The organism is Gilliamella sp. Pas-s27 (assembly GCF_009795865.1).
Classification (GTDB): domain Bacteria; phylum Pseudomonadota; class Gammaproteobacteria; order Enterobacterales; family Orbaceae; genus Gilliamella.
In genome coordinates, this window is sequence record NZ_WTEW01000021.1 from 1 (window position 1) to 44,535 (window position 44,535).

Consider the following 44,535-nt stretch of genomic DNA (forward strand, 5'->3'; position numbering starts at 1 on the left):
CAAGAAAACGGCATAAGTTTAAAAGCCCTGCCTCCTTTTATTCGAAGGAGTTAAGACAAATTGCACTTCATGGTGTAATCCAGGAACAACAAAACAAAAATTTAAATAAAATCAACATCTTTCCTGACGGATTTTTGTTTAGATATAAGCTTGTTGTTGTGGTTTAAGATTTTCTTTTGGCATAAAACTAGAATCGCAAAATTACATCTTTAGTCATTAATAGTTGATTTAATAACTGGGTATTAATGATTTTACTTGGGATATTTCTGGCTATTTGGGTTAAGTTTCTTGATTTAAGTGAAGATTCACAGACATACACATCATCAATATCATAAAGTTCAAGCATATTTAATGTTGCAATATAATCTCGCATTAAAATGCTATCAGGTTGTTGATTTGGTAATAAATGAAAGACACCATCATCGACAAAAAAAACTGAAACCTGATTAATAGCTGATGTGGCTAATGCAATATCAAGTGCTTCTCGACCTTTGGCATTTCCATGAGGTGGAGAGTAGATAAGAATTGCTAATTTTTTCATTTCAGCCTTAATGTTAAAATTGAATGGTTCGATCGGTTGTTGCAATTGATTCACTAAGTTCACCAAGACCGGTTAATTGAAAATAATCTGCAAGATTGTTTTTGATAACACCGCGTCGTTGCGCAGCTGCAACACAAATAGTTAATGTTAAGTTGTGTGTTTTTGATAGTTCTTGCCAAGCTGAAACTAAATTAAACTCATCATTAGCAGGATCGGTATAGCTATTGCCATTATAAACGCCATCAGCATAAAAAAAGATATTTTTAATCGTGTGAGAAGAGCTGGACAGTAAAGCTTGTGCAAATTGATATGCACAATAAGCAGATTGGGTCCCATAAGCAGGACCCATAATAATAAGCGTATAACTTAAAGAATCAATTAAGTGAGTGACTTGATTGTTATTCTGCTTTATCTGATTTTGATGCTGATTTTTCTGTTGGTTCTTTATTTGTATCATTTTTATCGCCATCAATACCTAGTAATTCAACTTCAAATACTAATGTTGATGCAGGTTGAATTCCTGCTTTGTCTTCTTGACCAGGAATATTTTGATCGCCATAAGCTAGCTCTGGTGGTACAACAAGTTTGATTTTACCACCAACGCCAACTAATTGAATGCCTTCTGTCCAACCTTTTATTACACCACCAAGAGGAAATTTAGCAGGCTCTCCACGATCATAAGAACTATCAAATTTACGTCCATCAGTTAAAGTACCTGTATAATGAACAATAACTACGTTATCTTCGGTTGGGTGTCGATCTGAACCATTTTCTAAAATTTGATAAAGTAAGCCAGATTTAGTTTTTTTAACGCCGTCTTGTTTAGCAAATTCTTCACGGAACTTGTCCCCAGCAGTTGTGTTTTCAGTTTTTTGTTTTTCAAAACGCGCTTGGCTTTCTTCTTGAATTCGTTTACCAAACGCATCTAAAACAGTTTTAACTTCATCTTTACTTAGTTGTGATGCACCGCTGAATGTTTCATTAAAACCGCTGATTAGATATTCTTGATCTGGTTTAATTTCATTTTGCTCTAAATTTTCTTTCATATATGTTGCAAACGAAGAACCTAATGCATAGGCTTCTTTTTGCGCATCAGTTGAAATTGTAATTTTATTTGTTTCAATAGTTGAACTACTTGTGTCGGATGATTTTTTATCATCACAACCAGCTAATGTTAATATAATTGTACTAGTTATTAAGGTCATTTTAATTAATGATTTCATTCTACTTCTCCAAGTTAGAAATTCTTTTAGATAGTCAATTTATCTATTATATATTATTTAGCACAAGATAACATAGTGTTTACAAATCATTTATTTCATAAAGTTATATTACTGTAGTTATAACCAAATAGGATACGCAATATTTTGCAATCTAAATCATCCTTGAGTGAAAGTGGTATCCTCAGTTATAATGTATAAAATTTATAGTAAATAATGTATAAGGATAGCTATTTTGACTACCGAACTTAATACCCTTGATGTTGAAGAAATCATCAGTTTGTTACCTCATCGTTATCCATTTTTAATGGTTGATCGCGTACTTAGTTATGAAAAAGGTAAAACATTAAAAGCCATCAAAAATGTCACTGTCAATGAGCCTTTCTTCCAAGGGCACTTTCCTAATAAACCCATTTTCCCTGGGGTATTAATTCTAGAAGCTATGGCGCAAGCAACAGGGATTTTGGCATTTAAGAGCATTGAAGAACTCTCACCTGGGCAGCTTTATTATTTTGCATCAATCGATAAAGCACGCTTTAAGCGTCCAGTTGTACCTGGCGATCAAATTGTGTTAGATGTTGAATATATCAAAGAACGTCGAGGCATTGCGCTATTCCATGGTGTTGCAACCGTTGATGGTAAGTTAGTTTGCGAAGCAGAAATGATGTGTGCTCGCAAATAACATCAATTTTTTAGAGTATATCCAAAGCAGTATTAAGGAACGGCTATGGCAACAGAAATACACCCTAGTTCAGTAATTGAAAAAGGGGCAAAGATTGGTGAAAACGTTAAAATTGGACCTTTTTGTTTTATTGGTGAACATGTTGAAATTGGTGATGGAACTTTTTTAAAATCGCATGTCGTCGTCAATGGGCATACCAAAATTGGTAAAGATAACCAAATTTATCAATTTGTTTCAATTGGCGAAGTAAACCAAGATTTAAAATATCGTGGAGAACCCACTCGCACTGAAATTGGCGATCGCAATATGATTCGCGAAAGTGTGACAATTCATCGTGGTACAGTTCAAGGAGGCGAGCTAACACGTATTGGTAGCGATAACCTATTGATGATTAATGCTCACGTTGCTCATGATTGTCATATTGGGAATCGTTGTATTTTAGCCAATAATGCGACGTTAGGCGGACATGTTCAATTAGATGATTATGTCATTATTGGTGGCATGACTGCTGTTCATCAATTTTGTGTGATTGGATCGCATGTTATGGTTGGTGGCTGTTCGGGCATTGCGCAGGATGTTCCGCCTTATGTTATAGCGCAAGGTAATCATGCCACTCCACATGGCGTCAATTACGAAGGTTTAAAACGTCGAGGGTTTAGTAAAGATGCTCTACAGGCGATTCGTAATACTTATAAAATCCTTTATCGAAATGGTTTGACGTTAGATGAAGCTAAAATTGAAATCGAAACCATTGCAAAGCAACATCCTGAAGTTCAACTGTTTGTTGACTTTTTTACGCGTTCTACGCGAGGCATTATCCGTTAATGACCAATAAACCATTAACTGTAGCTTTAGTCGCTGGGGAACCCTCTGGCGACATTCTTGGTGCAGGTCTAATTCGTTCACTCAAACATCATCATCCTAATATTCATTTTGTTGGTATTGCTGGTCCTAAAATGCAAGCCGAAGGCTGTGAAGCTTGGTATGAAATGGATGAGTTATCAGTGATGGGCATTGTTGAAGTCTTGGGGCGATTACGCCGCATTTTGGCAATTCGCAAAGATATTACTAGGCGTTTAATCGTACTTAAGCCAGATATATTTATTGGCATTGATGCACCTGACTTTAATCTTTCTTTAGAAGGTAAGTTAAAACAAGCAGGCATTAAAACAATCCATTATGTGAGTCCATCGGTTTGGGCTTGGAAACAAAAACGTGTATTCAAGATCAAACGTAATACCAACCTCATTTTAGCTTTTTTACCGTTTGAAAAAGCCTTTTATGATAAGTTTGATGTACCTTGTCGTTTTATTGGGCATAAAATGGCAGACGATATTCCACTTAATCCAGATCAAACAGCAATGCGTCAACAATTAGGTATTCCACTACATTGTCGTTGCTTAGCTTTATTGCCAGGTAGCCGTCATGCTGAAGTGACATTATTATCGGCTCCCTTTTTAAAAGCAGCACAGTTATTACGCCAACGCTACCCTGATTTACATATTTTAGTACCTTTAGTTAACGAAAAAAGGCGACAAGAGTTTGAGCAGATTAAAACAGAAATTGCTTCCCAACTTGAAATGCAGTTATTAGATGGCCATGCTCGGGAAGCAATGATTGCAAGTAATGCGTCAATTTTGGCTTCGGGTACTGTGGCATTAGAATGCATGTTAGCTAAATGCCCAATGGTTGTTGGCTACAAAATGAAGCCTTTTACCTTTTGGCTTGCAAAAAAATTGATTAAAACACCTTATGTCTCATTACCGAATATTTTAGCGGGTAAAGAGATTGTGCCAGAATTATTACAACAAGATTGCACTGCTGAAAATATTGTTAATCACATTATCCCTTTTTTAGAAGGTGATAATTCAGAGCTAAAGCAGACATTTTTATCTTTGCATAATCAAATTCGTTGTAATGCTGATGAACAAGCCGCTAAAGCTGTACTTGATGTATTAAAGGAGCCACATTGCTAGAGTTTACCTATCCAGATGCTACCTTAATTGCAGGGGTTGATGAAGTTGGACGAGGTCCACTTTGTGGTGATGTAGTTACCGCAGCGGTTATTTTAGATCCTAACAAATCAATAAAAGGGTTAACTGACTCCAAAAAACTGACTGAAAAAAAACGTGAACAACTGTTTGATATTATTAAACAAGATGCATTAGCTTGGTGTATTGCAAGAGCCTCGGTTGATGAAATTGATAAATTAAATATATTACATGCCACCATGCTTGCTATGCAGCGGGCAGTATCTGGATTACCCATAAAACCCAATTTTGTATTAGTTGATGGCAACCGTTGTCCTGATTTTGGTATTCAAACTCAAGCGGTTATTAAAGGGGATTTGTTGGTTGCAGAAATCAGCGCTGCTTCAATCCTAGCTAAAGTTACTCGTGATCGTGAAATGATTGAGTTAGATAAATTATATCCAAAATATGGCCTTGCTAAACATAAAGGCTACCCAACTAAAGCACATTTAGCGGCAATTGAGCAACATGGTGTTAATCATTTGTACCGCAAAAGTTTTGCACCAGTCAAAAATCTAACGTTATTTTAATATTACCATTGCTTATCAACTGTTGTTAGTAGTGGTGAATTAAACATAGAAACGGGTGAAATAACCGTTTCTTGATAGGGGATCCTATTTCCATAACGTTCTTTTATTTTTTGTTTAACTGCAGGCGATGAAAGATTGAACTCTTTGATAGTTTGCAATTGACCTATTTTTAATTTTAGGGCTCTATTATAGATTTTCCAAACTAATTCTGAGCAATAAATATAACGATCATCCCATCCGAACCAAATATCATATGGTTTATTTTCAAACGTTTGTGCAATTTTTTTTAAATTTCTAACATCATTATTCGACAGATTATGATCTTTTAAACGCTTAACTACATATTTTTTATTTTTACCACGAGCAATCCAACTATTTAGTGGTGTATAAACGACTTTGTTAGCTGCTTCAAAAACATATGGTTTGCCATTTTTAATTAAAATGATACCCATATGGCTATATGGCGAATTTGTTGCTTGTTCAACAGCCAGACTTTGTCTTGATTGTGAAGATTGAAAAATAATATCTCCATCTTTGGGTGTATAGCTAGCAATACTTATAAAACTAGCACTCAATAAGGTAAGCATAAAAATAAAACGCATTAGGTTTACCAAGAAAATTTACAATATATTGGAGTATAAAATAAGATAGCTACTTATAAAAGTGCATTTATAAGTAGCTATTGAAGAAAAAAAAGAGGGAGAGAGTAAATTAGTCTTGATGAGTAAATATAGAAGCAAATTTATTTTTATACATTTCTTTACTCGCTTTAGCAAATCGGATTGTTTTGACAATACCTAACAAACTTGCTTGATGCATACGATACAACAGGCGATGGATCATTAAAGCAAAGAATCCTTTAACGTTCATTTCTCCTTTACCGGCAATTTTAACCACTCCTTGTGCGGTGTCGTGTAAAGAAATAATAGTACCATTATCTGTATATTTAAATGATTTCATTGGTTTATTATTTAATTTGTTAATAATGTTTTCATAACATATTTTTGCCATCTGATGCGCTGCTTGTGCCGTAGCGGGAGAAGCTTTACCGCTATCTTGCATTGCGTAAGCACAATCACCAATTACAAAAATATTATCATCACGTGTGGTTTGTAATGTTGGTTTAACAACAAGTTGATTAGAACGGCTTGATTCTAAACCTGCAATCTCCTTTAAAAAATCGGGAGCCTTTACCCCTGCGGTCCAGATCATAATATCTGCATTAATAGTATTGCCTTCTTTTGGATAAAAACCATCGCTTTCCGCTTTAGTTATCATGGTTTTAGTTAACACATGAATTCCACGTTGTTGTAAGGTTTTAGTAATACTTAATGCTGTTTTTTCAGGTAACGCGGGTAAAATGCGATCAGTTGCTTCAATAACCGATACATCCAGTAAGTCCGAACACATTTTATTACGCCCACAAGCACCAAATGTTTCAACCATATGGGGTAATTCTGAAGCTAATTCAATACCAGTTGCTCCACCGCCAACAATAGCAATACGGATTTTGTCTTCATCTTTTGTTTGATTTTCATCAATAATTGAACAAAAACTTGCAAATTTTGCAATGAGAGTCTCACGTAAACGAATTGCAGCATTTTGGTCATCTAAAAAAATACAATGTTCTTTTACTCCTGGTGTTCCAAAATCGTTTGAAGTACTACCAATTGCTACAACTAAAATATCATATGGAACCGAAACAAATTCATCATTTGAGTTGTTAATAATAACTTGTTTTTCTTCACGATTAAGAGTGGTAAAAGCACCTTGAATAAATTGAAAAGCGTGTTGTTGACCTTGTGCAGTATAATCAATTCTATCTGCTTGTTCGTTTAAAACACCTGTGGCAACTTCATGTAATAAAGGTTTCCAAATATGATAGCTATTTTTATCTATTAGTGTAATTTCAGCTTGGTTTCCTTTTCCTAGTTTATCACCAAGGTCAGTTGCTAATTCTAATCCTCCTGCACCACCACCAATAATAATTATTCTTATCATATTTAATCCTTTTTAATACTTTATATTTTAAATTTGTTAATATCTTACTAAATAAGTAGGTTTTTATCTATGTCTTTTAACTAATATCATTTATATATAAAACCTATTAAAATGATGGTTTACAATTGTTAAAAACCATCTATAGTTATTTATAGTATAAAAACAAAAATTATTTACTATGATAGTATTAATTATATTGATTTAAAATAATTTTTTGTTTTATTTAACATTTATAAAGCACTTTTCGTATAATATTAGAATAAAAATAGTCATATATTTATAGAATATAGCGTATGATCATTTTCATTCTTTATGCCTTACGTCTTTACCATCACTCTATACACAAAATTTTATGAATAAAAAAATTTTTATTATGATTACATTGATCGTTATTTTGATATCAATGACGATTTTAATTCGCTCACACAATAGCCCGCTTATATTACAAGGTGAAGTAGATGCGCCGAATATTAATGTTGTGTCTAAAGCCAAGGGGCGAGTGCAAGTCATTCATATTAATCGTGGGGATGATGTTAAGCCTAACGATGTTTTAATTACGCTTGATAGCCCAGAGTTATTGGCGCAGGTTAAAGCTGCCGAAGCGGTTTGTGAACAAGCAAAAGCTCAAGTTGAGCTTTCTAAACATGGTACACGTGAAGAAAGCATTCGTTACTATGAAGCGTTACTTCAACAAGCCAAAGTAGCTTATGATAATGCATCTAAAGAGTATGATCGCAACAAAGCCATTTCAGTAAAGGGGTTTTTGTCACAATCAATATTAGATAATGCACTAAAAACTCGTGATGCAGCCTTTCAACAAGTCCAGTCAGCGCAGGCAAATTTAGATCAAGCTAAAAATGGTGATCGTGCTGAACAACGACAAATTTATGATGCGCAATTAAAACAAGCAGAAGAACAACTTAAACAATTACAAATTCAATATGACGATTTACAAGTAAAAGCTCCTGTAAGTGGCGAAGTTGGCTCAGTACCTGCCGAAGTCGGTGAACTGTTTAACGCCAATAGTCCATTATTGACTATTATTCAACTTCCTCAAGCTTACTTTATATTTAATCTTCGTGAAAATATTATGCCCAATATTCATAAAGGTGATCATGTTAAGCTTGATGTTCCTGCACTTGGTGGTAAAGAAATTGAGGCCGAGATTCGTTACATTGCTCCAATGGGGGATTATGCTACAAAGCGTGCAACACGAGCAACAGGGGATTTTGATTTAAAAACCTTTGAAGTTCGGCTTTATCCAATTAAACCTGTTGAGGGTTTACGTGCAGGTATGAGTGCATTATGGAAATTAGACAACTAATTTGGGATTTTTGGTGTCGTTTTAAACAAGCATTTAATGCAGAAATACTTGTTATATTTAAGCGGTTTACGTTTCACTGGTTAATGTGGATTTTACCTCTTATTATTTTTGTATTAATCAGTAGTATCTTCTATCGTGGTGTTTTATTCGATCTTCCTGTTGGTTATATTGATAATGATAAAAGTGTTTTATCACGCGAAATAGTACGTGATCTTAATGCCGGTGCGCATGCTAATCTTATCAACTACGGCAATCAGCTTTCTTTGGCCAAAGGTGATTTACAAAAAGCAAAAATTTATGCCATTTTATATATCCCCCCTAATTTTGAATCAGATGTATTAGCCGGTCATCAACCAACCCCAATGCTGTATTATAATGCGTTATATTACAGTGCTGGGTTGTATTCCATTATGGATTATTCGGGTTTAATTGCATCATTAAATACCCAATATCGCACCACATTGGCAACCAGTATTGGGCTACCAGTCCCCCCACTTGCAAAAGTCAATTTTAATTATGATGGGTTATTTAATGCTAGCGGTAACTCAATGTACTTTCAACAGTTTTCAGCAGTAGTTCATTTGTTACAATTATTTGTGGTAACAACCACAATACATATTTTATCGCAACTACCCAAAAGAACACGGCCTACTTACCCATTTGTCCTTGGTAAGTTAGCCCCCTATACCATTTGGTATACAATGTTACTTATTTTTGAAATTGCGATGTTAGTTCTGTTCTCTGATGCACGTGTATCAGGCTCGCCATTTGCCATGATTATTGTTGTATTTTTCTATGTCATTGCAGCTCAAAGTATTGGTATTTTGCTTTATAGTTTTACCAAAACAGCTATTGATGCTTATACCTATATAGGAATATTAGTCGGGCTTGCATTAACTTATTCTGGCATTGTTGTTCCAGAACTTTCAATGCCTTGGATTGCAAGATTTATTTCATCACTTGAGCCTTTAACTTATGCGCTTAATAAGTTGTTTGATCTGTTTTTACGCCATTCTAGTTATCTTTCTGTGTTAAAAACCTGTGGTATTTTGATGATCTACCCAATAATTATTACAGTCTTAGTAAGAAAACGCCTAGTAAGACGGTTACATTCACAGTAGGAGGAATACTAGGATGATTAAAATATTTTGTTCTGCATTCGTAAAAATATTTTTATTTATGTTAGTAAGACCAATGTGGTTATTATTACTATTATCTGTTTCATTAATGAGCTTAGTTTATAGTAATGGTACTATCACTAGTTTACCGGTTGCTATTGTTGATCAAGATCATACATCAACAAGTCGGAGTTTAATTCGTTCTTTAAATACCAGCTCTAAAATTGAAACAGTTATGTATGATAGTTCATTACAGGCTTATGATGATATTAATGATCATAAACTTTTTGCAGTATTTACTATTCCTAATGATTTTGAAAAACGTTTATTAAGTAGTCAGGAAGTCACTATACCTGCCTATGGTGATGCCTCAAGTCGTTTAGCTAATGGGCTAATACAAGTTGATATAAAAGGGATCTATCAGCAGATATTAACTGAATATAATACTCGAATAATGCGTAATAATGGATTTTCAGATAAACAGATTAATATCATTTTATCGCCAATCAAAGGGCAAACAGAACCACTTTATAACCCGGGTATCAGTTTTGCTGCTATTACGTTTCCTGGCTTATTAGTTATGTTATTGCAACACTCTTTCTTAATTGCGACAACACGTACCAATATTACATTAAGTTCTCTACCTCAAGGTAAGCCACCTAAAATAGTTATATTGGGTAGCTTAAGTGGATTAATTCCTATCTGGTTATTTTTATCTATTGTACTATTTGGCTTATGGCCTTGGATTCTTGGCTATCGACAGCTTGCTAATATTCCAGAAATTTTAATTATGACATTTCCCTTATTGCTTGGTGTTTTAGGACTCAGTAAATTACTAACAGAATGCTTACGAAAAACCGAAATGATTTATTTAACGCTAGCATTTTTGACAACTCCGGTCTTTTATTTATCAGGCACAATTTGGCCACTTGATGCGATGCCATTTTGGGTGCAAGTTGTTTCTAAAATGTTACCATCAACTTGGGCAACGAATATGATTGCAGGCGTAAATCAAATGGGATTAGGTCTAAAAGATAATTTATTTAATGTGTTTATGATTTTATTACTCGGAATTATATATGGTTCACTGGGTATTTTTATTGCTGCATTACGAGATGGTCGAATAAGGCGATTATTTAAAAACTACAAAATGCAAACAAAAAAATAAAATACTAACAAGCTCATTATTAGCTGTTAAAATGTAACACATCTTGATGTCTATTATATAAACACTTATTTTGCTAGTTATAAATGATATATTAAATGCACATGAAATTTTATCCATGGATTATCAGTTTTCGTCCTAAAACTTTAGCACTTTCTTTTTCTTCTATTTTATTGGGTAATGCATTGGCCTATTGGCAACAATCTTTCGATGTACTTATATTGTTACTTTCACTCATTACTGCCAGCTTATTACAGATATTATCTAATTTAGCCAATGATTATGGTGATGCAGTTAAAGGGAGTGATAGGAAAAATGTGCTTGCTCATACTCGAGGGATTCAATTAGGGCTTATTACTCTTGAGCAGTTAAAAATAGCCCTGTATATTAACATTTTTTTATGTATTGTATCAGGCTTGAGTTTGATCATCATTGCCTGCCATAATACTTATCAATTTTTGATTTTTATATTACTAGGGTTACTATCTATTATTGCCGCAATTACTTATACGATAGGAAAAAAACCTTATGGTTATATTGGATTAGGTGATTTATCTGTATTGATATTTTTTGGTCTAGTGGGTGTAATAGGTAGTTATTTTTTACAAGTAAAATTATTACCTGTATCAATTATATTACCTGCGGTTAGTAGTGGATTGCTTGCTGTTGCTGTTTTAAATATTAACAATCTTCGTGATATTGATAGCGATAGCACAAATAATAAAAGAACATTGGTTGTATTAATGGGGAAAACTTTAGGAAAATATTACCATCTATTGTTATTGCTAAGTTCATTTATTTTATTTAGCCTATTTGCTTATTACTATTTACACACAATTTATAGTGGATTATTTCTTTTAATCTTACCGTTATATGTCAAACATATTAATGATTTGTTTAAATTTAATAGTATAAAAACGGCCGTGCCTTTATTAATACAAATGGTTAAGCTTGCTTTATTCACTAATTTACTTTATTGTTTGGGTATTATTTTGAGCTAGCTCACGTTTATTTAAATTTAATATCGTTTTACTTAATGTTAGCGTTATACTAAATATCATTAAACATGACAGCAAAAGGAGATTTGATGATGGAGTTTGATACTTCAATTCTTTGCGATTATTATCCAGAAGATGTTAACGTAGTTGAACCAATGTTCAGTAATTTTGGTGGCGTAACATCGTTTTCAGGTCAAGCTGTAACGGTTAAATGTTTTGAAGATAACGGCTTACTATACGAAATTTTACAATCCAATGGTGCAGGTAAAATCCTTGTCATTGATGGGGGGGGCTCTGTTCGTCGTGCGTTAATTGATGCAGAGCTGATAGATATTGCTGTTCAAAATCAATGGGAAGGAATTATTGTTTATGGTGCTGTTCGCCAAGTTGATTATCTGGCTGAAGCTGATATTGGCATTCAAGCTCTAGCTGCTATTCCAGTAGGAGCCGAAGACCAAGGTGTTGGAGAAATTGATATTCGTGTTAATTTTGGTGGTGTAACCTTTTTTTCAGGTGATTTTGTTTATGCCGATAACACCGGTATTATATTATCTGAAATTGCTCTTGAAATTGAAGATAAATAAAAAATAACCTCAACACTCAAACCGTCGATATTTATCGGCGGGTTTTATACTTAAACATCTACTTATCTGAAAATTTTTAACAAAAATCTTTTTAATTTTAAATTACTAGATTACGAATGTAACCACCAGTTACCGTTTTAATTAATCCCGCTAGTTCCATATCTAACAATTTAGTGGTAACTTCTGAAATCGACATATTCACTTGCTGAGCAATAATATCAACAGGAATCGGCTGATGGTGAATAATAGAAAAAATTTCAGGGTACAAAATAGAATTACATGGTTTTTCTTTAGGCTGATTATGAGAATTATTTACTACTGATAAATAACTATAATAATGCTCTAAAATATCAGTAGGTTTAGAAACTAAATAAGCGCCTTGTTTAATCAAATAATGTGTTCCACTACAGTTTTCATTATTAATATCACCTGGTAAGGCAAATACATCACGATTTTGTTCAAGTGCATAACGTGCAGTAATTAATGAACCACTTTTTTCTGAAGCTTCAACCACAAAGGTACCCAAACTTAACCCGCTAATAATTCGGTTTCGGCGAGGAAAATAAACCGATCTGGCTTTTTCAAACGGTAAAAATTCCGATACAATCGCCCCATCTTGTGACAAAATATCATTAGCTAAATTTAGATTTGACTTTGGCGCTATCTTTGCTAAACCACTACCCAATACCGCAATAGTATAACCCGACACATCAAGTGCTCCACGATGGCAAATAGCATCTAAGCCCAATGCTAAACCACTGGTTATTGTTAAACCATTAATAGCTAACTCACTAGCGAAGTATCTTCCCCATTGTGCTCCGTATTCACTAAATTCTCGACTTCCGACCATAGCTAGTTGAGGCGAATGTAATAGCTGACGATTACCTAAAACAAACAATAATAAAGGTGGAGAGCAAATTTGTTTAAGTAATAATGGATAGTCATTATCACAATAGGCAATAAGATATTTTGGAGGGCTAGGCGAATCTAGCCATTCAAGTATTGGTTCAAAATGGAGATATGAAGTCTCATAAAATAGCGCTAATTGAGCATCAGACAATTTCAACTTATCTAATACATAAGAAACGTTTTGAATACTATTAGGTAAGTTGTTTGTAAAGATCTGCCCAATTTTTACAAAAATGGCTCGTTTCCCATAACTAAGCATTGAAATTCGTAATAAAAACTCATATTTACTCATCATGACTTTTTGCACTCATGTTAAATAATTTAGATATTTTGAATTGATAAGATAAATACTATCAATAGCTAACAAAAGCTATTCATCAGTATGATAAATGTTTACAATAAACAGCAGATTGAATAAAATCAAAATTTGAGGAGTAGATCGAATAATTTATGGCTATTTTACCGGTATTACGTTTTCCTGATGAACGACTTCGCAAAGTTGCTAAGCCTGTTACCGAGTTCACCCCTGAGTTACAAACGATCATTGATAACATGATTGAAACTATGTACGATGAAAACGGAATTGGTCTTGCTGCAACCCAAATTGATGTGCATGAACAAATTATTGTTATTGATGTATCAGAAGATAAAAGCCAAGTTTATGTGATCATCAATCCTGAAGTGATAAGCCAAGAAGGTGAAACAGGTATTGAGGAAGGATGCTTATCGGTACCAGATTGTCGTGGTTTTGTGCCAAGAGCAGAAAAAATCAAAATTAAAGCACTAGATCGTCATGGCAATCCTTATGAAATTGATGCCGATGAGATACTTGCTATTTGTATCCAGCACGAAATGGATCACTTGAAAGGTAAACTTTTTGTTGATTACCTTTCTCCACTTAAACGTCAACGAATCGAGCAAAAAATGAAGAAACTTGCTCGTGAAGAGCAACGAAATAAATAAAATAATACGCCACTAATTTGTGGCGTTAGTTTTTTTATCTAATAAGTTATTTAGCAACAATTACCATTGCAGGGCGAATTAATCGGCCATTTAATGTATAACCTTTTTGAATGGTATTAACGATTTGCCCTGATTGATGTTCTGGTGATTCCACCATACTAATTGCTTGGTGCATATCAGGATTTAATTGCGAATCTTCGGTATTTACCACTTCAATACCAAATTTTTTAACAGTATCTAAAAATGATTTTAATGTTAACTCTAATCCTTCAACAGTAGCTTTATGCTCTGGGTTGGTTTTATCTGTAGATTCTAAAGCTCTCTCTAGATTATCAATAACGGGTAATAATTCATTAGCAAATTTTTCTAGCGCAAACTTACGAGCTTTATCAACATCTTGTTCAACACGTTTACGAACATTATCAATTTCTGCTCGAGCACGAATCATTGCTTCACTTTCATTTTTTTTAGCCAATTGTAATGCTTGCTCAAGCTCTGCAATGCGAACATCTTTTGCTTTTAGTTGCTCTTCAATATTGGGTTGTGCAGGGGCTTCTTGCTCGATTGTTTCTTCTGTTGATGTGTCAATATTAGTTTCGTTAGTTTCATTTTCTGACATATTTTTATCTTGTTCTGTCATAAGGTACTCCATAATGTAGTCGAAAACTGAGTGAATAACAGTTATTATGGGGATAAATTTTATTATTACAAGCTCCTCGGCATGTTGATATATGTTTTTTTGAATTAAAACTAAAAAATACATATAGTTATATGAAAAACACAAGGATATTTTATGGATACACCATTTAAATGCATCGGCCTTATTGGGCTTCCACGTAAGTTAGAGGCAATGGAAACCCATCAAGTGCTTTATGATTGGCTGGTTGGACTTGGCATTCGAGTGTTAGTTGAAGAACGGTTAAAAGAGCATATCTCATTTTCTGTTAAGCAGTATGCATCACTAGAAACAATAGGAACACAAGCGGATCTGGCTATTGTGGTGGGTGGTGATGGTAATATGTTGCGTTCCGCACGCTATTTATCACACTATAAAATTAAGGTAATTGGTGTTAATCGAGGTAATTTAGGTTTTTTAACTGATATCTCTCATGAACAAGTGATTGAACAATTAAGTCCTGTTATTGCTGGCCAATATGATAATGATCCCCGATTTTTACTTGAAGTTTCTATTTATGATAATGGTAAATTAATTAATTCAGGGTTTGCAGTTAACGAAATTGTCGTAACGCCAAATACTGTTGCTCATATGATTGATTACGATGTCTACATTAATGAACACAATGCATTTTCACAACGGGCTGATGGCTTAATTATTGCGACACCGACAGGCTCTACCGCTTATTCACTATCAGCTGGTGGACCTATTTTAGCACCCCATTTAGATGCTTTAATTATTACACCAATGTTTCCTCACTCGCTAGCGGTCAGACCATTAGTGATTAAAAGTGATAATCCTATACGCCTAAAATTTCCAACAACAGCACTGGATCTCAATATTGCTTGTGATAGTCAGATTATTTTACCAGTCAAACCAACTCAAGATGTAATTATTCGTCGATCTTTGTATGAATTTAATTTGATTCATACCAAAGATTATGATTATTTTAATAATCTTTCTACTAAGTTAGGGTGGTCGCAAAAGATGTTTTAGCCTTTTTTGTAGAAAACTTTCAAGAAAATATGTTTTTCCGTATAAAATCACAACTTAAATTATCAGTGTTATAACATAAACGGTGAATGATGAAAATATTGCGGCAATTACATCATCCACCATAATGCCAAATCCACCTGGTACTCGTTTGTCAAACCAACGAATTGGCCAAGGCTTTGTCATATCAAAAACTCTAAAAGCCAAAAATGCTATAGCAATCCATAGCAGTGAGGTTTGTGGTATAAAAAATAAAGTTATCCACATTCCCACAAATTCATCCCAAACAATATGCCCTGAGTCATGAGTGTGTGTATCATCGGATGTTCTTTGACAAACAAAACAACCAAAAATAAATGTCACAAAAATAAATACCCAATATAAAGCTGGTTGCAAATCACAAAACATTAACCATAAAGGGATAGCCATTAGTGATCCCATTGTTCCCGGCATAATTGGCGACATACCACTTCCTAGTCCAACAGCTAAAAAATGAATAGGATTACTTAGTCTTAGGAATTTTTTAAAATCTTTATTTCGTTCTTGTTTTGTCATGATTCAATATTCTTTTAAATAAAATTTGCCGACGTTAAGCCGGCAAAGAGGAAATACTTAATTTAGCTAAGTATCTATGTATTGATTACGACAATATTATTCATCTTTAGTTAATGTTGCAACCATTACCGCTTTAATGGTGTGCAGGCGATTTTCTGCTTCATCAAAAACAATACTGTGCTTAGATTCAAACACCTCATTAGTCACTTCAAGTCCATTGGTTAAACCATATTGAGCAGCCATTTGTTTACCAACAGTAGTATTCATATCATGAAAGGCAGGTAAACAGTGCATAAATTTGACATTTGGATTATTGGTGAGTTTGATTACATTTTCATTTACTTGATAAGGCGTTAATAATTTAACCCGCTCATCCCAAACCTCTTTAGGTTCACCCATTGATACCCACACATCAGTATATAAAAAGTCGATATTTTTAACCCCTTCAGTAACATTTTCGGTTAAGATGATTTTGGCACCTGTCGTTTTCGCAATTTCTTGACATTTTTGTACCAGTTCAGCTTCGGGTTGGCAAGCTTTTGGCGCTACAAGACGAATTTCCATTCCCATTAACGCAGCGCCTTCCATTAATGAATTTCCCATGTTATTACGGGCATCGCCTAAATAAGCAAACTTAACAGTTTTTAATTCACGTTGGCCGACGTGTTCTTTCATGGTCATAAAGTCAGCTAAAATTTGGGTTGGATGTGCTTCGGTAGTTAAACCATTCCAAACAGGGACCCCAGAATATTTTGCTAAGGTTTCAACGATCTCTTGGCCATAACCACGATATTCAATACCGTCATACATTCGGCCAAGTACTCGAGCGGTATCAGCAATTGACTCTTTATGCCCAATTTGACTACCACTTGGTCCTAAATAGGTAACTTGAGCCCCTTGGTCAAAAGCGCCCACTTCAAAAGCACAACGAGTACGGGTAGAGTCTTTCTCAAAGATAAGCGCAATATTTTTACCTATCAGATGTTTTTTTTCATTGCCTTGTTGTTTAGCTTGTTTTAATTCAATAGCAAGATCAATTAATTGATTAATTTCGGTAGGGGTAAAATCAAGTAACCGTAAAAAATGGCGCTGATAAAAACCGTGCATGATAAGCTCCTAAATGACGACAAATATTTACATGATTCTATTTGAATAATTATGCAAATTCAAGCTAAACATGATAATAGAGATAATATTTTGTTTATTTCAGTCATAACGTCTCAAAAATTAGACATTATTATCTATTTATTTTTTATGATATTGCTTTTTTTGTTTAAAAAATTGTAATAAAATGCTTAAATATTGTCTACTGCAAACAAGTATAATTGTTTTTTTATTCATTTATAATGATTTTTTATTCAAAAAGGCCTTTTAAATCATGCGAACTTATGCCCTCCTTATGTTACAAGATGGTTCACAATTTGTTGGTAAGTCAATTGGTGCTGACGGACAAGCTGTTGGTGAGGTAGTGTTTAATACATCAATGACCGGTTACCAAGAGATTCTTACTGATCCTTCTTATTGCGAGCAATTGGTGACATTAACTTATCCACATATTGGTAATGTTGGCACTAACAATGAAGATGCCGAGTCAGAGCAAGTTTATGCAAAAGGGCTAATCATTCGTGACTTACCATTATTATCTAGTAATTATCGAAATGAACTCGATCTTTCTAGCTATTTAAAAAAACATAATGTAGTTGCCATTGCTGATATTGATACACGTCATTTAACACGTATTTTGCGTGAAAAAGGTGCACAACATGGTGTGATTATAACGGCAAAAGATAAACAATCCTTGTTAGCAAAAGCCGCGGATGCTAAGCAACAGGCAATAAATTTTAAAGGATTAAATGGACTTGATTTAGCCAAAGTTGTAACTTGCTCTAATAGTTATAGATGGACTCAAGGTTTATGGACAAGACAAAATGAACACAAAAATTCAAAATTAGAAAATGAACTACCTTACCATGTTGTTGCTTATGATTTTGGTGTAAAACATAATATTTTACGAATGTTAGTTGAACGTGGTTGTCAATTAACTGTCGTACCGGCAAAAACAACGGCAGACGAAGTAATCGCATTAAATCCTGATGGTATTTTTTTGTCTAATGGCCCCGGTGATCCTGCACCATGCACTTATGCCATTGATGCCATTAAGCAGTTTTTAAATACAAATATTCCTATTTTTGGTATTTGCTTAGGGCATCAACTTCTTGCGCTTGCTTGTGGTGCCAGAACTATCAAAATGAAGTTTGGTCATCATGGTGGTAATCATCCAGTTAAAGATCTAGAAAATAAGAAGGTGATGATCACGGCACAAAATCATGGTTTTGCGGTAGATGAAGCAAGTTTACCTGCTCATTTACGAGCGACACATAAATCACTGTTCGATGGCTCATTGCAAGGTATTCACCACAACAAAAAACCGGCTTTTAGTTTTCAAGGTCATCCTGAAGCTAGTCCTGGACCTCATGATGCCGCACCTCTTTTTGATCACTTTATTGAGTTAATTAAAATTTATAAGCAGGAGCAATAATTATGGCTAAGCGAACAGATATAAAAAGTATACTAATTATTGGCGCAGGCCCAATTGTTATTGGTCAAGCATGTGAATTTGATTACTCAGGCGCACAAGCTTGTAAAGCCCTGCGTGAAGAAGGTTACAGGGTTATTTTAGTCAATTCAAATCCAGCAACTATCATGACTGATCCTGAAATGGCTGATGCTACTTATATTGAACCGATTCACTGGACAAGTGTTCGCAAGATTATTGAACAAGAAAGACCTGATGCTATTTTACCGACTATGGGCGGGCAAACAGCACTAAATTGCGCCTTAGAGCTTGAAAAACAAGGCGTATTGAAAGAATTTAATGTTGAAATGATTGGTGCAAAAGCTGATGCTATTGATAAAGCCGAAGATCGCAAACGCTTTGATGAAGCGATGAAAAAAATCGGACTAGATACCGCACGTTCAGGTATTGCACATTCACTTAAAGAGGCTTATGCCGTACTTGAACAAGTTGGTTTTCCCTGCATTATTCGTCCGTCATTTACTATGGGCGGAACTGGTGGCGGTATTGCCTATAACACTGAAGAATTTGACGAAATTTGTACTCGCGGACTTGATCTCTCGCCAACTAATGAGTTACTGATTGATGAATCGTTGATTGGTTGGAAAGAATATGAAATGGAAGTAGTGCGTGATAAAAATGATAACTGCATTATTGTTTGCTCCATTGAAAACTTTGATCCAATGGGAATTCATACTGGCGATTCAATTACGGTGGCTCCAGCACAAACTTTGACGGATAAAGAATACCAAATTATGCGTAACGCTTCAATTGCGGTTCTGCGTGAAATAGGTGTTGAAACTGGTGGCTCCAATGTGCAATTCTCAGTCGATCCTAAAACAGGGCGTTTGATCGTTATTGAAATGAATCCACGGGTATCACGCTCATCAGCCTTAGCTTCGAAAGCAACAGGATTCCCAATTGCTAAGATCGCAGCTAAGTTGGCAGTTGGTTATACACTTGACGAATTATCTAACGATATCACAGGGGGGAAAACACCCGCTTCATTTGAACCATCAATCGATTATGTTGTAACCAAAATTCCACGCTTTAATTTTGAAAAGTTTGCTGGTTGTAACGACCGTTTAACCACACAAATGAAATCGGTTGGCGAAGTCATGGCAATTGGGCGAACCTTCCAAGAGTCATTACAAAAAGCCTTACGAGGGCTTGAGGTTGGTGCTTCAGGATTTGATCCTAAAGTTGATGATTATACCGATGAAAAAAATATTGCTAAAATTCGCTATGAACTGCAGGAAGCGGGAGCCGATCGCATTTGGTATATTGCTGATGCCTTTAGGGCGGGATTGAGTTTAGATGAGATCTTTACATTAACTAATATAGATCGTTGGTTTTTAGTGCAAATTGAAGAATTAGTTATCATCGAAAATAAACTAAAACAGCAATTATTTGTTGATCTTGATAAAGAATCGCTGTGGCAACTAAAACGAAAAGGATTTTCAGATATTCGTATTGCAACACTTCTAAATGTTAAAGAACAAGCAGTACGTGATTTACGTCATCAATATCAAATTCATCCTGTTTATAAACGTGTTGATACCTGTGCGGCTGAATTTGCAACAGATACCGCTTATCTTTATTCAACCTATGAGCAAGAATGTGAAGCTAATCCTCAATTTAGTCGTAAAAAAATTATGATCCTTGGTGGTGGTCCTAATCGGATTGGGCAAGGTATTGAGTTTGATTATTGCTGTGTACATGCGGCATTGGCACTGCGCGAGGATGGTTATGAGACCATTATGGTTAACTGTAATCCAGAAACGGTTTCAACCGATTACGATACTTCTGACCGCCTCTATTTTGAGCCCGTTACGCTTGAAGATGTGCTTGAAATTGCACATGTTGAAAAACCAGATGGTGTTGTTGTGCAATACGGTGGGCAAACACCGCTAAAACTGGCTCGTGCGCTTGAAGCTGCTGGGCTACCAATTATTGGTACCTCACCTGATGCTATAGATAAAGCCGAAGATCGTAAACGCTTTCAAGAAGTCGTCGATAAACTGGAATTAAAACAACCTGTCAACGCCACAGTGACCGATATTAACGAGGCTGTCATTGAAGCAGAAAAAATAGGTTACCCATTAGTGGTTAGACCTTCTTATGTATTAGGTGGTCGAGCAATGGAAATTGTCTATAATGAACAAGATTTAAGGCGTTATTTTAAAACAGCGGTAAGCGAATCAAATAATGCACCAGTCTTACTTGATCACTTTTTAGATGATGCAATTGAAGTTGATATTGATGTCATTGCTGATGGTGAGCAAATCCTGATTGGTGGCATTATGGAACATATTGAACAAGCAGGAATTCATTCGGGTGACTCTGCTTGCTCGCTACCAACACACACCTTAACTGCAGATATTTTAGACAAACTACGACTACAGGCCAAACAATTAGCACTTGAACTCAATGTAAAAGGTTTAATGAATGGGCAATTTGCGGTGAAAGATAATCAAATTTATTTGATCGAAATCAATCCTCGTGCAGCTCGCACTGTACCTTTTGTCTCAAAAGCAACGGGTTTACCTCTGGCGAAAATAGCGGCTCGCGTGATGACGGGGCAATCACTTGCCAAGCAAAATGTGACTAAAGAGGTGATTCCTCCTTATTATTCGGTAAAAGAAGTTGTATTACCGTTTAATAAATTCAGTGGCGTCGACCCAATCTTAGGTCCTGAAATGCGCTCAACGGGGGAAGTCATGGGAATCGGTAAAACCTTTGCAGAAGCCTTTGCTAAAGCACAACTTGGTAGTTTATCGAATATGAAAAAATCAGGAAAAGCATTATTATCGGTTCGCGATCAGGATAAAACAAGGCTGTTAGAGGTAGCTAAACGATTAATTAATCATGGGTTTAGTATTGATGCAACTATTGGTACGGCAAAGGTATTACAACAAGCAAATATACCATGCCAAATTGTAAAAAAAGAAAATGAAGGGCGACCAAATATCCATGACCATATAAAAAATGGCGAATATAGCTATATTCTTAATACCACTTCTGGACGAGCAGCTATTGAAGCGTCAAAAGTATTACGTCGAAGTGCCATTCAATATAAGGTACATTACGATACCACGATGAATGCTGCTTATGCTACAACTGCAGCGCTAAATCACGATCCGGCACAAACTGTAACACCATTACAGCAACTTTATTGCTAATCACAAAGATAAAGACGAGCGATGCTCGTCTTTAAAAATTCCATCCACAATATAATAACTTAGAAATCAGGCAATTGTTCTTAATAAACAATAAAATGCTCGTTTTTGATACAGAATAATGTTAATTTATTTGCTATATTTCAATCAATTTAATTAGTTATTATCATGGATATGATTCATTCTTCTGATCTAAAAACGATCATACATTCCAAGCGTGCCAATATTTATTATTTAGAGCATTGCCGTGTTTTGGTTAATGGTGGGCGAGTTGAGTATGTTACTGAGCAAGGTCAACAATCGTTATATTGGAATATCCCAATAGCTAATACTACCTGTATTTTATTGGGCACGGGAACATCATTAACGCAAGCGGCTGTGCGAGAGCTTTCACGGGCAGGTGTCATGATTGGCTTTTGTGGAGGAGGCGGAACGCCTCTATTTTCATCAACCGAATCTGAATTCGCTTGTCAATTTTTTTCGCCACAAAGTGAATATCGCCCGACAGAATATCTACAAAGCTGGTGTCAATTTTGGTTTGATGATGAACGTCGATTACAAGCAGCTAAATTATTGCAACAAACAAGGCTTAATATTATTAGTGAGTGTTGGCCGCAATTTGATTGGGATGTTGATAAAACGCAGTTAACGCATATTCTTACTGATGCAACACAACAATTTACCGATGTTGATAATAGCCAAGCACTTTTAGCCGCAGAAGGGCGAATTAGCAAACGTCTTTATGGTATGGCGAATCAATTAACTTTACAAGATGACAAATTTAAACGAGAGCAAGGCACTCGAGGCAAGAGTTATGATCCTGCTAATCAATTTTTAGATCATGGTAACTATTTAGCCTATGGACTTGGCGCAACGGCTTGTTGGGTGTTAGGTCTCCCTCATGGGCTTGCTATTTTACACGGAAAAACTCGCCGAGGAGGATTAGTTTTTGATGCGGCAGATATTATTAAAGATGGCATTGTATTACCTCAGGCCTTTTTATCAGCAAAACAAGGCGATAGTGAAAAAGAATTTCGTATGGCATGTATTGCGCAATTTGCTCAATTAGGTGCACTTGATAGGATTATTGATACTTTAAAACAGATAGCAGATCAAATATGAATATTTTACTTGTTAGTCAATGCAAAAAAAACGCCTTAACAGAAACAAGGCGGATTATCGATCAGTTCGCTGAGCGCTGCGGTGAACGAACATGGCAAAGCCCAATGACCGAAGCAGGGCTACAAACGCTCTATAAATTATTACGCAAAACCGCACGAAAAAATACTGCTGTTGCATGTTATTGGACACATGGTAAAAATTTAACTGATCTTTTGTGGATTGTGGGCGATCGTAGTCAGTTTAATCAAGAGGGACGAGTCCCAACTAATCGTACTAAACGTAATATTTTACGTAGTGACAGCGAAAATTGTTGGCAATATGCAGCCACTATTCAATTAATTACAACCATAGCGGCACTACTTCATGATTTAGGTAAAGCAACGATTGGTTTTCAATCTAAATTACGAGCAGAAACGGTTGTGGCGGCTGATCCTTACCGACATGAATGGATTTCGTTACAATTATTTTTATTAATGATTCAAGACTGCACCACGAACGAAGCCTTATTTGATCGATTAGCGCATTTTGCTCAATATCAACAACAGCATCCTAATTGGTACCAGCAGCTTACCAAAGTCGACAAAAATGATCTCACGCAGTTACCATTATTGGCACAATGGATTGCGTGGCTCATTGTGTCGCATCATCGAATGCCGTTTTTATCGGATTCATTAACCAGTGATATTAAAAATGCACAAAAGGTAGATTTTGATATATCTGGTTTAACTGTCCGAAGTTTTTATAAAACATTTAAGGCAATTGATAAATGGGTTAAAAATAGTCATAGTCAACACACTTCACCCAACGATTTTTGGCAGCTTAAAAGCGATATTACCTTAAGCCAGCTTTGGCTGAAAAAACTAAGCCGTTATGCAACCAAAGCCCTAAATCATGTTCCTTTAATGCAATTGTCTAATATTGACGGGTTTTTATTGCATATTTCGCGTTTAAGCTTAATGGTGGCTGATCACAACTACTCAAGTTTAACTTTAGCAAATGAAGAAGCCGAAAAAAATCAGGCAATCTTAATTGCTAATACCAATTACCTGAAAAAAGCGAAGCAACGTTTAGATGATCATTTAATCGGTGTAGCTAATTTTTCAGCCCGCTTTGCTCGTTTATTACCTAAAATAACCAAGGAATTACCCGCAATTAATCAACATAAACCCTTTACTAAACGAACAACTATAAAACGATTCCAATGGCAAAATCATGCTTTTGATTTAGCAAAAAGTTATCAACAAATATCTGATGAATGTGGCTTTTTTGGTGTTAATATGGCATCGACTGGCTGTGGTAAAACCTTAGCCAATGGGCGGATTATGTATGCGCTTTCAAATCCAAAACGGGGCGTGCGTTTTACCATTGCATTGGGATTACGTGTTTTAACGTTGCAAACAGGTAAAGCATTAAGAGAAAGATTACATTTAAGTGATGAACATCTGGCGATTTTAGTGGGTGGGCGTGCCACAAAAACCTTGTTTGAACTGAGTAATGAAGACATTGAACAAAACGATTCTCAAAAAAAATCAGAAAACCAAGGTAGTGAATCTATCGAATCGTTACTTGATGAATATATTGATGTAGCAGAAAGTGGTATTGCTGATTGTGAATTAGGTACTATTATCGAAGACAGTAAAGCACGGCAATTACTTTATGCGCCTATTGTGACATGTACAATTGACCATATTATTCAAGCTAGCGAATGTACCCGAGGCGGTAAATATATTGCACCAACGTTAAGATTATTAACCTCAGATTTGATTTTAGATGAACCGGATGATTTTGATCAACACGACTTGCCAGCGCTGGCTCGTTTAGTCCATTTAGCTGGATTGTTTGGGAGCAAAGTACTACTGTCATCGGCGACCTTAACGCCAGATTTAATTGCCGGATTATTTGATGCTTACCAAGCAGGGCGAAAAATTTGGAATCAAAATAACCAATATGCCAATAATACCATTGTATGTGGTTGGTTTGATGAATATGAACAGTCGATATCACAAATTGCTGATACTAAAACGTTTCGCGATCACCATCAACAATTTGTAGCAATGCGCATTCATCAATTAGCACAAAGCGCAGTTCGTCGCCAAGGGCATATCTTAGATCTACTAAATTACCAAACAAATAAAGCCGAAAACCAAAAAATCAATTATGGTGTGCTAGCTAAACAATTATTAGATCAAGCTTATCAATTTCACCAAGATCATCATCAAATAGATAAAACATCACAAAAAAAGGTAAGTATCGGTTTAATGCGTTTTGCCCATACAGAAGATGTTATTTCACTTACAGAACAAATTTATGCACAAACGAAGTTACCTAATGATACGGCTTTTCATATCGTGGTTTATCATGCTCGACAACTGCTATTATTGCGTAGCCAATTAGAAGAAAAACTTGATAGAATTTTAAATCGCAGTGATGAACAGGCACTATTTAGCCAACCCGAAATTCGTCAAGCGATAAAAGGTAGCAAGAAAGAAAATCATATCTTTATTGTGATTGGCACACCCGTCACCGAAGTCGGGCGCGATCACGATTATGATTGGGCAATTGTTGAACCATCATCCATGCGATCTATTATCCAGTTAGTAGGGCGAGTATGGCGTCACCGACCACAAAAAATTGCACAAAAGGCTAATGTGGCTATATTAGGCTCGAATTTAAAAGCAATTGAATCTAATTATCGTACTGATCAAGCCTGTTTTACTAAACCAGGGTTTGAAGAAAAACCATTATTTTTACTGAAAACCCATAAAACAAATGAACTAATTCCTGAGCATCAGTTAGTAAATATTGACGCTATTCCACGTATTAAGTCCTGCCCAGAAGATGGGCTGACTCTCGCCGAATTAGAACATAAGGTCATGGCAAATCTCTTTGCAATTAATGCCCGTAAAAGTAATTACGTGACCAGCTATTGGCAACAAGGCTTAGCTCATCACCATTGTGTCCATTTACAGGCGATTTCGCCATTTAGAGGGAATGATAAGACACAAGATGAATATATTTGCCAACTTGACGACGATGGCGATTATCAATTTAGCTATGCAGATATCGCATGGCAAACACCTGATGAATGCTGTAAAGATACACAAAATAGTATAATTGAATATAAAAACTGGTCATTTGTTAATCCTAAAATTCAACCTTGGTTGGTTAATAGTGTTGAGCAAGCCATAGCAAAAATAACCGAATATTTCCCAGATAAAACGCCATATCGATTAGCGAATGAATTTTGTAGCGTAAGCTTATATCGCAATTGCAGTTGGTATTTTCATCCTTATTTAGGATTTTATAAAAAGAAAGGATAAAAGAATATTGTTTTTATACTGAAACACATAGTTACCTGAAAATTTTTGACAAAATATCGTTAGGTGAATAATGGTTGCTAGTAAAAGTGAGGTAATTCTTTTATACTTGATGACACTGCTGTGTAAGCAGTTTAGAAATATTAAATTTTTTCAAATATTGATTATACATTCTACATTCACCGCCGAATAGGCGGTTTTCTTTATTAAGCATTAAGTTATTGTGTGTGTGCGATTTTACCTATAATAATCCTATTAAATTTTATTTAATAATTTAAATTATCTTTATTATATTTTATATGTGAAGATTACAATTTAGTAATTTTAATAACAACATACTGAAAAATTACAGTTTTAACTATAAAAAATTTACGATTTCATCATTTAAATATAAAATTTTATTATTAATCAGTTAGTTAATAAAAATCAAAATAAAATAATGCCTATTATATGTTATTGGGTTAGATAATGTTGACTTTAATTTTTTTTTGTAGTAAATTACATAAATGTAATGTTAAGTTGCATAATAACGTACTACAAAATTGTAGTATTAAATACAAAAAAACCCCAGATGTTGCCGCATCTGAGGTTTAGAATTTTATCAACCCTGACAAATTAGGAGGACAAAATTATGTCTAAGAATAAAATGTTAAAAATTCAATGTCAAATCTTAATTGAAAATATTAAGTTAAAAAAACTCGATATTAATACTTTAGCAGCAAATGATGAGGTAAATGTCGAATTTTATCATCAATTTAATGATTATTCAATTCTAGAACTAATGAAAATTTTGAATATTTCGACGATTAAAGAAGTCGAATATCTGATTAAAAAATTGGAACTAGAACAATCTAAGTATCGCTATTTAAATTCTCATGAAAAATGGGTTTATAACAACAACGCATTAAATATATTGAAGTTATATTTAAAATATAAAGCAGCATAGCATTAAATTAAAAGGTTTATAGATGATGATATAGGCCTTTTTTATTTTGAATTTGCAAAAATATAAGGAGAGCCAATGAATAATATTTCTTGGCAAGATATAAGAAAAGTAATTTTAGATTTTCTGCAACAACGGCTTGCCAATAATAGTAATTATAAAACTGAAACGTCTAAGCTAGAAAAAGCAAAAGAGCTAGGCGATCAGGTCGCAGTGAATGAAGCTCAGCAAAAGTTAGCTGAACTTGCTAAAAGGTTTGATTTTGAAACGTGGATGGAAGATGCGGCAACTAGAAGAATTTCGTGGATAACAATAGGAACTCATTTAAGCAAAGGTATTCATTCATCTAGCTCTGGAGATAACGTTAACATTGCGACCCAATCTAAACTGTGCCATCAAACAGTTATATCTTCTGCAACACCATCCTTGTTAGAACTTGATAGCTCTGGTAACGCCGCTTCATTAGATATATTTTCTCTTTTTAATCAATATGTTGGTGAAAATAAAATTTTGCAGTTAATTATAGAAAATCATCCAGCTGTTTTACCTGCACTTTCCGATGATAAGCAAAAAGCATCACTCTATTTAACTAATTTTAAAAAAGCAATCTTTAATGATTTCGATAACCCAAAAGCTTCGGAATTGAATAAGCAATTATATTGGCCGAATGATGAAGAACCGTATTTGTCAAAGCAAGATAATAATTATCGATTACTAATTCCATTACATCCTAGCTCATTATGTAATTACTTATACGAGAAGGTACAAATACGATTTTCGGAAGAAAATAAAAATGCACGGGAACTGCGTCGAAAAAAAGATATTGAGCATCAACCTTATTTTTCTTTCCATGACTTAGCCGTAGTTAAACTGGGAGGAAGTAATCCTCAAGGTGTCAGTCAATTAACTAGTAGTCAGGGAGGGCGGAATTTTTTATTACCCTCTATGCCTCCTATATTTCAAAAATCTCAATTTCCATCGATTTCTAAACAACAAGAAACAATTTTCAATAATGCACTGCAATATTTTTGTCGATTTGGTTTTAAACTACTGTTTGATATGGTTGAATCGCCAAAAAATATTGTAGAAGAACGAGATGATCGTAAAGATGCGTTTGCGGTGATTTTATCATTATTACTTAAGTTTGCTCGTTATATTCAAACGACTCAACCAGCTGGTTGGAGTCGTGATTATTCACTCAATTTTGATGAAAAACTTTGGCTTGATCCACAGCGAGCCCAATTAGAGAATGAAGGGGATTTTAAAAAGCAGTATGAACAAGGCGATTGGCAACAAAGTTTAGAAAAAAGTTTTGCAACTTGGGTTCAAAATGCTTTAAAAGAAAAATTTAAAAATTTTAAACAGCAATTTGCGGATCCTGAATTTAGCGAATGGCGTCGTGAATTTAGAACTGCGGTAAAAGCAAGTCAACGTAAAAGGGAGGGGATATTTTAATGGCATCATTACGTTATTATTTATTGTTTGATCATATCAAAATCCATAATGCCAATGCGATTTCTAGCCCATTAACGTATGGATTCCCTGCTATCTCGGGGTTTTTAGGTGCGATTCATGCTTTAAGTCGTAAAATTGAATCAGAAAATCCTATTTACTTAGATGGCGTATTAATCGCCTGTCATGAATGTGATGTACAAGTTTATCGGCCAAACAACTATGCGGATTATACTTTTCGATTAACACGCAATCCACTAGCTAAAAATGGGAGTACTCGTTCAATTATTGAAGAAGGGCGAGTTCATCTTGATGTTTCATTGCTTGTTGAGGTAAAAATTGAAGATCGTGAAACATTAGATGATGCAGATGAACAGCAAGCATTCATCCAACAGATGAAACAAAAACTTTACCAGCAACGTGTTGCTGGTGGGCACGTTGTTGATATTGAATCAGTCGCGCTATACTCTGCGTCAGGATCAAATAAAAACTTAATTAATGCACTATTACCCGCATTTGTTTTAGTTGAAGCACCACAAGATTTACAAGATATTACTGCTGAATTACAGCAACAAGATCCTAATGCTACAGCGCTTGATGCCTTGATTGAAACAGCGATGTTGCATCATCATCCACAAGAAAAAGATCACTGGCAAACCACATCGGTTAAACAAGGTCGTGGTTGGCTTGTTCCTTTGCATTTGGGTTATCAAGCTATTTCACCGTTATTTTCAGCGGGTAAGGTTGAACATGCGCGCAGTAATGAGCATGCTACGCAATTTGTGGAGTGTATTTATGGGCTTGGTAAATGGGTCTTTCCTTTACGTTTGAAAGAGAATTTATCACAGGCTTTTTGGCGTTATAAATGCAGTGAATTGCAATCTAATGATGCAGAAATTTATATTATCAATCAAGAAAGCAATTAAATAAATTTAGAGAATTATAGACTAAGGAATACATTATGAGTAAAGATAAAATGACAACCGCAAGTGTACTTGCTTTTGAACGTAGTTTTGATATTTCAGATGCGATTTTTGCACAGCAAGATAATACCGATAACGGTAAATTATATCCTGTTGTAGTCACTGAAAAATCACTCCGAGGCACTATTTCAAATCGTCTTAAAAATACAGTGGCAAACGATCCAACCAAATTAGATGCTGAAATACAAAAACCAAATTTACAAACAGTAGATGTCGCTTCGTTAGATGCCGATAAAGATACTTTGATCGTTACATGGAGCTGTAAAGTGTTGCCATTTTTAGGTAAACCATCAGTGTGTAATGATATCGAATATCAAAAAGAACTAGAAAAAACAACGCAGGGTTATATTCAAACGCAAGGAATGACAGCACTAGCTAAACGTTATGCTATTAATATCTTAAATGGCCGTTGGTTATGGCGTAACCGTATGGCAGCAGAGCAAATTAGCCTTTCGATTACTCGAAAAGATGATAAAAAATCAATGATTGAAGTCAGTGATGTTAAACAATATCAACTGAACTCATTTGATTATGATGATAAATCGGTGAATGATCTTGCTACACTGATTGAAGCAGGATTATGTGGTAAAGAGTTTGTTATTTTTAACGTTGAAGCCAAACTGAAAATGGGCTTAGGTCAAGAAGTCTACCCGTCACAAGAATTAATTCTAGATACTGGCAAAACTAAAAGTAAAGTATTGTATGAGAAGAACAAACAAGCCGCCATGCATTCACAAAAAATCAGCAATGCCATTCGAACTATCGATACTTGGTATGATAATGCTCAATTCCCAATAGCAATAGAACCGTATGGCTCGGTGACATCAATGGGGCATGCTTTTCGCCAACCAAAACAGAAATCAGATTTTTATACCCTGTTTGATAATTGGGTTTTAAAAGGTGAAAAACCATTGCTTGAACAACAACATTATGTGATTGCGGTATTAATTCGTGGTGGTGTCTTTGGTGCTAGTGGCAAGGAGTAAATAATATGCACTCACACTATTTAGAGCTGCGAGCTATTTCGCAAATTGAGATAACCGAGGTGGATGTGATGAATCAAGTCATGCAGTCACTACACCAAATTTTAGTTAATCACCAAGGAAATATCGCAATTAGCTTTCCTTGTTACCATTTGCACCGAACATTAGGCGGAGTGATTCGCCTATTTGGTACCGAGCAGGAATTACAAAAACTTAAAGCAGATATACAGCAAAAATCATCGATTAGTGATTATGCTTTATTGATGGCTATCACAACAGTACCGACGACGATAAAAGGCCATTTACGTTTTAGTCGTGTTAATCCTAAAGGTCAGAGTGCGTTAAGACGTGCCGAAAAACGATTAACCGCACAAGGAAAATGGACACCTGAAGTAAAAAATAAAATGATTGAAAAGTGGGGAAGTGTTCATTTGCAATACCCACATCTTCATTTGAATAGTAAAAGTACAGGTCAAAGATTCATTTTGTGGTTAAAACAAGAAAAATGCCCAGAGCCTGTGCAAGGCACATTTAATAGCTATGGACTAAGCCAAAACGCAACAGTTCCTGATTTTTAAATCATTAACCCTTTTTTTGAGGATGATTTTAACATATTGATTATTATTAATATTAAAATAGACTCAAAAAAAGGGTAAAAATTGGGAAAAGTGCAGTATGCTCTTTTACAATAAGGCATTATTGAAATAAAATTCTACTTCAATGCCGTGTAGGCAGTTTAGAAAGCAACGAATTCTTCAACAGAGAATAAATCTCCCTTCAATGCCGTGTAGGCAGTTTAGAAAATTGTGGTCATACGTAAAATATTTCATAATTTCTTCAATGCCGTGTAGGCAGTTTAGAAAATCAAAGCAATACGAATCAAGCCAAAACTGTTCTTCAATGCCGTGTAGGCAGTTTAGAAAAACTAAATATTCCGCGCCCAGGATCTGCTCCACTTCAATGCCGTGTAGGCAGTTTAGAAAGATCACATGATGGGAGTGTGCGGTTTTGGACTCTTCAATGCCGTGTAGAAAATTATTTGAAAACTTTCGGATTGAATTTTAACCATTATCATAACTATTCTACCCCAATTTGCGTACTCACTTTTATTTCTCGATTATCAGTAATTTCTAAATTTGACAATACCGCTAATTGAGGAAAATTAGGTCTTAAAAATTGTGAAAGCATTGGTCTTAATGTATGGTTTACTAATAATACTGGTGGTGCACCAATTGCCTCTTGTTGATTAAGCGCTTTTTGCAGTTGCTCAATAATATGTTCAGCAAGCCCTGGTTCAAAATTGCTAGTATTTTGGAGAGCTTGTAATAATAAACGTTCTAAATTAATATTTAACCCTATTACATTGATTGGTGCTGTACCGGGGAACCATTGCTGAGTAATTACTCTACCTAACGCGATTCTTACCATACTAAGTAATTGATAAGTGTCACTTTGGGTTGGTGCATGCTCGCAGATTGTTTCAATGATAGTTCGCATATCTCGAATTGAAACCTTTTCTGCGATCAAGTTTTGCAGTATTTTATGAAAAGTAGTTAATGTTACAATACCCGGAATAAAATCTTCCACTAATTTGGGGATATCTTGTTTTATTTTGTCGAGTAGTTCTTGCGTTTCCAATCGACCCAATAAATCACTAGCAAACTGTTGTAATAAGTGATTAAAGTGAGTAGCAATCATAGTACTAGTGTCAACAACGGTATACCCTAATATTTGCGCATTTTCCTTATTGCTTTCATCTATCCAAACCGCAGGCAGTCCAAAAGCAGGTTCGGTTGTTGCAATACCTTCAATGGTTTCTGTCACATTACCGGGATTTATAGCTAACCATTTATTATTAACAATTTCCCCACTGCCGATTTCGCCACCTTTTATAAATATCTTGTATTGATAAGGCGCTAATGAAAGGTTATCTCTTATATGTACCTGTGGGGGTAAAAAGCCCAGTGTTTGCGCGAATTTCTTTCGTAAACTACGAATTCTTCCTAATAATTCCCCATTTTGATTTTGATCAACCATGGGAATTAAGCCATATCCTACTTCCATTGCTAAAATATCTTCAATATTTACATCAGACCATGTTGCTTCAATATTAGCAGGCGCAGTTGCTTGTGTTTCTTTGATTTTATTTGTTGCCTTGGGTTCTGTTTTTTTCTGTTTTGTTAACCACCAAGCGATAAGTGATAAAAAAGTGGTAAAGAGTAAAAAAACGATATTTGGCATTCCTGGTATTAATCCAAGTAAGCCAATTACTACTGCAGTTAAAATTAATACCTGAGGATTATTAAAAAGTTGGTTGAGCATTTGATTGCTGATGTTATCTTGTGATGTAACACGAGTAACAATAACCCCAGCTGCCGTTGAAATAATTAATGATGGTATTTGTGCAACTAATCCATCACCAATAGTCAGCAATACATAGGTCTTACTTGCATCAGAAAGGGCCATACCATGTTGCATAACACCTACTAATAAACCACCTATAATGGTAATTGCCATAATAAGTAAGCCTGCAATAGCATCACCTCGTACAAATTTACTGGCACCATCCATTGAACCATAAAAATCTGCTTCTTGGGTCACTTCAGCTCGGCGCAACTTGGCCTCATCCTCACCAATTAGACCAGCATTAAGGTCGGCATCGATTGCCATTTGTTTTCCTGGCATACCATCTAATGCAAAACGTGCACCAACCTCGGCTATTCTACCTGCCCCTTTGGTGATAACCATAAAGTTAATAATGACCAGAATAATAAATACCACAATACCAATAGCAAAATTACCACCAACCAAAAAGTGTCCAAAAGCCTCAATAACTCGCCCCGCAGCAGCACTACCTGTATGTCCTTTCAATAACACTACTCGGGTTGAAGCGACATTTAACGATAACCGTAATAAAGTAGCAAAAAGTAAGACTGTTGGAAAAGCAGCAAAATCAAGCACCCGTTTAGTAAAAAGCGCTACTATTAAAATAATAATGGATAAAGCGATATTAAACGTAAAAAACAGATCTAAAATAAATGCAGGCAGAGGTAATACCATCATTGAAAGAATCAATAAAATTAGCAGCGGACCTGCTAAAATTTGATAATGACCATTTTTTAATGTATTGGTCGATAATAAATTAAGAAGTTTAGATTTAATCATAAGGTGTATAAGTGCCTTTATTTATTTACAGATAATGACTCTGGTATAGGTAAATTATTTGGTTTTGCTGGTTTATCACCACCATATTTATGCCACTGCTTTAATTGATATACCCAAGCTAATATTTGTGCAACAGCAGCATATAGTTCGGTTGGAATCGTTTCACCTATTTCACCGTGACGATATAAAGCTCGTGCAAGTGGAGGTGCTTCTAATTGGGGAATATTATGTTCACTAGCAATTTCTTTAATGCGTAGCGCAATTTTATCTGTACCTTTTGCCAATAACTTTGGGGCCATCATTGTTTTTTCATCATATTGCAGAGCAACCGCATAATGGGTTGGGTTTGTGACAATGACATTTGCTTTCGGCACATCTTTCATCATTCGGCGTCTTGCCATTGCTTGTTGCATTTGACGAATTCGCCCTTTGATTTGTGGATTACCTTCTTGCTCTTTAAATTCATCCTTGATTTCTTGTTTTGACATCTTTAATTTTTTTAAATTACTCCAAATTTGATAAAAGATATCAAAACCCACCATCGGTATTAAAGCGATAACACTAAGAATCCCACAAAGAATAATTAACTGTGTTGATTTCGCTAATGCATTATTTAAATACATATTAGGTAACGATAACATGTCATAAAAATGATGCATTAAAAACAGCGTTGAAGCCATAGTAATTAGTATTACTTTAAGCACACTCTTTAACAATTCAGAAAAAATTTTAGTACTAAATAATCTGCCAAATCCTGATATTGGATTGAGTTTTTTAAAATTAGGTTTGATTGATTGCAAGCTAAATAACAGACCACCAACACAAAGTGGTGCAAATATAGCAATAATAACTAAACCTAAAAAAATTGGTACAACTGCCCAAAAACCATGGATTAATAAGTTAACTAAATTAAAGACAATTAACCTATCATCGGTTTTATACGAAACCTTGATTGCAATTTTTATAATTGTGATTAATTGGTTAACTAAATGTGATCCCATTACCCAAAATAAAGAAATACCTATTAGCAATATTAACAAAGAGGTTAATTCTCGAGATCTAGGGATCTGTCCCTTTTCTCTAGCCTTTTTTATTTTGCTATCGGTAGGTTGTTCACTTTTATCTAGATCACTATCGTCAGCCATGATGACATTAAATAAAACTTTATAGTTTGTTTAACAGTTACAATGCTAACAGTATGAACTAATTACTCACAAGTTATTGGCTGAATAAGAGGGTATTTTTGGTGCTATTTATCGCCTTTACCATCAAAAATATCTATTTCCTACTAAGCTTTAGCGCGTTTTGACGAAATGACATCGGATTGTTGGTAGCCGTTTTGGGTATACACAACTGGATTATTTATACCTTTAAGATAATTGATTGATTGCTGAGTTACTTTCATGCGGTTTTGAATAATTAATCCGTTATCACGATTTATCTTTGATAATAATGCTGTTGTATCAGTGATTGATAACCAATGAGCTGCGATTGTTGAGTTTTCTTCATAAGGGGGGTGAATGTTAAATTGTTTGCTTAACAATATGCGGTTCTCATCCAGTAATTTTAATTGAATTAATAGCTGACTTTTTTGATTAATAATTTCATTTAACTGAGTTGTTAAGCTATTTTCAATTAATATTTGTTGCTCTGTTTGCAGGATTTCTGAAAGCATTTGTAACATTTCTGTTATTTTGTTAAGAGTGTTATTGAGTTCTTGCATTTTTATATTCCTATCATTGTGATTTATTTATTTTTAAATATTTTTTAATAATTGTTCAATTAACTTATCTGCAATTTTATGTGTATCAATAACCCATGAACCATTAGTAATAGCTTGTTTTATTTGTTCAATTTTTTCTACATCGATATCCTTATCGGTTGAATGTAGAAGATCTATTGAATGTTGAGTTATGCTTACGTTGGTACTCACATTGACACAATTTTTTGCTTGTACAGATGCTGTTTCATTTTTTTGTTGCTCATTGACGACATCATTTTTAAGTAGCCCTGATATGGTTGTAACGGATTTTGTTGCATCTATACTCATAAAATACCTTTAATCAAATTGAAGATTTAAGTGTTTAGTTTTATTATCGGCAATAATAAAAAAATCATTAATATTATTTGTTGAAAATGATTACTCCTTGTTGAGTAAGTGTTCCTTCGACAATCTTATTAGAATTTAGTTTGACTCTAATTTTCTCATTTAATACGGCATTACTAAGCGTTTTACCGCTTGTTGACACTTCGTAACCTTCTCCATAAATTATCACTTTAATTATTTGTCCTGCTTTTACTAGCCAACTATTTTGAAGCATTGTTGTTTTTATTGGCTCGTCCTGATTGATATGACGCAAAGCGATACGATTAAGTACATCAACTTCATTTAAAATAACCGAAGAAGGTAATTTATCTAGCCGACCTGATTGTATACGAATATGATCTTTGCTGATTACTGCTCCCGCATTTATTGACTGTTTAGCAACAATATAGTTACCTACAACAGCAACATGCATTTGGATAAATGTTTTCTTATTATCACATTGAGCACTAATAGTTATGTTGCCCCATAATTTTTTTTTATCTAATAGTGAAAGTATTGGTGTATCGCAATCCAATTTAGGTTTAGATGAAAGATAAGTAATTACAATCTCATCAGTTTTATGGTTAATCTGTTGAAATAGTAAATTATTAATCTGTTTATCAAGTGAATTAGCTAAAACCGTACTCGAACTAAATAGTATAAAAATAGCGAATGTTAATTTTGCAATTTTAATCATATTTACTTGTTTTAAATTATTCATAAACTGATTTTACTTTATCATTGTATTAAATGAATCTTGAAATAAGGGCAATTTTTACCGTTATTTCTTCAATGACTTTTTTTTGATTCGCTTAAAATTCTCACCATCAAAAAAAGTGAGACAATTTTATGTTGGATAAATTAGATACTTTTGTTAATTTTCATCAGCAAGCATTAAATATACGAGAAAAACGACAAAACATATTAGCTACAAATATCGCAAACAGCGATACGCCTAACTATCAGGCTAGAGATATTGATTTTAATGCTGAGTTAACTAAGGCACTTAACAACCAGAGCCATATTAATCATTTCAACCTAAATACAACCTCAAATAATCATATCCGAGGAGCGGTATCAATTAAGCCTAATCAAAATGTGCTTTATCGAATTCCTTATCAGGCATCAGCCGATGGTAATACTGTCGAAATGGATCAAGAGCGCACTGCTTTTATTGATAATAGTATTCACTACCAAAGCAATTTAACGTTTTTAGGTGAACAGTTTAAAAATATTATGTCAGTATTACAAAAAGGATAATAATGATGAGCTTTTCTATTTTTGCAATATCTGGGTCAGCATTAATGGCGCAAACCCAACGAATGAATGTTAGCGCTAGTAATTTAGCCAATGCTGATAGTGTAACAAGTACATCCGGTAAGGCTTACCGTGCCAAGCAAGTCGTTTTTCAAGTAGATAATCAAGGTTTCCCTAATAATAGTATTGCAGGGGTTAAAGTGTCGCAGGTTATTGATGATCCAACACCAATGAATTTAGTTTATGAACCTAATCACCCTTTAGCTGACTCAAAAGGCTATATTCAAAAACCAAACGTAGATGCAGTTGCAGAAATGGTTAATAGCATTTCTGCATCACGCAGTTATCAAGCAAATATTGAAGTCATTAATACAGCAAAAACGTTAATGCTAAAAACACTGACATTAGGACAATAATAAGGAGTTACTGATGGGAGTATCGAATGTACTGGTTTCAGAATCTTCAGGAGTAAAAAGTCCTCAAACAAAGCAAAAAAACACGTCTGACGGTAATTCTAGTAAAGAGTTACAAGATAATTTCTTAACGTTATTGATTGCACAAATGAAAAACCAAGATCCAACAAACCCAATGGATAATAGTCAGTTAACCTCACAACTTGCTCAGATTAATACGTTAGCAGGAATCGAAAGACTTAACACCACATTAGGCATGGTTTCGGGGCAAATTGACGATAGCTTATCGGTTAATGCTAGCAATATGATTGGTAAAGGCGTTATGGTACCTGGCAATAAAATTTTAGTAGCAACCCCGGATCCTAATGGTATCAATACGTTTGATACTACCAAACCAGATAAAGAAACTATCACAACGCCTTTTGGTTTTGAATTGATGCGTGATGCAGATTCAGTGGTTATTACCATCCAAGATGAAAAGGGGAATGTGGTTCGTGAAGTCGATTTAGGTGCGATTCCTGCTGGGGTCAGCTCTTTTACTTGGGATGGCATGTTAAATGATGGAACAATTGCACCTGATGGGAGTTATACCTTTTCAGTCAATGCCACTAATGATGGGCAAAAAGTATCCTCTACATCGTTATCTTATTCAGTCGTGTATGGCGTGATTAACAGTAAAGTTAACAATAAAGTATTACTCGATTTAGGTATTCTTGGTTCTATTAGTATTGACGAAGTTCGTCAAATTCTTTAAAGGAGATGAAGTTCTATGGGGTTTTCTCAAGCAGTAAGCGGCATGAATGCTGCATCAAAACAATTAGATGTTATTGGCAATAACATCGCCAATTCGGCAACCGTCGGCTTTAAAAGTGCAAGCATCTCATTTGCTGATATTTATGCTGGGTCAAAAGTGGGAATGGGCGTAAAAGTCGCTAGTGTCATGCAAAATTTTAATGATGGCACAGCAACAACGACCAATAACAGCTTAGATGTTGCGATTTCAGGAAATGGTTTTTTTCGCTTAGTTGATAGCAATGGTCAAATTTACTATACCCGTAATGGGCAATTTCAATTGGATGCAGAACGAAATATTGTGTCTACTGATGGCTTACAACTGACTGGGTATCTTGCAACAGGAACGCCGCCTCAAGTACAGCAAGGTGCAGCGCCAGGACCATTAAAAATTTCGCAAGAAATGTTAAATGCATCGGCTACCACAAAAGCTTCTTTGCAAACTAATTTAAATTCAAATAGCAAGGTGCCAACAAAACAACCTGTTAACGCACTTGATGCTGATACGTTCAATTATTCTACAACTATTACTACTTATGATTCTTTGGGTAATCAACGTAATGTTCAGCTTTTTTATGTAAAAACAGCCGATAATCAATGGGATGTTCACTATCTTGATAGTAGCGATCCTAATGCAACCTTACAACGAATTGGGCAAATGGAGTTTGATTCTTCTGGTAAATTAATTAGTGATCCTGAAATGACTATTAATATTAATGGTTTAAATGGTTCAGCGGATAATACCTTTACGCTATCGTTAGCGAATAGTTCTCAGCAAAATATGGGCAAAGAAGTCGGCAGCATTAAAACACCAATAGTTGATGGTTACGCACCAGGTGATTTAGTTGGCTATAGTATTAATGATGATGGTTCGATTTATGGTGTTTATTCAAATCAGCAAACAATGTTATTAGGTCAAATTACTATGGCTGATTTTGCTAATGTTAACGGCTTAGAATCAGCAGGTAACAATAACTGGCGATCAACAATTAACTCTGGTACCGAAGTTTTAGGCGCAGCAAGTTCTGGTACATTTGGTTCACTAACTAGTGGTGCGATTGAATCATCTAATGTTGATATGAGCCAAGAATTAGTGAATATGATCGTTGCTCAGCGTAATTATCAATCTAATTCACAGACTATTAAAACACAGGATCAGATTCTAAACACGTTAGTTAATTTACGCTAATTGAAAGGTTATTTATGGATCGTGTAATTTATACAGCAATGTCGGCAGCAAGCCAAACGCTTCATCAACAGGCAATCACTAGCCATAACCTAGCCAATGTCTCTACAACAGGGTTTCGGGCTCAGTTAACAGCAATGAAAGCTGTGCCTATTGTTGGGAGTCAAACGATGCCGACACGAACTATGGTTACAGCCACAACGCCAATGTTTGATTCAGCAATGGGTGAATTTAATTACACAGGCAGAAATTTAGATGTTGCTTTAGCCCAAGACCACTGGTTAGCCATACAACTTCCTGATGGTAGTGAAGCTTATACGCGTAATGGTGCTATTCAAATTGACCAAAATGGCACACTGAATATTCAAGGATACCCTTTAGTTGGTGATAATGGTGTTTTAACCGTGCCACAACAATCGCAAGTGAGTATAAGCAGTGATGGAACGCTTTCTGCATTGGGTGCAGGTAATAAACCAACCACCATTGCCCAAGCAGGTAAAATCAAAAAAGTGCATCTTGAACGTCATGAAGTTGTTCGTGGTGATGATGGTTTTTTTCAACTTACTGACGAAGCTCGCAACCAACGTGGCGCGGTATTGCAAGATAACCCAAAAGCAAAACTCATGTCAGGGGTATTAGAAGGCAGTAATGTCAATCCTGTTTCAACAATGGTTGATTTGATTAGCCATTCTCGACATTTTGAAATGCAGATGAAAGAAATCATGACGGCTGATGAAAATGCACAAAAAGCGAATCAAATTTTATCGCTAACTTAGATTTATCAATATATTAAGTAGGAAGAAAAATGATCAAATCATTATGGATTGCTAAAACCGGCTTAACGGCACAACAAATGAATATGGATATTATCTCTAATAATTTGGCCAATGTTAGTACCAGTGGTTTTAAAAGACAAAGAGCCGTATTTGAAGATTTATTATATCAAACTGTTCGCCAACCAGGGGCTCAATCTTCAGAGCAAACAACGTTACCATCAGGTTTACAAATTGGTACTGGTGTTCGCCCTGTTGCAACAGAGCGTTTACATAGCCAAGGAAATTTAGAAGCAACTGATAATAGCAGTGATATTGCGATTAATGGTCAGGGCTTTTTTCAGGTTTTATTACCGGATGGAACACAAGCTTATACTCGTAATGGTTCGTTTCAAGTTAACCAAAATGGTCAATTAGTTACGGCTGCAGGCTATGAAATTCAGCCCACCATTACGATTCCATCTAATGCAACAAAAATGACTGTTGCCCGTGACGGCGTAGTAAATGTGACGTTAGCTAATCAATCAACACAGGTCCAAGTTGGTCAATTAACGTTACACACATTCATGAATGATGCAGGACTTGAAAGTATTGGCGAAAATCTGTATTTAGAAACCGAAAGTTCGGGAACATCGACCGAAAATACCCCAGGATTAAATGGTGCAGGGTTGCTATATCAGGGCTATACAGAAACCTCTAATGTCAACGTTGCTGAAGAACTGGTTAATATGATTCAAGTCCAACGCGCTTACGAAATTAATAGTAAAGCCATTTCGGCATCTGATCAAATGTTACAGCGTTTAAATCAGTTATAAGCATGAGTCTATGATAAACAAAATAAGATATCTTTATATTCTAATTGCTTTCTTTTTATTTAGCTGTGCACAGTTGCCTAAAAAAGCATTAGTTGAAGGCGAAACTAGCATAGTGCCGCAAATGCCCGAAATTGTGAACACCAGTGGTTCGATTTACCAAGCTACTCAACCTAGTAGCTTTGGTTATCAGCCTATGTTTGAAGATCGTCGCCCTCGTCATGTAGGGGATGTGTTAACAATTGTTTTGCAAGAAAACGTGAGCGCCAGTAAAAGTTCATCTATTAATGCGGGGCGTAATGGCTCGGTAAATTTAGGGGTAAAAAAAATCCCCACTTTTTTAGATGGATTAGTTGGTCGAGGCAAAGCCGAAACAGATCTTTCTGGAAGCAATGACTTTAAAGGTTCTGGTGGCGCTAATGCCAAAAATACATTTAGCGGTACTATCACAGTTACCGTTCAAGATGTCATGATTAATGGTAATTTAAAAGTAATTGGTGAAAAACAGATTGCGATTAATCAAGGCACCGAATTTATCCGTTTTTCGGGGGTGGTTAACCCAAGAACCATAAGTGGTAATAACACCGTTATATCAACACAAGTTGCCGATGCTCGCATTGAATATGTTGGCAATGGCTATATTGACGAAGCACAAACAATGGGCTGGTTACAGCGTCTATTTTTAAATCTTTCCCCATTTTAACGAGTCTGATTATGATAAAAAAACTGCGTTCCTTTTTTAGTATTATCTTTATGATGATATTGGTCATACCGAATGGACATGCTGAACGTATACGTGATCTAGTCACTATTCAAGGTGTAAGAGAAAACGCTTTAGTTGGCTATGGTATTGTTGTTGGGCTTGATGGAACAGGCGATCAAACATCACAAACCCCCTTTACCATTCAAAGCATCACTAATATGTTATCTCAACTAGGTATTACCGTGCCGTCAGGAAGCAATATGCAACTGAAAAATGTTGCAGCGGTAATGGTGACAGCCAAATTACCCTCTTATTCACGAGTTGGACAAAAAATTGATGTTGTCGTATCTTCACTCGGTAATGCCAAAAGTTTACGAGGTGGCACATTAATCATGACGCCATTAAAAGGCGCTGATAATCAAGTTTATGCTATTGCTCAAGGTAACCTTTTTGTTGGTGGAATGGGCGCAAGCAATAAAGGAAGTAGTGTTAGTATTAACCAAATGGCAGGGGCTTCGATTCCTAATGGCGCAACAATTGAACGCGAGTTAGAAATCAACTTAAATGAACAAAATATTATCCATTTACACCTTAACGAATTTGATTTTACCCGAGCGTTAAAAATTTCGGACGCAATTAACAGACTACAAAAAAATATCGCTGTCGCATTAGATGGCACAACAATCGCTTTGCAAATGCCAGAAGAAAATACTGCAAAAGTAAAGCTATTATCACAAATACAAAACCTTGAGATAGCCGCAACGCCTATATCGGCAAAAGTGGTAATCAATACTCGAACTGGTGTTGTTGTGATGAACCAAAAAGTTAGATTAGATAATTGTGCTGTGGCGCACGGTAATTTGTCGGTGGTTATTAATCGTAAACTCAATGTTAGCCAACCCAATACTCCACTTGCTGGCGGCGCGACAGTTGTCACACCTGAAAATCAAATCAGTGTAGAACAAGAAGGGGGGGCACTACACAACCTAGCATCAGGTGCAGACTTAAATCACGTAATTAATTCACTCAATGTGCTCGGCGCTAATCCGACCGAATTAATGTCGATACTAGAAGCACTAAAAACAGCAGGTTGCTTACATGCAGCTTTAGAAACAATTTAACTTATTTGTCATTACATGGCTTATGAGTAATTTAAATTAGGTATGATAAAAAAAGAAAATACAGTATGAATAATAAAATAAGTCAATCTTTAAATCATTTTGCTTATGATTTTTCTGGGCTTAATCAATTAAAACGCAGTGTTGCAAATGGTTCGGCAGGAAGCATTAGGCAAGTTGCTGAGCAGTTTGAAACGCTATTTATCAATATGATGATGCAGTCAATGCGCAAAGCCGTACCAGAAAGTGGTTTATTTAATCATTCCGCTACACAACTGTTTACTTCAATGTTTGATCAGCAAATTGCACAGCAAGCGGCAGGTAAAGGCTTTGGACTGGCTGACATTATTACTAAACAATTAAGTCATCATGCATCGCCATCAACAAAGGTAAATTTACAATCAAATACCAATAATGCCCCGCAAAATCTTCGGTTAGCGCAGTCTTTATTTAGTGATGTATCATCTAATATATCACCTCAGGCATTAGGGCAAATGCTTTATCGCCAACACAAGGCAAATCAGACAACAAACTCAACCAACGAATTATCGTTAAAAACACCCATAAAAGATGGGAAAGACGAACATATTGTTAAATTTGTAACCGAATGGCTTGAACCTGCCAAGCAGGCTGCAAAACGTTCAGGTATTCCTTATGAGGTTATTATTGCGCAAGCGGCTTTAGAAACAGGCTGGGGACAAAAGCAAATAAAAACAGAGAATAATCAATCAAGCTACAATTATTTTGGCATTAAAGCAACATCATCATGGCAGGGACGCTCAACGAGATTAACTACCCAAGAATACATTAATAATAATATGGTAAAAATCCAAGACCAATTTAAGGTCTATAATAGCAAACAACATGCGCTTACCGATTATATTAATTTATTAACAAATAGTCCCCGTTATCGTGCAGTAGTTAATGCGCCAGACGCCAGAACAGCAGCTAAAGCACTACAAGCGGCACATTATGCCACTGATCCAAATTACAGCGACAAATTGATTAAAATCATTGGACGTATTGAACAAATAGCCCAAAATAGTTCACCCACAAAGGTATCGGGGTTTAGGCAAATTGCGTTTAATTGAGAATAGGAATACTTGATTTAAATACAATACACAATATGTTTTTATTTAAACGGCGAGTGACTAAACCATACTAGAAAATCACTAAATTTCACAAAATGGTTTTAAACAGCACCGCCGCCATGTCACTTATAAAAACCATATCACTTATAAAAAAAATCTTTGTTACACCAAAACGCTAAAAAACAAATATCATAATAGCGATAAAAATCGATCAGGAAAGTTATTGATTTTATTAAAGTTTTTATTTTACTGTTTTTTCAGGAAAACATATCTTACTCGTTTGCTTCTGATGCCTA

The 44,535-nt window shown here is 35.2% G+C and carries 43 protein-coding genes and 1 CRISPR repeat array; of the genes, 29 read left to right on the forward strand and 14 right to left on the reverse strand.

What is annotated here, in order from left to right; all coding sequences use genetic code 11:
* Nucleotides 1-187: 187 nt before the first annotated feature.
* The 3 genes from tusC to fkpA are packed head-to-tail and all read right to left on the reverse strand — an operon-like array spanning nt 188 to nt 1,764.
* Complete coding sequence (tusC, locus tag GQ589_RS08830; RefSeq protein ID WP_370519429.1) at nt 188-595, reverse strand: sulfurtransferase complex subunit TusC; 408 nt, start codon at nt 593-595, stop codon at nt 188-190.
* Nucleotides 555-890, reverse strand: a complete 336-nt coding sequence (gene tusD / locus GQ589_RS08835) for a sulfurtransferase complex subunit TusD (protein ID WP_370519430.1) — start codon at nt 888-890, stop codon at nt 555-557. The genes tusC and tusD overlap by 41 nt, the downstream gene beginning before the upstream one ends.
* Nucleotides 891-939: 49 nt before the next feature.
* Nucleotides 940-1,764: an FKBP-type peptidyl-prolyl cis-trans isomerase gene (gene fkpA / locus GQ589_RS08840; RefSeq protein WP_160425697.1), complete on the reverse strand. Its 825-nt coding sequence runs from the start codon at nt 1,762-1,764 to the stop codon at nt 940-942.
* Between the two features lie 232 nt (nt 1,765-1,996).
* Between fkpA and fabZ the strand changes: the two genes are divergently transcribed.
* From fabZ to rnhB, 4 genes are read left to right on the forward strand one after another with little or no spacing between them, the layout of a single operon-like run.
* The gene (gene fabZ, locus GQ589_RS08845) at nt 1,997-2,443 is read left to right on the forward strand and encodes a 3-hydroxyacyl-ACP dehydratase FabZ (protein WP_160400678.1); all 447 of its coding nucleotides are present in this window, start codon (nt 1,997-1,999) and stop codon (nt 2,441-2,443) included.
* 45 nt (nt 2,444-2,488) lie between these two features.
* On the forward strand, nt 2,489-3,268 hold the full coding sequence (gene lpxA, locus GQ589_RS08850; RefSeq protein ID WP_160400679.1) for an acyl-ACP--UDP-N-acetylglucosamine O-acyltransferase: 780 nt from the start codon (nt 2,489-2,491) through the stop codon (nt 3,266-3,268).
* Entirely contained in the window at nt 3,268-4,419 is a 1,152-nt protein-coding gene (gene lpxB / locus GQ589_RS08855) for a lipid-A-disaccharide synthase (protein WP_160425699.1), read from the forward strand. The genes lpxA and lpxB overlap by 1 nt, the downstream gene beginning before the upstream one ends.
* Nucleotides 4,413-5,003: a ribonuclease HII gene (rnhB, locus tag GQ589_RS08860; RefSeq protein WP_160400681.1), complete on the forward strand. Its 591-nt coding sequence runs from the start codon at nt 4,413-4,415 to the stop codon at nt 5,001-5,003. The genes lpxB and rnhB overlap by 7 nt, the downstream gene beginning before the upstream one ends.
* 2 nt (nt 5,004-5,005) lie before the next feature.
* Here the strand turns inward: rnhB and GQ589_RS08865 are convergent, their stop codons facing one another.
* On the reverse strand, nt 5,006-5,605 hold the full coding sequence (locus GQ589_RS08865) for a YiiX family permuted papain-like enzyme (RefSeq protein WP_160400682.1): 600 nt from the start codon (nt 5,603-5,605) through the stop codon (nt 5,006-5,008).
* Between the two features lie 109 nt (nt 5,606-5,714).
* Complete coding sequence (locus GQ589_RS08870; RefSeq protein ID WP_160425701.1) at nt 5,715-7,004, reverse strand: NAD(P)/FAD-dependent oxidoreductase; 1,290 nt, start codon at nt 7,002-7,004, stop codon at nt 5,715-5,717.
* Between the two features lie 352 nt (nt 7,005-7,356).
* Between GQ589_RS08870 and GQ589_RS08875 the strand changes: the two genes are divergently transcribed.
* The 5 genes from GQ589_RS08875 (at nt 7,357) to rraA (ending at nt 12,193) form a co-directional block, all read left to right on the forward strand.
* The gene (locus tag GQ589_RS08875; RefSeq protein WP_160425703.1) at nt 7,357-8,328 is read left to right on the forward strand and encodes an HlyD family secretion protein; all 972 of its coding nucleotides are present in this window, start codon (nt 7,357-7,359) and stop codon (nt 8,326-8,328) included.
* Nucleotides 8,310-9,449 carry an ABC transporter permease gene (locus tag GQ589_RS08880; RefSeq protein WP_160400685.1) on the forward strand — a complete coding sequence of 380 codons (1,140 nt, stop codon included), beginning with the start codon at nt 8,310-8,312 and terminating at the stop codon, nt 9,447-9,449. Before GQ589_RS08875 ends, GQ589_RS08880 begins: the two co-directional genes overlap by 19 nt.
* Nucleotides 9,450-9,465: 16 nt before the next feature.
* A complete protein-coding gene (locus GQ589_RS08885; protein WP_370519431.1) occupies nt 9,466-10,614 on the forward strand; it encodes an ABC transporter permease in 1,149 nt (382 codons plus the stop codon).
* A 95-nt stretch (nt 10,615-10,709) separates the two neighbouring features.
* Nucleotides 10,710-11,612 carry a 1,4-dihydroxy-2-naphthoate polyprenyltransferase gene (locus GQ589_RS08890; RefSeq protein WP_160411733.1) on the forward strand — a complete coding sequence of 301 codons (903 nt, stop codon included), beginning with the start codon at nt 10,710-10,712 and terminating at the stop codon, nt 11,610-11,612.
* Between the two features lie 89 nt (nt 11,613-11,701).
* Nucleotides 11,702-12,193, forward strand: a complete 492-nt coding sequence (gene rraA, locus GQ589_RS08895) for a ribonuclease E activity regulator RraA (protein ID WP_160400747.1) — start codon at nt 11,702-11,704, stop codon at nt 12,191-12,193.
* 97 nt (nt 12,194-12,290) lie between these two features.
* On the opposite strand, the gene dprA is transcribed toward rraA, so the two are convergent.
* Nucleotides 12,291-13,397, reverse strand: a complete 1,107-nt coding sequence (gene dprA, locus GQ589_RS08900; protein WP_160425707.1) for a DNA-processing protein DprA — start codon at nt 13,395-13,397, stop codon at nt 12,291-12,293.
* Between the two features lie 155 nt (nt 13,398-13,552).
* Between dprA and def the strand changes: the two genes are divergently transcribed.
* A complete protein-coding gene (gene def / locus GQ589_RS08905) occupies nt 13,553-14,065 on the forward strand; it encodes a peptide deformylase (protein ID WP_160400689.1) in 513 nt (170 codons plus the stop codon).
* A gap of 46 nt (nt 14,066-14,111) precedes the next feature.
* Here def and grpE read toward each other — a convergent pair whose 3' ends face one another.
* Entirely contained in the window at nt 14,112-14,705 is a 594-nt protein-coding gene (gene grpE, locus GQ589_RS08910) for a nucleotide exchange factor GrpE (protein WP_160425709.1), read from the reverse strand.
* A gap of 153 nt (nt 14,706-14,858) precedes the next feature.
* On the opposite strand from grpE, the gene nadK reads away from it, so the two are divergent.
* Nucleotides 14,859-15,737 (forward strand): NAD(+) kinase, encoded by an 879-nt coding sequence (nadK, locus tag GQ589_RS08915; protein ID WP_160400691.1) that lies wholly within the window; start codon nt 14,859-14,861, stop codon nt 15,735-15,737.
* Between the two features lie 54 nt (nt 15,738-15,791).
* On the opposite strand, the gene GQ589_RS08920 is transcribed toward nadK, so the two are convergent.
* The gene (locus tag GQ589_RS08920) at nt 15,792-16,289 is read right to left on the reverse strand and encodes a phosphatidylglycerophosphatase A (RefSeq protein WP_160400692.1); all 498 of its coding nucleotides are present in this window, start codon (nt 16,287-16,289) and stop codon (nt 15,792-15,794) included.
* A gap of 96 nt (nt 16,290-16,385) precedes the next feature.
* The gene (gene argF, locus GQ589_RS08925; protein ID WP_160425711.1) at nt 16,386-17,396 is read right to left on the reverse strand and encodes an ornithine carbamoyltransferase; all 1,011 of its coding nucleotides are present in this window, start codon (nt 17,394-17,396) and stop codon (nt 16,386-16,388) included.
* Between the two features lie 271 nt (nt 17,397-17,667).
* Here argF and carA point away from each other — a divergent pair, with 271 nt between their 5' ends.
* The 9 genes from carA (at nt 17,668) to cas6f (ending at nt 31,421) form a co-directional block, all read left to right on the forward strand.
* The gene (gene carA / locus GQ589_RS08930; RefSeq protein ID WP_160400694.1) at nt 17,668-18,828 is read left to right on the forward strand and encodes a glutamine-hydrolyzing carbamoyl-phosphate synthase small subunit; all 1,161 of its coding nucleotides are present in this window, start codon (nt 17,668-17,670) and stop codon (nt 18,826-18,828) included.
* A gap of 2 nt (nt 18,829-18,830) precedes the next feature.
* The gene (gene carB, locus GQ589_RS08935) at nt 18,831-22,046 is read left to right on the forward strand and encodes a carbamoyl-phosphate synthase large subunit (RefSeq protein ID WP_160425713.1); all 3,216 of its coding nucleotides are present in this window, start codon (nt 18,831-18,833) and stop codon (nt 22,044-22,046) included.
* A 165-nt stretch (nt 22,047-22,211) separates the two neighbouring features.
* Complete coding sequence (cas1f, locus tag GQ589_RS08940) at nt 22,212-23,165, forward strand: type I-F CRISPR-associated endonuclease Cas1f (RefSeq protein WP_160425715.1); 954 nt, start codon at nt 22,212-22,214, stop codon at nt 23,163-23,165.
* Nucleotides 23,162-26,485 carry a type I-F CRISPR-associated helicase Cas3f gene (gene cas3f / locus GQ589_RS08945; RefSeq protein ID WP_160425717.1) on the forward strand — a complete coding sequence of 1,108 codons (3,324 nt, stop codon included), beginning with the start codon at nt 23,162-23,164 and terminating at the stop codon, nt 26,483-26,485. Before cas1f ends, cas3f begins: the two co-directional genes overlap by 4 nt.
* A gap of 628 nt (nt 26,486-27,113) precedes the next feature.
* On the forward strand, nt 27,114-27,428 hold the full coding sequence (locus GQ589_RS08950) for a hypothetical protein (RefSeq protein WP_160425719.1): 315 nt from the start codon (nt 27,114-27,116) through the stop codon (nt 27,426-27,428).
* 75 nt (nt 27,429-27,503) lie between these two features.
* Nucleotides 27,504-28,880 carry a type I-F CRISPR-associated protein Csy1 gene (gene csy1 / locus GQ589_RS08955; RefSeq protein WP_160425721.1) on the forward strand — a complete coding sequence of 459 codons (1,377 nt, stop codon included), beginning with the start codon at nt 27,504-27,506 and terminating at the stop codon, nt 28,878-28,880.
* Nucleotides 28,880-29,803: a type I-F CRISPR-associated protein Csy2 gene (csy2, locus tag GQ589_RS08960; RefSeq protein ID WP_160425723.1), complete on the forward strand. Its 924-nt coding sequence runs from the start codon at nt 28,880-28,882 to the stop codon at nt 29,801-29,803. Before csy1 ends, csy2 begins: the two co-directional genes overlap by 1 nt.
* 35 nt (nt 29,804-29,838) lie before the next feature.
* Entirely contained in the window at nt 29,839-30,846 is a 1,008-nt protein-coding gene (csy3, locus tag GQ589_RS08965; RefSeq protein WP_160425725.1) for a type I-F CRISPR-associated protein Csy3, read from the forward strand.
* Nucleotides 30,847-30,851: 5 nt separating this feature from the next.
* Complete coding sequence (gene cas6f, locus GQ589_RS08970; protein ID WP_160425727.1) at nt 30,852-31,421, forward strand: type I-F CRISPR-associated endoribonuclease Cas6/Csy4; 570 nt, start codon at nt 30,852-30,854, stop codon at nt 31,419-31,421.
* Nucleotides 31,422-31,558: 137 nt separating this feature from the next.
* Nucleotides 31,559-31,886: a CRISPR direct-repeat array (repeat unit 28 nt; unit sequence CTTCAATGCCGTGTAGGCAGTTTAGAAA).
* A gap of 34 nt (nt 31,887-31,920) precedes the next feature.
* Here cas6f and flhA read toward each other — a convergent pair.
* From flhA to flgA, 5 genes are all read right to left on the reverse strand, one after another.
* Nucleotides 31,921-34,008, reverse strand: coding sequence for a flagellar biosynthesis protein FlhA (gene flhA / locus GQ589_RS08975; RefSeq protein ID WP_160425729.1), 2,088 nt, complete (start codon nt 34,006-34,008; stop codon nt 31,921-31,923).
* A 17-nt stretch (nt 34,009-34,025) separates the two neighbouring features.
* Nucleotides 34,026-35,153 (reverse strand): flagellar biosynthesis protein FlhB, encoded by a 1,128-nt coding sequence (gene flhB / locus GQ589_RS08980; RefSeq protein WP_160425731.1) that lies wholly within the window; start codon nt 35,151-35,153, stop codon nt 34,026-34,028.
* A 143-nt stretch (nt 35,154-35,296) separates the two neighbouring features.
* On the reverse strand, nt 35,297-35,731 hold the full coding sequence (locus GQ589_RS08985; protein ID WP_160425733.1) for a flagella synthesis protein FlgN: 435 nt from the start codon (nt 35,729-35,731) through the stop codon (nt 35,297-35,299).
* 33 nt (nt 35,732-35,764) lie between these two features.
* Complete coding sequence (gene flgM / locus GQ589_RS08990; protein ID WP_160425735.1) at nt 35,765-36,058, reverse strand: flagellar biosynthesis anti-sigma factor FlgM; 294 nt, start codon at nt 36,056-36,058, stop codon at nt 35,765-35,767.
* Nucleotides 36,059-36,131: 73 nt separating this feature from the next.
* Entirely contained in the window at nt 36,132-36,815 is a 684-nt protein-coding gene (gene flgA / locus GQ589_RS08995) for a flagellar basal body P-ring formation chaperone FlgA (protein ID WP_160400705.1), read from the reverse strand.
* A 128-nt stretch (nt 36,816-36,943) separates the two neighbouring features.
* Here flgA and flgB point away from each other — a divergent pair, with 128 nt between their 5' ends.
* The 9 genes from flgB to flgJ all read left to right on the forward strand — a co-directional run bounded on the left by flgB (nt 36,944) and on the right by flgJ (nt 44,239).
* Nucleotides 36,944-37,354 (forward strand): flagellar basal body rod protein FlgB, encoded by a 411-nt coding sequence (gene flgB / locus GQ589_RS09000; RefSeq protein WP_160400706.1) that lies wholly within the window; start codon nt 36,944-36,946, stop codon nt 37,352-37,354.
* A gap of 2 nt (nt 37,355-37,356) precedes the next feature.
* Nucleotides 37,357-37,767, forward strand: a complete 411-nt coding sequence (gene flgC, locus GQ589_RS09005; protein ID WP_160425738.1) for a flagellar basal body rod protein FlgC — start codon at nt 37,357-37,359, stop codon at nt 37,765-37,767.
* Nucleotides 37,768-37,780: 13 nt separating this feature from the next.
* Nucleotides 37,781-38,518, forward strand: a complete 738-nt coding sequence (locus GQ589_RS09010) for a flagellar hook assembly protein FlgD (protein ID WP_160411719.1) — start codon at nt 37,781-37,783, stop codon at nt 38,516-38,518.
* Between the two features lie 15 nt (nt 38,519-38,533).
* Nucleotides 38,534-39,745 (forward strand): flagellar hook protein FlgE, encoded by a 1,212-nt coding sequence (gene flgE, locus GQ589_RS09015; protein ID WP_160425740.1) that lies wholly within the window; start codon nt 38,534-38,536, stop codon nt 39,743-39,745.
* A gap of 14 nt (nt 39,746-39,759) precedes the next feature.
* Entirely contained in the window at nt 39,760-40,518 is a 759-nt protein-coding gene (locus GQ589_RS09020) for a flagellar basal body rod protein FlgF (protein ID WP_160400710.1), read from the forward strand.
* Nucleotides 40,519-40,547: 29 nt separating this feature from the next.
* The gene (gene flgG, locus GQ589_RS09025) at nt 40,548-41,330 is read left to right on the forward strand and encodes a flagellar basal-body rod protein FlgG (RefSeq protein ID WP_160400711.1); all 783 of its coding nucleotides are present in this window, start codon (nt 40,548-40,550) and stop codon (nt 41,328-41,330) included.
* Between the two features lie 10 nt (nt 41,331-41,340).
* Entirely contained in the window at nt 41,341-42,030 is a 690-nt protein-coding gene (locus GQ589_RS09030; protein ID WP_160400712.1) for a flagellar basal body L-ring protein FlgH, read from the forward strand.
* A gap of 11 nt (nt 42,031-42,041) precedes the next feature.
* Complete coding sequence (locus GQ589_RS09035) at nt 42,042-43,151, forward strand: flagellar basal body P-ring protein FlgI (protein WP_160425742.1); 1,110 nt, start codon at nt 42,042-42,044, stop codon at nt 43,149-43,151.
* Between the two features lie 65 nt (nt 43,152-43,216).
* Nucleotides 43,217-44,239 (forward strand): flagellar assembly peptidoglycan hydrolase FlgJ, encoded by a 1,023-nt coding sequence (flgJ, locus tag GQ589_RS09040; protein ID WP_160411716.1) that lies wholly within the window; start codon nt 43,217-43,219, stop codon nt 44,237-44,239.
* The last annotated feature ends 296 nt before the right edge of the window (nt 44,240-44,535 follow it).

Bases quoted from the DNA above. Each gene is read 5' to 3' on its own strand.
- def (WP_160400689.1), top strand. From the start codon at position 13,553: ATGGCTATTTTACCGGTATTACGTTTTCCTGATGAACGACTTCGCAAA.
- grpE (WP_160425709.1), bottom strand. From the start codon at position 14,705: ATGACAGAACAAGATAAAAATATGTCAGAAAATGAAACTAACGAAACT.
- GQ589_RS08880 (WP_160400685.1), top strand. From the start codon at position 8,310: ATGGAAATTAGACAACTAATTTGGGATTTTTGGTGTCGTTTTAAACAA.
- GQ589_RS08985 (WP_160425733.1), bottom strand. From the start codon at position 35,731: ATGCAAGAACTCAATAACACTCTTAACAAAATAACAGAAATGTTACAA.
- flgC (WP_160425738.1), top strand. From the start codon at position 37,357: ATGATGAGCTTTTCTATTTTTGCAATATCTGGGTCAGCATTAATGGCG.
- GQ589_RS08865 (WP_160400682.1), bottom strand. From the start codon at position 5,605: ATGCGTTTTATTTTTATGCTTACCTTATTGAGTGCTAGTTTTATAAGT.
- argF (WP_160425711.1), bottom strand. From the start codon at position 17,396: ATGCACGGTTTTTATCAGCGCCATTTTTTACGGTTACTTGATTTTACC.
- GQ589_RS08875 (WP_160425703.1), top strand. From the start codon at position 7,357: ATGAATAAAAAAATTTTTATTATGATTACATTGATCGTTATTTTGATA.
- lpxA (WP_160400679.1), top strand. From the start codon at position 2,489: ATGGCAACAGAAATACACCCTAGTTCAGTAATTGAAAAAGGGGCAAAG.
- cas1f (WP_160425715.1), top strand. From the start codon at position 22,212: ATGGATATGATTCATTCTTCTGATCTAAAAACGATCATACATTCCAAG.
- cas6f (WP_160425727.1), top strand. From the start codon at position 30,852: ATGCACTCACACTATTTAGAGCTGCGAGCTATTTCGCAAATTGAGATA.
- rraA (WP_160400747.1), top strand. From the start codon at position 11,702: ATGGAGTTTGATACTTCAATTCTTTGCGATTATTATCCAGAAGATGTT.
- dprA (WP_160425707.1), bottom strand. From the start codon at position 13,397: ATGATGAGTAAATATGAGTTTTTATTACGAATTTCAATGCTTAGTTAT.
- tusD (WP_370519430.1), bottom strand. From the start codon at position 890: ATGGGTCCTGCTTATGGGACCCAATCTGCTTATTGTGCATATCAATTT.
- csy1 (WP_160425721.1), top strand. From the start codon at position 27,504: ATGAATAATATTTCTTGGCAAGATATAAGAAAAGTAATTTTAGATTTT.
- GQ589_RS09020 (WP_160400710.1), top strand. From the start codon at position 39,760: ATGGATCGTGTAATTTATACAGCAATGTCGGCAGCAAGCCAAACGCTT.
- carA (WP_160400694.1), top strand. From the start codon at position 17,668: ATGCGAACTTATGCCCTCCTTATGTTACAAGATGGTTCACAATTTGTT.
- GQ589_RS09030 (WP_160400712.1), top strand. From the start codon at position 41,341: ATGATAAACAAAATAAGATATCTTTATATTCTAATTGCTTTCTTTTTA.
- GQ589_RS08920 (WP_160400692.1), bottom strand. From the start codon at position 16,289: ATGACAAAACAAGAACGAAATAAAGATTTTAAAAAATTCCTAAGACTA.
- GQ589_RS08890 (WP_160411733.1), top strand. From the start codon at position 10,710: ATGCACATGAAATTTTATCCATGGATTATCAGTTTTCGTCCTAAAACT.
- cas3f (WP_160425717.1), top strand. From the start codon at position 23,162: ATGAATATTTTACTTGTTAGTCAATGCAAAAAAAACGCCTTAACAGAA.
- lpxB (WP_160425699.1), top strand. From the start codon at position 3,268: ATGACCAATAAACCATTAACTGTAGCTTTAGTCGCTGGGGAACCCTCT.
- flhB (WP_160425731.1), bottom strand. From the start codon at position 35,153: ATGGCTGACGATAGTGATCTAGATAAAAGTGAACAACCTACCGATAGC.
- flgE (WP_160425740.1), top strand. From the start codon at position 38,534: ATGGGGTTTTCTCAAGCAGTAAGCGGCATGAATGCTGCATCAAAACAA.
- GQ589_RS09010 (WP_160411719.1), top strand. From the start codon at position 37,781: ATGGGAGTATCGAATGTACTGGTTTCAGAATCTTCAGGAGTAAAAAGT.
- flgB (WP_160400706.1), top strand. From the start codon at position 36,944: ATGTTGGATAAATTAGATACTTTTGTTAATTTTCATCAGCAAGCATTA.
- carB (WP_160425713.1), top strand. From the start codon at position 18,831: ATGGCTAAGCGAACAGATATAAAAAGTATACTAATTATTGGCGCAGGC.
- flgM (WP_160425735.1), bottom strand. From the start codon at position 36,058: ATGAGTATAGATGCAACAAAATCCGTTACAACCATATCAGGGCTACTT.
- flgJ (WP_160411716.1), top strand. From the start codon at position 43,217: ATGAATAATAAAATAAGTCAATCTTTAAATCATTTTGCTTATGATTTT.
- csy2 (WP_160425723.1), top strand. From the start codon at position 28,880: ATGGCATCATTACGTTATTATTTATTGTTTGATCATATCAAAATCCAT.
- flgA (WP_160400705.1), bottom strand. From the start codon at position 36,815: ATGAATAATTTAAAACAAGTAAATATGATTAAAATTGCAAAATTAACA.
- GQ589_RS09035 (WP_160425742.1), top strand. From the start codon at position 42,042: ATGATAAAAAAACTGCGTTCCTTTTTTAGTATTATCTTTATGATGATA.
- fkpA (WP_160425697.1), bottom strand. From the start codon at position 1,764: ATGAAATCATTAATTAAAATGACCTTAATAACTAGTACAATTATATTA.
- flhA (WP_160425729.1), bottom strand. From the start codon at position 34,008: ATGATTAAATCTAAACTTCTTAATTTATTATCGACCAATACATTAAAA.
- nadK (WP_160400691.1), top strand. From the start codon at position 14,859: ATGGATACACCATTTAAATGCATCGGCCTTATTGGGCTTCCACGTAAG.
- GQ589_RS08950 (WP_160425719.1), top strand. From the start codon at position 27,114: ATGTCTAAGAATAAAATGTTAAAAATTCAATGTCAAATCTTAATTGAA.
- GQ589_RS08870 (WP_160425701.1), bottom strand. From the start codon at position 7,004: ATGATAAGAATAATTATTATTGGTGGTGGTGCAGGAGGATTAGAATTA.
- csy3 (WP_160425725.1), top strand. From the start codon at position 29,839: ATGAGTAAAGATAAAATGACAACCGCAAGTGTACTTGCTTTTGAACGT.
- flgG (WP_160400711.1), top strand. From the start codon at position 40,548: ATGATCAAATCATTATGGATTGCTAAAACCGGCTTAACGGCACAACAA.